Origin of the sequence: Xanthomonas sp. DAR 35659 (assembly GCF_041242975.1) — a bacterium.
GTDB lineage: Bacteria > Pseudomonadota > Gammaproteobacteria > Xanthomonadales > Xanthomonadaceae > Xanthomonas_A > Xanthomonas_A medicagonis.
Window position 1 is genome coordinate 5326450 of record NZ_CP162488.1, and the last position, 56190, is coordinate 5382639.

Here is a 56190-nt window from a genome sequence, read left to right on the forward strand (position 1 = left end):
GAGGTGGTCGAACTGAGCTACGACGTGCTCGGCACGGTCGTCGAGGTGCTGACCGGCAGTGCCGGCAACGCACGCAAGATCGAGCGGCTGCGTAAGCAGGCCAATACTTACGTCGATGGCACGCTCGGCAAGGGGCGCTGGGACCAGAGCGCGTTCGACGGCAACTTCGAACGCTACGTGCAGACCGAGGCGGAGGGTTTCACGGGCAGCATCTCCCGACACTTGCTCTGGCAGATAGTCACCGGCCGCGCGGAGGCGATCGACGCGCGCGCCCAGCACATGGATGCCGCGTTCGAGGCCCGGATGGACGCGCGCAGCAAGGGCATCGAAACCAAGGCGGAGGCGCTGTGCGCGCGGGTCGCGCGCCTGGACGCACTGCAGCAGGCGCTGGAGTTCCGCTACCGCGGCCAGCCCTTGCGCCTGCTCGCCACCACGCAGGACGCCGCGACCGGACCGGCCTCCCCCGCCACTGCCGGAATCGCCGCCGACGACACGCCGCGCGGCGACGCGGTCGCGGTTCCGTCCCTGCCAGGCAAATGAGGCGTTTCCCGCGCGGCGGCGCTGCCGGCGCGCGGGCAAGCAATGCGTACGGCAGAGGCGACAGCCGGACTCAGGCGCCGAACAAGTCGCCAGTGACGGGCCCGGTCTCCGCCGCATCCGGCGGATAGACCAATTGCCCCTGCGCATCGGTGCGCGCCGCCGGGTTGAGCGTGGCCGGCTCCTGACGCGCGACGTCGATCAGGTGGACCACGGGATGGCCGTGGTGCAACAGGTGGTCGCAGATGATCTGCCGGTGGCACTGGCGCCAATAGGCCTCGGCGCACATGACCGCGCAGCCGCCAGCGCCGCCGAAGGCGCGCAGTTGCGCCAGGGCCTCGCCGAACTCGGCGCCCAGCGCGTAGTCGGCATAGTTGTGGAAGCTGACGCTGCGCCAATGGCCGTTGCGCCGCGGGTCGATCCCCGGCTGCTTGCCACGGCGCCCGCCCAGGGCGCGGAAGTGCCGGTAGCCGATGCCGGCCGCGGCCAGCGCCGGCGCCAGGGCGCTGCCGTCGAACTGCGGGAAGCGCCGCGAATACGGAAACGCGCGCACGTCGGCCAACTGCGTGATCCGCGCGTCGTGCAGGATGTCCAGGAAGACGTCGAGCGGGCGCGTGGAATGGCCGACGCTGAAGAACGTCGGCGCACTCACGCCGGTTCGTCGGGGATCAGCAGGTTTTCCAGGCGCAGGATGCAGTCCTTGAGCTGCAGCTTGCGCTTCTTCAGCCGCTTGGCCTGCAGTTCGTCGTCGAGGTTGGCTGGGATGCGCTGCAGTTCTTCGTCGAGCGCACGGTGCTCGCGACGCAGGGCGTCGATGCGCAGGGAGATCTCGGCGGGCGTCATGTCTTCCACGAGTCCCGAGCATACACAGGCGATGGGGCCGCCGTCACCGTGCGCGGCTATGCCGCTGCTGGCGGACCAGCTGCGGCGAGTTCCAGGTGTCCTTCGATGGCGCCGGCAAGGTCGGCGCGCTCACCGCCGACCCGCAGACCCAGAACCTGGTGCTGGTGTCATAGGTCGGTCGCCCCGGCGCGTGCGTGCGCAGGCCGCCGCCAGCCGCGGTGCGACGCGCGCGCGGCACGAGCGCCGCGCCACGCGCTCACGCGCCGTAGGGATGGACCAGCGCGATGCGCCCCCGCGCATCGTGCTGCAGTTCGGTGAGCTTGATCGAGCGCAGGTGGGTGACGCCGCCGGACAGCACCGCGTCGTGATAGAACAGGTACCACGTCCCCTGGAATTCGCAGATCGAGTGGTGCGTGGTCCAGCCCACCACCGGGCTCAGCAGCGGGCCCTGGTAGGTGAACGGGCCATAGGGCGAATCGCCGATCGCGTAGCACAGCAAATGGGTGTCGCCGGTCGAGTACGACAGGTAGTAGCGGCCGCCGTAGACGTGCAGCCACGGTGCCTCGAAGTAGCGCCGCGCGTGGTCGCCGGCCAGCAGCGGGCGGCCGTCGGCATCGACGATGGCGATCTCGCGCGGAGCCTCGGCCAGTTCCAGCATGTCCGCGCGCAGGCGTGCCACGCGCGGGCCCAACGCCGGCTCGTGGTCGGCCGGTTCGGCGTTGTCGGCGGCGTAGACGTTGTCGCGGTAGCGCTCCAGTTGCCCGCCCCAGAGCCCGCCGAAGTACAGGTAGTGCTCGCCGTCGGCATCGGCGAAGACCGCCGGATCGATCGAGTAGCTGCCGGCGATCGGCTGCGGCTGCGCCTTGAACGGCCCCTGCGGGCGCTCGCCCACCGCCACGCCGATCTGGAACAGGCCGTCGGCGCGCTTGGCCGGGAAGTACAGGTAGTAGCGGCCGTCGCGGCAGGCCGCATCCGGCGCCCATAGCTGGCGCTCGGCCCACGGCACGTCGTCCACGTGCAGCGCCAGCCCGCAGTCCACCGCCGGCCCCTGCGGCGTGTCCATGCGGAACACGTGGTAGTCGCGCATGCCGAAGTGGTCGCCGTTGTCGTTGAAGGCGACCCCGGCATCGATGTCGTGGGACGGGTAGATGTACAGCGCGCCCTCGAACACGTGCGCCGACGGGTCGGCGGTGTACATGTGGGTCACCAGGGGCTGCGAGATGGCCTTGCGGGCCAGCGTCTGCAGGTCTGCGGCGTCGGTGTCGGCGGCCATTGCGTACCTAGGGGGTGGGAGAAGAAGCGTCAGGTGCCCGACGCGGCGGCCTGCAGGCGGCGCGCGTCCAGCTCGCGCTCGATGCGCGATTCCAGCGATTTGTCGATCTCGTACAGCCACAGCAGCGCCACCCCGAGCAGGAACGGGATCGCGCAGTAGACGCTGACCGCCAGGCGGATGCCGGTGGCCACCGTGGCGCTCTGCTGCGGCAGCGTGGCGTCGTAGCCGTAGAAGGCGAGCAGGCCGGCGACCAGCGCGCCGCCGATGCTCAGGCCGACCTTCAGCCCGCACAGCATCGCCGAGAAGATGATCGCGGTGGCGCGGCGGTGGTTCTTCCACTCCGAGTAGTCGGCGACGTCGGCGATCATCGCCCACAGCAGCGGGATGGTGATGCCGTAGAAGAAGCCGTGCAGCACGTAGGAGGCGAACACCAGGCCGATCGCCTGCGGCGGGTAGAAGAAGAACGCCAGCAGGAACAGCGTGGACACCAGCAGCGCGGCGCCGAACACGTTGCGCTTGCCGTAGCGGTCGGCCAGGCGCTTGGAGAAACCGATGCCGACGATCATCGCCAGGATGCCGCCGGCGCTGAACACGCTGAAGGCCGAGGTCGGCGCGTCCTGCGGCCAGTGCAGCGCGGCCAGGCCGGCGCTGCCGAGCAGCGCGTTGATGCCGGCGATGAAGCCGTTGAAACCGGCCTGGTCGAGGAACCGGGTCAGCGCCGCGGCATCCAGGTAGTACTTGAAGTAGTACACGTACATGCCGCCCTTCATCGCCAGGTTGACGAACACCAGGACGGTCAGCAGCAGCATCACCAGCCACGGCTTGTTGCGCACCAGATCGGCCAGGTCCTGGCGCACGCTGGACGGTCCGGCCGCGATCGGCAGCACCCGTTCGCGGGTGGTGAGGAAGGTGATCAGGAAGCACAGCGTGCCGATGCCGGCGAACAGCGCCATGGTGCGCTCGAAGCCCTGCGCCTTGTCGCCGTTGCCCAGGATCAGCACCAGCGGCAGCAGCAGCACCTGGATCACGAACTGCGCGGTGGTCACCGCGAGGAACCGGTACGCCGACAGGCTGTTGCGCTGCTCCATGCTGCCGGTGAGCACGCCGCTGAGCGCCGAGTACGGCAGGTTGTTGGCGACGTAGATCAGCATCAGCAGGGTGTAGGTGGCGAAGGCGTAGACGCTCTTTCCGTGCGTCCCCAGGTCCGGCGTGCTGAACGCCAGCAGCGACAGCGCGCCGAACGGCAGCGCGGTCCACAGGATCCACGGCCGGAACTTGCCCCAGCGCGTGCGCGTGCGGTCGGCCAGCACGCCCACCAGCGGGGTGAACACGAACGCACCGAGCAGGCCGACGGTGAAGATCAGCGTGGCCGCGGTGCCGGCGGGGATGCGGTAGACGTCGGTGTAGAAGAACGCCAGGAAGGTGACCAGGGTCTGGAAGATCAGGTTGGCGGCCAGGTCGCCCAGGCTGTAGCCGATCTTTTCGCTGAGCGGGAGGCGGTGTGGCGTGCTGGTCATGGGCCTGGGAGTCGCGAGGAGGGACCTGCGTCCCTCTCCACCGGAGAGGGGCCGGAGGACGAGGGTACGGCGAAGGCGGAAGCCGATGGTGGTTGGTCGCGAACGCCGCGAATGCGCCAGCGCGCGGCGAACGCGGCCCGGTCCAGGCGGGCCACGTCCACCGCGGGCCGGATCAGAACGACCCGCGGATGCCGAGCATGATGGTGCGGCCGGGCTTGTACAGGTCGTAGGTCGCGTTCGGATACTGGAAGGTGGTGCGCAGCGGTTCGTCGGTGAGGTTGGTGACGTTGAGGGTGATCTGCGGCGCCGAAGGCAGCTTCGCCAGCGTGTAGCTGGCCGACAGGTCCAGCTGCCCGCGCGCGTCGGCCATCAGCCGCGCGTCGGGAATGCCGTTCTGGTTGGCGCCGGAGATGATCATGTCGTCGTTCCAGGCGTAGGACAGGCGCACCGAGGCGTTGTTCTTCTCCCAGTACACGGTGCCGTTCCACAGGTTCGGCGCCACGCCCACCGCCACTGCCTGCACGCCATCGCCCTCCGACTCCTGCTTGACGTGGGTGTAGTTGAGGCTGAAGCCCAGGCCGTCGAGCAGGCGGTCCAGCGGCTGCACCCAGATCGCCTCCAGGCCGCGGATGTTGAGCGTGCCGTCGGCGTTGACCTGGCTCTGCACGTCCACGGTGGCCGCGTTCGGGCCGCCGCGCTGGTCGATCGCCGCCTGCTGGGTCGGGCCCAGGTCGCTGTACTGCACGCCCAGGTCCAGGAACGGGATGCGGCGCACACCATTGACGGTGAAGCCGTCGATGCGCTTGTCGAACAGGGTCAGGCCGACGAAGCCTTCGCCGCCGGTGTACCACTCGCCGCCGATGTCCACGTTGGTGGAGCGGTACGGCGCCAGGTTGGCGTTGCCCTGGGTCGCGGTCTGCGCGGACGGATCGCTGAAGTTGGTGTTGGGCAGCATCGCGCTGGGATCGGGCCGGGTCAGCGTGCGCGAGCCGGACAGGCGCAGCACCACGTTGTCGGCCACGTCCCAGGCCACGTTGAACGAGGGCAGCAGTTCGTTGTAGTCCGAGTTCAGCACCTGGTAGCGGCGCACCCCGCCGACGGTGACCGGACCGCTGATGGTCTGGTCGGTGGTGACGTAGCGCACGCCGGCGTTGAAGCGCAGCGTGCGGTTCCACACGTCGGTCTCGGCATTGGTCTCGACGTAGAAGCCCCAGTTCTTCTCCTCGATGCCGCCGGTGGAGGCGCCGGTGTTGGCGGCGTTGGTCTCCGGCGCGGCATCGCGCAGGCCGTAGTACTGGCTGTCGCGCAGGAAGCGGTTGAAGTCCACGGTGATGAAGCCGCCGGGGCCGGGTTTGAGGTAGGACGCCAGCGCCGACTGCGGAATCAGCGAGCCCGGGCCGCCGGTGCAGGTGCTGCCGGCGCCGCGGCACACCAGGGTTTCCCACGCGGTGCTGTTGTCGAAGCCGCGGATCTGGCGCTCGGCCTGGTCGTAGGCGACGCCGACCTTGATGTTGCGCCGGTCCTCGCCGAACTGCAGGTCCGCGCGCGCGCCACGGGTCTCGGTCTGGCGCTTCTCGTTGCTGATGTTGAGCCGGCCGCCGGTCCAGCCCCAGCCCAGGTCGGGATCGTTCAAGTCCAGCGGGCTGCTGATCGAGGGAATGTCGCCGCCGCTGTTGCGGTAGTCCACGGTGGTGAACGGCGAGGTCACCAGCACGGTCGGCGATTCGCGGTACATCCAGCTGCGTGTGGCGTTGGCCTGCACGTCGAGCTTGATGGTCTGGTCGGCGCCGAACAGCAGTTGCGCGCCGGGATTGACGCTCCAGAACTTGACCTGTTCGCGGTACGGGCGCGCTTCCAGGAAGTACTGGGCGTTGGTGAAGGTAGCCTCGGTGACGACATTGTTGGCGTCCAGCTGCATGCCCAACGGGATCATGTTGCCGTTGCGCCCGATCAGATTCATGCTGGTCCGCTCGGTGGTGCGCTTGGCCTTGGAGAACAGCGTGTCCAGGTAGAAGTGCGCGGTGTCGCTGGGCCGCCATTCCAGCGACATCACCGACGCGTCGCGGTCGCGGTCGCCCTGCATCTGCACGCGGCGGCCCAGGCGCGGGATCAGCGCGTCGCTGATCTGCGCGATGCTCAGGCCCGGGTTGTTGGCCTGCAGCCAGGCCGCGTCGATGCGCTGCCCCGGCGTGAGCCCGGCGCCGGCGGTGACCGGCACGGTATCGGGGATGCGCCAGTTTCCGCCGCCGTTGGCGTTGCACGCGGCCGGCTGGTTGGTCTCGGGCGTGCCGGCGGGCGGAGTCAGGCCGCACTGCGCGTAGGTCAGGCCCGGATTGGTCCAGCCGATGGTCTCGAACCCTTCCACTCCCATCTTGCCGCGTACCGAGGCCACGCCGAACAGCGCGCCGAAGGTGCCGTCCTGGTTGGTCCAGCTGCCCATCAGCGCGCCGCGCGGGGTGGTCTTCTCGCTGGTGCTGTTCCAGTCTCCCTGCACCTGATAGGTCAGATGCGTGCCGGGCCGGTCGAACGGCCGCGCGCTGCGCATGTCTACGACGCCGGAGACGCCGCCTTCCAGCATGCTCGCGGTCGGCGTCTTGCTCACCGTCAACTGGGTGAAGAACTCGGTGGGGAACAGGTTGAGGTCGACCTCGCGGTTCTGGTTCTGCGCGTTGATGCCGATCGAGGCGGTAGCGATGCTGGCGCCGTTGAGCGTGGTCTTGGTGAAGCTGGTGCCCAGGCCGCGGATGGCGATGTTCAGGCCTTCGCCGTTGACGTCGCGCGCGAGCTGCACGCCGGGAATGCGGTTGAGCGACTCGGCGATGTTCATGTCAGGGAACTTGCCGATGTCCTCGGCGAACACGGTGTCGCTGAAGGTCACCGAATCGCGCTTGGCGTCGGTGGAGAACTGGATGCTGCGGCGGTAGCCGGAGACGGTCACCGTATCCAGCTGCTTCACCGCATCGTCGCCCGACGCCGGCGCGGCCTGCGTGGCGGGCGCCGGCGACGCCGCGGGCGGTGCCGGCGGCGCGGTCTGCGCCCAGGCCGTACCGACGGCCATGCCGAGCAAGGCCGTGGTCAATGCACGGGACAACGTGGTGCGCGGGTAATTGTTCTTCACCGTGATCCTCCCCAAACACCGGACGACCTGCGGCTCCGTGATGGGGACGCGGAACGACCAGCCGGCGCGATGCCGAGCGACGGAAAACTGCAGCGACGTGGCCACCACGCGGTGGCGGCACGGATGGTAGCGCTACCAAGTTCGGTGTCACGCTGCATGGCAGCATCCGTCCGATCGACGGCGCGCGTGCCTGCTCGCCTTGCGCGCCGTTCCTGCCGATTCACGTCACACGGTCGCGCTTCATGCTGCTGTGCACGATGGATCGCGTCTGGCGGCGTGTTACTGATAGCGCTACCAGTGCGGCCACGGCCGCGTCCTGCGGGAATCCAAACGCATGCCCCGACCCGGCCACCACGCAGTCCGCGGACTGCGGCGCACCGTCCGCCACGCCGCTGCGGTCGGCGCGGCGCGGCGCCGGCGTGCGCACCCCGCTGCATCCGGGCCGCGGGCATGATGCCGGTCCCCGGCGCCGACACGCCCGACGTCGCCGGCACCCGCCTCGGGCGGATGCGCTGGCGCATCTGCGCGCTGTTGCTGGCCGCCACCACCATCAACTACATCGACCGCCAGGTGCTCGGCGTGCTGGCGCCGTTCCTGCAGGTGCAGATCGGCTGGAACGAAGTCGAGTACGGCTACATCGTCACCGCGTTCCAGGCCGCTTATGCGCTGGGCCTGCTGTGCAGCGGCGCGGCGATCGATCGCTTCGGCACGCGCGCCGGCTACGCGCTGGCGATCGGCATCTGGAGCGTGGCGGCGATGAGCCACGCGCTGGCCGCCAGCGTGGTGGGCTTCGCGATCGCGCGCTTCTTCCTCGGCCTGGGCGAATCGGGCAATTTCCCGGCGGCGATCAAGACCGTGGCCGAATGGTTCCCGCGGCGCGAGCGCGCGCTGGCGGTCGGCATCTTCAATTCCGGCTCCAACATCGGCGCCGTGGTCGCGCCGCTGCTGGTGCCGCTGATCGCCAGCACCTGGGGCTGGCAATGGGCCTTCCTGTTCACCGGCACGCTCAGCGCCGCCTGGCTGGCGGTCTGGTGGCTGACCTACCGCGCGCCGGAGCGGCACCCGCGCCTGAGCGCGGCGGAACTGGCGCATATCCGCAGCGATCCGCCGGAACCGGCGCAACGTCTGCGCTGGGCGCAGGTGCTGCGTCATCGCCAGGCCTGGGCATTCGTGCTGGCGAAGTTCGTCACCGATCCGATCTGGTGGTTCTTTCTGTTCTGGCTGCCCAAGTTCCTGCATGCCGAGTACGGACTGAGCCTGCTGCAACTGGGCGCGCCGCTGATCGTGATCTTCGTCCTCGCCGACATCGGCAGCATCGCCGGCGGCTGGATCGCCGGGCGTTTCATCGCCCGCGGCTGGAGCGTCAACCGCGCGCGCAAGACCGCGATGCTGCTGTGCGCGCTGGCGGTGGTGCCGATCGTGTTCGCCGCGCGCGCCGACAACCTGTGGCTGGCGGTGGCCCTGATCGGCCTGGCCACCGCCGCGCATCAGGGCTGGTCGGCGAACCTGTTCACCCTGCCCTCGGACATGTTCCCGCGCCACGCGGTCGCCACCGTGGTCGGCATCGGCGGTTTCGCCGGCGCGGTGGGCGGCATGCTGATCGCCACCTTCATCGGCTTCCTGCTCGAGGCCACCGGCAGCTATGTGCCGGTATTCCTGATGGCCGGCTCGGCGTATCTGCTGGCGCTGGGCATCGTGCAGTGGCTGGCGCCGCGGCTGCAGCCGGCGCGCCTGGACGCGGCGGCATGACGTCGCCGCGGCCGGTGCGCGCGCTTCTCGGCGAAGCGCGACGGCCCCCACCCGCGACCGCGGCGATCCGCGCCGCACCGCGTCGCGACCACGATGCACCCGACTGCGCGATGATGCGCCGGACCTGGCAGCGCGCGCCGCGCCTCGCTCCGCCCCCCGTTTCCCATCCCACCCTGGCCGCATGACCGTGTCCTCTCCCGCCCTGTCCCTGCATCCCGATCGCCTGCTGCCGCCGGACCCGGGCACGCGTGCGATCGCGCGCCGCCTGTACGCGCAGGTCGCCACGCTGCCCATCGTCAGCCCGCATGGCCACACCGACCCGGCGTGGTTCGCCACCGATGCGCCGTTCGCCAACGCCACCGAACTGCTGCTGGTGCCCGACCACTACGTGTTCCGCATGCTCTACAGCCAGGGCGTGGACCTGGACGCACTGGGCATCCCGCGCGCCGACGGCAGCCGCGCCGCGGTCGATCCGCGCGCGGCCTGGCGCCTGTTCGCCGAGCGCTTCCATCTGCTGCGCGGCACGCCCTCGGCGCTGTGGCTGAACCACGTCTTCCATGAGGTGTTCGGACTGCGCGTGCGCCTGGACGCGGCCAGCGCCGACCTCTACTACGACCGCATCGGGCAGGCGCTGGCCACGCCGGCGTTTCGGCCGCGCGCCCTGTTCGAGCGCTTCGGCATCGAGGTGATCGCCACCACCGAATCGCCGCTGGACCCACTGCAGCACCACGCCGCGATCCGCGACAGCGGCTGGGGCGGGCGGGTGCTCACCGCCTATCGTCCCGACGCGGTGATCGACCCGCAGCATGAGCAGTTCCCCGAGGCGTTGCACCGCTTCGGCGAGCTCACTGGCGAGGACGTCTACGCCTGGGACGGCTACCTGCGCGCGCACCGCCAGCGCCGCGCGTTCTTCGCGCGGATGGGCGCCACCTCCACCGACCACGGCCATCCCAGTGCGGCCACCGTCGACCTGCCCGCCGCCGAAGCCGCCCGACTGTTCGCGCGCGTGCGCGGCGGCGGCGCCAGCGCGGCGGACGCGGAACTGTTCCGCGCGCAGATGCTGACCGAGATGGCGGCGATGAGCGTGGACGACGGGCTGGTGATGCAGCTGCATCCGGGCTGCTTCCGCAACCACAACCGCCGCCTGTTCGCGCGCTATGGCCGCGACAAGGGCGCCGACCTGCCGCTGCGCACCGACTACGTGCACGCGCTCAAGCCGCTGCTGGACCGCTTCGGCAACACGCCGGGGTTCACCCTGATCCTGTTCACCCTGGACGAGAGTACCTATGCACGCGAACTGGCACCGCTCGCCGGGCACTACCCGGCCCTGCTGCTCGGCCCGGCGTGGTGGTTCCACGATGCGCCCGAAGGCATGTGGCGGTTCCGCGAGCAGACCCTGAGCAGCGCCGGGTTCTACAACACGGTCGGCTTCAACGACGACACCCGCGCCTTCCTGTCGATCCCGGCGCGGCACGACGTCGCCCGCCGCGTGGATTGCGCGTTCCTGGCCAAGCTGGTGGCCGAGCATCGCCTCGACGAGGACGAAGCGGCGCAGATCGCCCAGGACCTGGCCTATCGCTTGCCGAAGCAGGCGTACCGGCTGTGAGCGCCGGCGACGCCGCGGATGCCTTGCTTCCCTCCTTCCAACGCGGCCCGGGTGCGTCGATGCGCGCCGCAGCGACGGGCATCCGTTCGGCATCATCCCGGCGCCATTCCTTCCGACTTCATTTTCCTCGGAGCACCATCGCCATGCGCAAGACGCTCTCCGCCGCGGCGCTGCTGGTTTGCCTGTTCGGCACCGTCTCGGCCATCGCGACCGAGCCTGCCACGGCTGCGCACGCCCCGACGTCGGCCGCCACCGCCGGCCTCGGCCTGAAGGATGCCTACGCCGGCGCGTTCCTGATCGGCACCGCGGTCAATGCCGACATCGTCTCCGGCAAGGACGCCGCCTCCGCCGCGCTGGTGCCGCGGCAGTTCAACGCGATCACCGCCGAGAACGCGATGAAGGCCGAAGTGGTCAATCCGCGCCCGGGCGTCTTCGATTTCGCCGCCGCCGATGCCTTCGTCGACTACGGCCGCCGCCACGGCATGTTCGTGGTCGGCCACACCCTGGTCTGGCACAACCAGACTCCGGACTGGTTCTTCGTCGATGCGCAGGGCAAGCCCAACGGCCGCGACGCGCAGATCGAGCGCATGCGCGCGCACATCCAGGCGGTGGCCGGACGCTACGTCGGCAAGGTGCAGGCCTGGGACGTGGTCAACGAGGTGATCGACGAGGACGGCAGCTACCGCAACACCAAGTGGGTGGAGCGCGTCGGCGACGGCGACGAACTGGTGCGGCAGGCGTTCCGCTTCGCCGCGCAGTACGCGCCGGATGCGCAGCTGTACTACAACGACTTCAACGCCTGGCGCCCGGAAAAGCGCGACGGCATCGTGCGCATGGTGAAGATGTTGCAGCGTGCAGGCATCCGCATCGACGGCATCGGCATGCAGGGTCACTGGGGCCTGGACTACCCGAGCCTGCACGACATCGAGGCGGCGATCGACGCCTACGCCGCGCTCGGGGTCAAGGTGATGATCACCGAGCTGGACGTGGACGTGCTGCCGTTGACCAAGGAAGGCCAGGTGGTCGGCACCGGGATGGCGCACAAGCAGTTCCAGCTGCCCGAGTTCAAGCGCTACCTCGATCCGTATCGCGATGGGTTGCCGGCGGACGTGCAGGCGCAGCTGCGCGATCGCTACGCCGAGTTGTTCCGGCTGTTCTGGCGCAAGCGCGACAAGTTGGCGCGGGTCAGCGTCTGGGGCGTGGACGACGGCATGTCGTGGAAGAACGACTACCCGATCCCGGGGCGCCGCAACTATCCGCTGCTGTTCGACCGCGAGCGCAAGCCCAAGCCCGCGTTCGACGCGGTGCTGGCGGTGCCGGCACAGGCGCAGCGGTAAACCGGTGGCGAGCGCACGCGCCGCGACGGCCGCCAGCCCCCTGCCGCGCCACCGGCGCGCGCGCTGCGCCGGCTCAGCGCGTCAGCGGTGGCGGCGGCGTGACCTGGGAGGGCGACGGCGTCGCCTGCTCCTGGGCCTGCGCTATCGACCGCTCCTGCGTCTGCTGCAGTGTGTGCTGCTGCAGCTGCTGGTAGGTTTCCTGCGCCGGCCGCGCGATCGCCTCGCTGGTCGGCATCTGCGCGCGATTGGCGTACGGATCCGGCGACGCGGTGGCGCCGTCGCGGTAGACGAACGCCAGTTCGCCGCCCTCGTACGCGGCGGTGGGTCGGTTGAACCCCACCGACAACTGGTCGCGCTCACTGAAGCCGCTCTGCCTGGCCAGCAGGGTCAGGCTGGCGGTCATGCGCTCGCTGTTGTCGTCCCAGGGCTTGCCCAGCGCCTGCTCGGCCTGCGCGACGCCGCTGCGGACCTTGTCGTGCAGGGCGCGATCCGCGCCGCTTGGCTCGGCTGCGGTCGCGGCATTGGGCGAGAACGGCGGCGCGTTCGGATCGCGAATGCTTTGCTGCCCCTGTGCCTGTGGTTCCGGCGTCATCTCCGGCATTGGCCTGCTCCGTTGTGATGCGAATCGATGAAGACTGGTTGCGCCATCGCGCGGATACCGCGGAGGAACACGACATCCTCGATGCCGGTCGCCTCCGCGCGCCCGTTGCGGACCATGGCGGCCGGCATGGCGGCGGCGATTGTACCCACTGCCTCGCAGCATCGCAGCCTGTTCGGGGCGGCGCTGGCCACGGGCGGCGCCGCACGAGCATACCCACCTGCACCCGCGTGCCGGAGTGAAGGAAGCGCGCTGGCGCAATGGCATCATCCCCCCACACCACACAGGAATCCTCCGATGCGATTTGCGACCCGCGTCCTGCTCGCCGGCGCCGTGCTGGCGCTGCTGACCTGCTGTGCGACGAGCCAGGCGCCCGCGCCGCGCTTCCCCGCGATCGGTAAGGTCACCGCGTTCGACCCCGCCTTCGGCGAGACGGTGTCCAAGGACGCGCGCATCGAGCGCATCGCCGCCGGCTTCACCTGGGCCGAAGGCCCGACCTGGGTCCGCGACGGCGGCTATCTGCTGTTCAACGATGTGCCCGAAAACACCATGTACCGCTGGTCCGAGCGCGACGGCCTGTCGGTGTTCCTCAAACCCTCCGGCTACGCCGGCCCGCCGCTGGACGCCCTGCGCGAGGCCGGCGCCAACGGCATGCATGCCGAACCGTCCGGCAGCGTGCTGCTCGCCGACTCCGGGACGCGCGCCATCGCCCGGCTGGATCCGGCCACGCGGCGCAAGACCCTGCTGGCCAGCGCCTACGACGGCCGCCGCCTCAACAGCCCCAACGATCTGGTACAGCGCAGCGACGGCGTGGTGTTCTTCACCGACCCGCCGTACGGCCTGAAGGACGGCGACAAGTCCCCGGTCAAGGAACTGCGCTTCAACGGCGTGTACCGGCTGGACCGCGATGGCAGCGTGCACCTGCTCGACGACAGCCTGAGCCTGCCCAACGGCATCGCCCTGTCGCCGGACGAGCGCACGCTGTACGTGGCCAACTCCGATCCGGCACGGCCGATCTGGAATGCCTACACGTTGGACGCAGGCGGCGCGGTCACCGGCAAGCGCGTGTTCGCCGACGCCTCGGACATCGTCGGCGACGCCAACCCCGGCCTGCCGGACGGCATGGCCGTGGCCAGCGACGGCCGCCTGTTCGCCACCGGCCCCGGCGGTGTGCTGGTGTTCGCGCCGGACGGGCGCCGCCTGGGCCGCATCGAGACCGGCGGCCCGGTCGCCAACTGCGCCTTCGGCGACGACGGCCACACCTTGTACATGACCTCGCACAAGATTTTGGCGCGGGTGCGGGTGAAGGCGACGGGGTTGGGTTTTGCGCCGTAACGGCGCAGACCGCTGAGCGAAAGCGGTTGACCGCGCCTACCGATTACGCTTCGATCACGGCTCGATCCAGGCATCAGGGACTATGCGAGGAATGCGCTTATCTGCCGTGATCCTCTTCGTGGTTCTCTGTGCTGGCTGCCAATCCTGGCATGATCGTCGGATGACGTCGCGGCTTGATCAGCATCGTGCCGCCGCCCTCGCCAGCATCGACCGACCTGCATGCCAAGCCAAGGGCGGCCACATTCGCTCCGTTGGCATGTTCGGCAGCCCGGTCTGCGCCATTCCGTTTGCGGACGCAGGCAACGCCTGCTCGGACAGGTCCGATTGCTCCGGCAAGTGCCTGGTCTACGACAGCGACCTTCCCGTGGGCGCGTCGAGCGGCGGTCAATGCCAGCGGGACGACCACCTCGATGGTTGCTGGTCGGAGATCGTGAAGGGCAAGGTCATGGGCGGAGGGTGCTTTGACTGAGTCTGCGCCGGCGGAGCCTGGGTTTTTGGATATGGACGGCGCGCAAGCGGCTGGCGGGTGGCACGCCAGCCGGTTCCTGGATGACGGGCATCCGCAGTGTAGGTTCTTCAGCAGGGAATCCCGTCGCCGCGATGTCCACTGCTTCGTTCGTCGCGGCTGAAGCCGCTCCTACAGTGGAACATGGACGTCTGCTCGTTGTAGGAAGCGAGAGGCGGCTTGACTGCGAAGCACACGATGAATGCAGCGAACTTCTCAGCCGTCCTTTTGCCCGATCCGATCCAACGCAGCCAGCACCTCCGGCGACAGCGAAAGCTCGGCCGCCGCCAGATTTTCCCGCAGATGCGCAACCGACGAAGTGCCCGGGATCAGCAGGATGTTCGGCGCACGCGCCAGCAGCCAGGCCAGCGCCACCTGCATCGGCGTGGCGCCAAGTTCCTGCGCTATGGACGACAGCGCATCGGATTGCAGCGGACTGAAACCGCCGAGCGGGAAGAACGGCACATAGGCGATGCCGTCGCGGCCCAGCGCATCGATCAGCGCATCGTCGGCGCGGTGCGCCAGGTTGTAATGGTTCTGCACGCAGACCACCGGAGCGATGCGCCGTGCGTCCCGCACCTGCGTCGCCGTGGCGTTGCTGATGCCGAGATGCCGGATCAGCCCGCGCTGCTGCAGCTCGGCCAGCGCGCTGAACTGCGCTTCGATCGAGCCTTCGCTGGGCTTTTGCACATCCCCCATCAGCCGCAGGTTGACCACGTCCAGCACGTCCACGCCGAGGTTGCGCAGGTTGTCATGCACCGCCTGGGTCAGCTGCGCCGGGCTTTGCGCGGCCTGCCAGGACGCGTCGGCGCCACGCACGGCCCCGACCTTGGTGACGATCGTCAGGTGCGGCGGATACGGATGCAGCGCCTCGCGAATCAGCTGATTGGTGATGTGCGGCCCGTAGAAGTCGCTGGTGTCGATATGGTCCACCCCCGACGCCACCGCTTCGCGCAGCACCGCCAGCGCCGCGGCGCGGTCCTTGGGCGGGCCGAACACACCCGGACCGGCCAGCTGCATCGCGCCGTAGCCGATGCGCGTGACCGTGCGGTCGCCGAGGGAAAAGGTGCCAACGGTCGAAAGCGTGCTCATGACTGCCTCCACAGGAACGGCCGAAGCCTGGATGAGGCTGCACTGTAGGCGGCGTGCCGATGCGCGATAATCCGGCCCAATCGGCACGGGCTGTGCGGGATCTCGAACAATGACCACGGACCTGCAGGATCTCTTCGCCTTCCTGGCGGTGCTGCGCGGCGGCGGCTTCCGCGAAGGCGCGCGGCTCAGCGGCAGCTCCGCCTCCCGCCTGAGCGAGGCCGTGCGGCGCCTGGAGGCCCGCCTCGGCGTGCGCCTGTTCAACCGCACCACCCGCAGCGTACTGCCGACCGAGGCCGGCACGCGCCTGGCCGAGCGGCTGATCCCCGCGCTCGGCGAGGTGGAGGCGGCGCTGGACGTGGTCAACGGCTTCCGCGACCGGCCCAGCGGCACCCTGCGCCTCAACGTGCCGGGCGCCGCCGCGCGGCTGGTGCTGCCGGCGATCGTCACCCCGTTCCTGAAGGCCTATCCCGAGATCAGGCTGGACGTGATCGTGGAAGACAGCTTCGTCGACATGTTGGCGGCCGGCTGCGACGCCGGCATCCGCTACGACGAGCGCCTGGAGCAGGACATGATCGCCGTCCCGATCGGCCCGCGCGTGCAACGCTTCGCCACCGCCGCCGCGCCCGAGTATCTCGCCACGCACGGCCACCCGCAGCACCCGCGCGACCTGCTCGCGCACGCCTGCCTGCGCGGCCAGTTCGCCAGCGGCGCCATCCCGGCCTGGGAGTTCGAGCGCGACGGCGAGGTCGTGCTGGTCGAACCGAGCGGCCCGCTGCTGGTGCGCCTGGGCGGCGCGGCGGACCTGGCCGTGGACGCCGCCATCGGTGGGCTGGGGGTGATCCAACTGTTCGAGGAATGGCTACGCCCGCATCTGGATAGCGGCGCGCTCGAACCGGTGCTGGAGCCGTGGTGGCAGACCTTCAGCGGCCCGTTCCTCTATTACCCCGGCCGCCGCCACCTGCCCGCGCCGCTGCGGGCGTTCGTGGATTTCATCCGCGCGGCCTGACCGCCTGATTCAGCCCCCGCCGCTCTTTGGGAGCGGCTTCAGCCGCGACAAAGACGGTCGGCCATACCGATCTCTCGTCCCGAGCCATCAGGGGCGCGCCCATCTTCGGAACCACTGGACAGGAGGGAGCCATCCCGCGCGATGTGCGCGCCGCAGGCAGGGCATCGCCATCCGCCCAGCATCGCCTCACGCGCGCCACTTGGCATGCGGAACCGCGGCAACTGCGTGCTGCACTTCGGACACGCCTTGCGGGGCAGCAGCAAAGCGATGGCCAGGACGGCCACGCCGGCAGCGGCAGCAACGACACCGCCAGCCACGACCACTACCAGACGCATCCATGAAATCCGGCGCGCCTCATGCTGGGTGTCGGGCGACGTAGGCTTTCGCTCGACGTGATTGTTAATCCAACAGGATGGCGAAGGCGATCAGGGACGACGCACCTATCAGCGGCAACGCCAGAACGACCAACTCCACCAGGCGGCGGCGCGGCCGAGGAGCCGGCAGGCGAACGAAGGAGGTCATGCCAAGACCCAGTGCGGCCACGGAAAGAACGCACATGGCCAACACGCCGAGCGCCCACACAGCCAGCAGCGGCATGCCGCACACGCCACCGGTTTGCGTCTCGGCCCACTGCTGAAAGCGCCAGGAGGAATATGCGATGTAGGCGCCCGGAGCGAGCAGAGACAGCACCGATAGCGCGATGGAGCAGGAGCGAAGCTTCATTCGGACGTCCGTGGGCAGGTGGCGCATACCGCGCTGGCGCCGGGCGGCCGTCCGATCCTACCGCTAGGCGTCCGCACGGGCCACCAACTGTTGCAAATAAGCGCAGAACATATCGGCCATCGCATCGGCGTAGGTGCGGATCTGCGTCGGGGTGCGCGGCCGCTCCGAAAAATCCTTGCCCACCGCGGTCAAGGTAGCGGCGATCAGGTCGCCGGCCCGCGTCCGCGTCGTGGTTGTCGCCGCGGGTAGCAGTTCGCATATGAAACGCCGGAACGCGCGCCTTCCTGCCGCGCGCGCCTGATCGGCCTCGGGCGCGTCGCGGTACAGCGGCGCGGCGGCGGCCAATGCCGTGCGCATCTGCGCTTCCTCGCATTCGGAGCGGACGAAGGCGTGCACCAGGTGCCGCAGCCGCTGCAATGGTGGCTGGCGCACGTCGTCGAGGATGTCGCGCAACAATTCGCTGGTCCGCCGCCACTCGTCGCTCTGTAACCGAAATAGGATCGCCGCCTTGTTCGGAAAGTATTGATAAACGGAACCGACGCTGACCCCGGCCCGCTCGGCCACCCGCGCCGTGGTGAAGCGCTGCATCCCCTCCTTCGCCAGAACCTGAGCCGCCGCCTCCACGATGTCCGCGACGAGCGCGTTCGAGCGCGCCTGCTTGGGCTGCTTGCGCTGGGAAATACTGGTTTTTCGCGGCGTGATCATCGCGGCCTGGCCAATGCGAATAGCGAACCTGACGGATTGGTCGCATTCTAATTCTGTCCTCTGATGGACGCACAACGGAATATCGAAATGACCACGCTGACCACGGCGCCACTCGCGCCGCTACTCGACCGCCTGTTCGATGAAGCCGACGCGACGACGCCTGCGGCGATGGCCGCACTGGCCGGCGTCAGCGACGACGAACGCGAGCGCCTGATGCGCAGCAGCACCGACTACCTGACGTTCTATGGCCTGTTGAAGGACCTCCCGCTGCCGGTCTCGCGCAACACCGGCACCCTGCTGTACATGCTCGCGCGCAGCAGGCAGGCGCGCAGCATCGTCGAGTTCGGCACCTCGTTCGGCATCTCCACCCTGCACCTGGCCGCCGCGCTGCGCGACAACGGCGGCGGGCGCCTGATCGGCAGCGAATTCGAACCGTCCAAGATCGTGCGTGCCCGCGACAACCTGCGTGCCGGCGGCCTCGACGACCTGGTCGAGATCCGCGAAGGCGACGCCCTGCAGACGCTGCGCAGCGACCTGCCGGACCGCATCGACCTGGTACTGCTCGACGGCGCCAAGGCACTGTATCCACAGGTGCTTGGCCTGCTCGAGTCGCGCCTGACACCCGGCGCACTGATCGTCGCCGACAATGCCGACCATAGCCCCGAGTACCTGGCGCGCGTGCGCGATCCCGCCGCCGGCTACCTGTCGATCCCGTTCGCGGCGGACGTCGAGCTATCGATGCGTATCGGTTGAGTGCGCCAGGTGCCGCCATGCCGATGCAGCGTGTCGGCGCGGCGCGGCCCTACGCCAGTGGCTGGGCCAGGTCTCTAGCCCGAGACCGCCACCCAGGTCCTGAACGCCAGATAGGCGACGAACGCCGCCGCTTCCACCACCACGGCCAAGCGCGACCGACGCGTCGTGCGCTGCGACTGCTCGATCCGGGCCGCCAGCAGCGGCGTGCTCTTCGCCCGCGTCCCGTCGATGAGCGTATTGGCCAGCGTCGAGCCCTCCTCCACCGAGGTGCGGCCTGCATCGATATCGGCCTCGATCGCATCCAGCCGCCGCATCAACGCGTCCTGCAGCCGATCGTACTCTGCCTTTGAATCGCCTGCGCCTGCCATCGGATCCGTCCTTGTTTATGTATGAGCCGCGAGGAGCGCGGCACCGGAGGAACCGCTGGTGCCGCGCTCGCTTCACCAAACGTAGTGCAGTACCGAGCGCACTCCAACTCGTTCGGCAGGGGAGCGTGTCATAGCCCCGGCAGGCCGCGTCCGCTGCGCGCCTGCGGGCACAAACCACGTGCGAAGGCCTTATCGCTTTCGACTCGACGGTGTCGCCGCTTTCGGCACACGGCTGATCAGCAGCACACCGCGCCCCACTTTCACCCGCAACGCATCGCCCACGGCAAAGCCGCACCGCTCCAGCCAGCGCCAGGACAGACGCAGCTTGGGCACCACACAGCCGACGACATCCTCGGTGCGGCGCGCGTCGTAGTGCTGGTACCCAATCGTGCAGTACTCGGGCACACGAAAGCGCAGGCGCGACGCAATGGGTACGGCAAATGCGGAGGCATCGGCGGTCGCCGGGTGCTCGGCGGCCTGCATGTCGGCTGATCGAGCGCGGCGCTTGGGTGTACGCGACGCAGACGCAGCCTTGGGGGGAGTGAAGGTAGTTTTGTTGAAACGGTGCATGTCGGACTCCTTGTGTGCAGAGGAATCCACCGACTCGCTGTCAACCGAGGTGGCGGACGGTGCGCGGTTGACAGACCGGCCACAAGGAACCGGCAGACCTTTCGGCCTCCGCACACCGCCCGCCAAAGGACGAGCACGCAACCCATCCCGAAAGCCGGACAAAAGAAAAGCGCCGACATCGAGCAATGGGCGCTGGTGCGCCTTGTGGTTTCAGGCTGTCAATCCTGGCTGCGGAATGTGCCGCAGCATTTCGATCATGCGACTTGGCATTGAATTCTGTCAATGGATTTCCGTCCAAAATTTCAAGAAACTTGCTGGCAAAAGGAAACTGACGAAAACGAGTCAAACGTCTACCGGCCCAATGGCTTGAATGCTTGCGGCCGTCGATTTGTGCTGATAACGTCTAATTCATAGGCTTCCAGGGGAAAGACACCATGATTTGGCACAAGGATTACACACCTAATGAAGGAGAATCTTTTGGTGTGATGGGTTCGCCACGGCAGATTGGCCGAATAAGGTCGGGAATACACACCTCGGTTACAACCCAAACTGTCGCCGAATAGTAGTTAGAGGTCACTTTGGCAAACTTCTCGCGAACCACAAAAGAAACGAAAGATCTCGCAGAGAAGCTCTTCTTCACCATCCAAGAAGAGCTATTCCGAAGAGAGACTCTGAACTCAGACGCCTATGACAAGGCGATCTTGACGTATTCTTCTGGCGCGCTTGCGCTCTCAATAGGATTTCTAAAGGACTTTGCCGTAACTTCTGATTCGCAGAACTTGTGGATTCTATTCATATCCTGGGCGCTCTTTGTTGTTGCCATTTTCAGCACAATCATTGCCTTTCTTTTCGGCAAAGCCGCAAATCAAAGGCAGCTAGAAAAATCCGAGCTTTATTACATCCATGGCCACGAGCCAGCGATTGACTTTGATAACAAGTGGATAAAGAAATCAACGATTTTCAACTGGTCCGCTGGCCTTTCTTTTGCACTGGCGGCACTTCTAACAGCACTATTTGTGTCCCTCTCTATCAAGGAGCAACCTGTGAAGAAAAGTGAACCAACACAAGATGTGATCCAGAAGATTATTTCTGGAGAGACCGTGATCATGGAATCGTTCGACCCGGCACGTATGACTAGGCTGCCTCAACCAGTTGATGCAGCACCCGCTGCCCCGGTCGCTCAGTCGCAAACTCCTGCCGAAACTTCACAACAGTCATCTAGTGGCACAACTGCTGAGTGACCTCTAACAGTTCGTTCAAGCCGAAGCCGCTTCGCGGCTCGGCTTAACTCAGACGTTAGACCTGCAGGTCAAGTCCATGGCTATGTTGAGCGACAACTTCAATGCACTTCTGAAAGAAGCGCAATTCACCCTTGAAATGCTTGGCTCTGGCGCGACGCAGATCAGGAAGGCCAGCCACACAGCCAAAGGCACCTATTTCCAGGCATTAACGAGCCTCTCTACCGGCATTGAGCGCATCGGCAAGCTCTGCCTGATCCTTGACCACCACTTAGCCACCGGCGGTCAATTCCCCAGCCATGAGCAAATGAAGAATGACATCGGGCATGACATAAAAAAATTTACCGGAAATCACAAGAAATAATTCAGGATCGTGGAATCACCCTTGATCATCTGCAGAGTCTGAGCAACCCGGTACATCAAGCAATTCTGCGTTCACTCAGCAATTTCGCCCAGGGCGACCGTTACTCAAACATTAATATCATCACAGGGTCAAAGCAGAATCGAGACCCGATAGCTGATTGGTTCAACGGGGTTGATAGGCGAATCTACGATTCATCAATTAGTGCGGCAAATAAGGCCAAAATAGCGCAGCAGGCACGTTTGATGAATGCCCTGATCGGAGACATCTCATATGTACTTCAAAGCTCAGAGACCGGCGACGAGATAACGGATCTTGAGACGGCAAGTCGCATAAGCTTGGCATCGGCGGCAATTTCACCATTGCGCCAACTCAATGTACTGCAGGTAATTCGCTACTGGACAGACTTGCTTCGTGAGCTTCAGTGCCTTGCGCAAGCGGCGGGCAGCCGCGATGTTCCCCACTTCAGCGAAATATTCGCGCGATTCGGTAACGAGGATAAGTATCTGCGCACTCGCAAGACTTGGGAGCAGAATTAGTGCAAGGCTGCAGGTCTGACAATTCATTCAAGCCGAAGCCGCTTCGGCGCTCGGCCTAACTCAGGTGTTAGGCAACAGGGGGACAGATCTATGAGACTTGCGGCAGCGATTCTGGCATCGGCGTTCCTTCTGGTCGGCTGCAACAGCGGCGGCCCGTCACTTGTTCCTGCGCCGGCGCCGGAGTTCGATCTCCGCGACTTCGTCGTTGCCGAGGAGCGCACTGACGCCACTGAGTACTCGAAGGCATACAACACCTTCAAGGGCACAGGCACGCTTGTAGCCCGAAATGTGGCTCCGGAACGCGACCTCTTTGTTCTCCTGGAGGCCCGCGACCAAACGGCCGGCGCAGACGCGGAACCCGCGCTTGTCCCGGTTATGTTCCGCGGCGGTGTTGGTAAGGTCGAGGTCTCAAAGAGCAAATACGGGGAGATGAGCACGCGCCCGAGCTACGACTGGCGTGTCCGTGGCTGGGTAGAGCTCAACAAAGCAAAGATCAGCGTGGCGGGCGGGCCAGCCAAGTGATACGCGGGCTGTTGCCTAACAGTTCGTCCAAGCCGACGCCGCTTCGCGGCGCGGCTTAATTCAGGAGTTAGACATGTGGAGCAAAGTCGCCGGATTCTTCACTTCTCGCCAAGAGCCACTTAGTGATGGCTGGGTGCGCGCCCATTGCACACCGATGGGATTACCTGATCTACAAGCGCGCTTTGCGAGCCACGGAGAGGCACTTGTTTTTCACTGCACTGACCCAGAGTCAGCTAATCTAATCATTAAGCGTGGCGCAATCTTTGGTGAGGACGTGGTGGCTTCAGCTCACTTCCATCCCGATCCTCTCAAGACGCCCAAGCAGGCTAAGGCTACAGGCTGTCTCTTGGGATTCGTATGGCTTGGCAAACAAAGAACCGTTAACCTCGCCATGGACCCCTCGACGCATTTGGATCAGTCTCCATTTTTTCTTGTACACGTTCCAAACTCCGCAGGAAGCGCCAAAATTTGGGAGTCAAGGATCTATCCAGGCACCACGGCAGGTTTGCAGCTAGTCCACTTCGCCGACAAACGGGGCGGCTTCCTACTTTCCGAGCCTCAATCAATTTCAGTGATACGGCCACATGTCTAACAATTCAAGCCGATGCCTTCGGCGCGGCTTAGCTCAGGCGATGGAGCACGATCGAAACGTCATCCCGGCGCCACCCCCGGCGTCCCTCGGCGCAGACGACACAGCGCTGCTGACGCGTCGCGCAATCAATGCATGTCTTCCAGACACTTGCAGTAGTTCTTGCTTGTATCGCCGCCTTGACCGTTCCAGATTGCGCCGCACAGCGTACAGCTGCGGAAAGAGCGGTTGAGTTCAGCCCCTTTGCAGGCTTGCGAGCAAAAGAGCGTATCTCCTTGAGACGCCATGTCGACCCCCATCCTGCGTCGATGATTGGCGAGCCACGGCCGGCGATGCTTCGCCAAAAGGAGCAGCACCCCATACCCGACGGTCACCCCCGTCGGCGCCACCTCGCTGTGCGGATTCCAGTTCGAGATCAAGGTGATCGCAACGCCGCCCGCGCTACGGTAGCGGGCGAACCCGAAAACTGGGTGCCGAACAGCAGCGATGCACGCACCGCGTACGGACGCGATCAGGGCGATGCCGCTCGCCCTGGCTCACCCCTCAGCCGGCCACTCGCGAAAATTCACGCACACCGTGGTCTTGTCCAGCATCGCGAATTCGCGCGAGCCCCAGGGCCTGAGCGCGACGGTGTTGCAGTTCGGATGCAGCAGGTGCGGCACGCGTGTGGACATTTCCTTGTAGATCGCATCGACGTCGTCGGTCTCGATGCTCAGCTCCGGACGGTCCTTCGCCGCCCACTCGGGGTTCTCGACCAGATAGGCCTTGGCGCCGTCGCGCGCGACCACGGCCATCGTGGTGTCCTGGTACAGGACCGCGAAACCCAGGCCGTCGACGAAGAAGTCGAGCCCGTCCTGGAGGCGTTCGTAGAAGATCTTCGGGATCAGGTTCTTGAACATGGCAGCGCCTCGGTCGAGGCAGGAGTGTCGCACACCCCATCTGTTGACGCTGGCACGCGGGCCACGCCGATGCGGCTGGGCGATGCGGTCGAAGGCGCCGCATCGAAGCCGAGCTAGATGCAGGCTGTATTTCCGGTTGCTATGCTGCGCCGGCCATATGCGGTTTTTCATGCGCCGCTAAGCAACATCGCATCTTTACTCTCGACGAATGACATGACGCAATCCACGGTCTGGGTGTTCTGCGGTCCGAAGGCCGCGTTTCCTTCCGGCGTGTTCTGGAGCAAGGATCAGGCGCAGGCCTGGATCGTCGCCAACCGGCTCAGCGGGACGCTCACCGAGTATCCAGTCGGTGTCAGCACCTACGAGTGGGCGGTCGGCGAAGGCCTGTTCCGGCCCAGCAAGCCGGAGCATCGGCAACCCGCTTTCATCCAGACCTTTTCCTGTGCCGCCCAGGCGCATCAGCATTACGAAGATGGCCAGTAGTGCAGCTGGAAGCATCGGGACGTGCGTGCCTGCGCGTCCGTGCGCCATCGCGCCGGAGCGCGAAGATCGACCGACAGGACATCCCTATGGGATATGAGTATCAGTTGACGTTCTCCTGTGCCGACACGCAACAGATCCGCCGCGCCCTCGGCCAGGTGCCCGGCGCCGCGCCAGACGATCCAAACGCGGCCAGGATCGCGTACCGCCTCGCTGGCGATCCCGGCCAGATGCCGGAAGCGATCATGTACTGCGAAGAAAACGGGCTGTATTACTGCGCGAATACGACCGAAGGCCTGCGCTATCTCGGCATCGTGATCAGCCGGTTGACGGGCACGTTCGGCACCGTCGCGGTCTCGGAACTCTAAACGGGTGCTCGCGATGTCGCGCGACCGCTTCCACGCGGCCGGCTTCCGCGGAAATACCGATATCTACACCATCGAGAGCGCGCGCGCGACGCCCGCCGCGCCGCCATCGCCCAGCGCGACGTAGGCGCTGCGCAGCGCTTGGACGAAGCGCGCATCGCCCGACAGCGGCGCGAACACCACCTCCAGCGCGATGAACGCCGCCACGTCATGAACTGCCTCGCCGGTCGCGCGTCGCCCGATCCCGTGCAGCGCCTCGGCCATGGGATCGACCAGCGTCACGCCATCGCGCGCCTGTCGCCGCACGAACTGCATCCACGCCGCGATCGGCAGGCACAGCCGATCGATGCGGCGGCCAGCGGCCAGGGCGTCGGCGATGGTGCCGAGCAGGCGCACCGGCAGCTTCTGCGAGCCGTCCCAGGCGATCTGTGCCAGGCGGTGGGCGATGGCGGGATTGCGGAAGCGGGCAAGGATGGCGCCGGTGTAGTGCTGCGGGTCGAAGCCGGGCATCGGCTGCACGGTGGGGGCGATGTCCTCGCGCATCAGCGCTTCGACGAACGCGGCCAGTTGCGGGTGACGCATCGCGTCGACGACGGTGTCCAGGCCGAGCAGCGACCCCAGGTAGGCCAGCGTGGAGTGTGGGCCATTGAGCAGGCGCAGCTTGGCGCGATCGAAGCCGGCGATGTCGTCGCTGAGGGTGACGCCGGCGCGCTCGAAGGCGGGGCGGCCGTTGCAGAAGCGGTCTTCGATCACCCACTGGCTGTAGCGCTCGCGCTGGATCGGCCAGGCGTCGTGGCAACCGAGTTGCGCTGCGACGCGCTCGCGCAGGGCGTCGTCGCTGGCCGGGGTGATGCTGTCGACCATCGAGCAGGGGAACGCGGCTTCGTTTTCGATCCAAGCCGCCAGCGCCGGGTCGAGGGCGTGCGCGAACTGCAGCACGGCGCGGCGCAGCTTGCCGCCGTTGTCCGGCAGGTTGTCGCAACTGAGCATCGTGTACGGCGCCAGCCCCAGGCGCAGGCGCGCGCGCAGGCCGGCGACCAGGTAGCCGATGGCGCTGCGCGGGGCGTGCGGGGTGGCGAGGTCGTGGACGATGTCCGGATGGGCGAAGTCGAGATGGTCGCCCGCCAGGCAGTAGCCCTTCTCGGTGACGGTGAGGGTGACCAGGCGCACTGCCGGGTCGGCCAGGCGGGCGAGCACGGCAGGCTGTTCGTCCTGCGCGCACAGCACTTCGCGGATGGCGCCGATGGTCCGTAGCTGCGGGGGTTCGTCGAGCAGGGCCAGGGTGTAGAGGCTGTCCTGCGGCCGCAGGGCATCGCGCACCTGCGGGCTGTGCAGGGAGACGGCACTGATCGCCCACTCTGGTTCGTCGGCAAGCAGGGCGTCGAGGTAGACCGCCTGGTGGGCGCGGTGGAAGGCGCCGGTGCCGAGGTGGACGATGCCGATGCGCAGGCGGTCCAGGGCGTAGCTCGGGCGCGCGATGGTGGGGGGCAGGTTGGGGAGTGCGGCGGCGGTGAGGCGTGAGTCGGTCACGGGCGATCCAGGAAGGCGATTTCGGTGTGCGGCATGGTCGGTAAGGCGGTCGCGGCTGAAGCCGCTCCTACAGGGAATCGGGGGGCCGGGTGCATGATGGCAGCGTAAGTGGGGGTCGATTTCGTCCGTCCATGCGCGCGCTTCGGTGGCGCGCGCTTGGACAGCGCGCGCCACCGATCTCGATCACCGCTGCGGCACCGCGGCCGACGGCTGCACGCTGAAGCGCTGGCGCACGCGCACGTCGCTGCTCGATGCGCCGACCTGCAGTTCGTAGTCGCCTGGGTCCACCACGTAGGCCTTGCGCGCTTCGTCGTAGATGCGCAGGTCGGTTTGCGGGGCAATGGCGAAACTCACTTCCCGGGTTTCGCCGGGTTGCAGGGCGATGCGCTGGAAGCCGCGCAGTTCCTTGGTGGCGCGTTCGCGTTGCGGCGCCACGGGTTGCAGGTACAGCTGCACCACTTCGTCGCCTGCGCGCTGGCCGGTGTTCTTCACCTTCAGCGTGGCATGCAGGCTGCCGTCGGCTGCGAGCTTGCTGCGGTCCAGGCGCAGGTCGGAATAGGCGAACCGGGTGTACGACAGGCCGTGCCCGAACGGGTACAGCGGGGTGCCGCCGAAGTAGCGATAGGTGCGGCCGCGCATGGCGTAGTCGTCGAACGCGGGAAGCTTCTCGCTTTCCTTGTAGAACGTCACCGGCAGGCGGCCGGCGGGGTTGGCGTCGCCGAACAGCACGTCGGCCACGGCGCTGCCGCCGCGTTGGCCGGGATACCAGGCCAGCAGGATCGCCGGCACGTGCTGCTGCGCCCAGTCGATGGCCAGCGCCGAGCCGGTGGTCAGCACCGCCACCACCGGCTTGCCGGTGCCGTGCAGGGCTTCGAGCAGGTCGCGCTGCGGCTTGGGCAGGCGCAGGTCGGTGCGGTCGCCGCCGGCGAAGCCGGGATAGTTGACCTTCATCTCCTCGCCTTCCACGTCGCCGGTCAGGCCGCCGACGAACACCACCACGTCGGCGCTGCGCGCCGCATCCAGCGCCTCCTGCAGCGGCGGCTTGGCGCCGGGCTGGCGCCAGGCCAGGCGGATGCCCGCGTCGCGCTCGCCTTCGTAGTACTCCAGCCGCAGGTCGTAACTGCGGCCGGCCTCCAGCCGCACATCGACGCCGTCGGCATGCAGGCGGTCGCTGGCGCTCCAGCGGTCGATCAGGCGCTTGCCATCCAGATACAGGCGCACGCCGTCGTCGGCCGCGGTTTCCAGATGGTAGGTGCCGGTGGCCGGCGGCACCAGCTTGCCGCTCCAGCGGATGCTGAAATTGTCGGCCGGGATGGCCTGGTCCGGACCGGCTTCGCCGCGGGCGAGCAGGTTGTCGGTGGGCGAGCCGCGGTCCCACTTGAAGCCGATCTGCGCATCGGTGCGCACCAGCGCCGGCGGGCCGGACAGGTCGCGATTGCGGAAGTACTCGCCGCGCAGGCCGCGCTCGGGCGAGTCGGCCGACGGGCGCAGGTATTGCGGCTCGATCAACGGCGTGGCCGCGGGATCGTCGCGGCCTTCGACCAGGTCGGCGCCGCGTGCGTAGAGCACTTCGGCGTCGGGCGCCGCCTCGCGGATGCCCTGCAACACGGTGACCGGCGCGGCCGGCGTGCCGTAGTAGTTGCCAAGCAGCGCCATGGTGTCGTCGGCGGTGGGGCCGATCACCGCGATGCGCTTGAGCTTGGCGCGCGACAGCGGCAGCACGCCGTCGTTCTTCAGCAGCACCAGCGATTCGCGCGCGGTGCGCCGCGCCAGCGCGTCGTGCGCCGGCGATTGGTTGGCCGAGAGCGGAATCCGCGCCCAACGCAGCTGCTGCGGCGGGTCGAACATGCCCAGGCGCATGCGCGCGACCATCAGCTTCTGCAGCGCCTTGTCGACTTTGGCCTCGCTGATCAATCCCTTGCGCACCGCCGTCGGTAGCGTGGAGTATTCCTCGCCGCATTCCAGTTCGGTGCCGTGCTTCACCGCCAACGCGGCGGCCTCCTCGCGCGTGGCGACGATCTTGTGGTTCTTCCAAATGTCCACGATCGCCCAGCAGTCGGAGACCACGTAGCCGTCGAAGCCCCAGGTGTCGCGCAGCACGTCGCGCAGCAGGAACTTGCTGGCGCTGGCCGATTCGCCGTACACGCGGTTGTAGGCGCCCATCACCGCGTCCACCTTCCCTTCCTTGACCAGCGCCTCGAACGCCGGCAGGTAGGTCTCGTACAGGTCGCGCTGCGACGGGTGCGCGTCGAAGTGATGGCGGTCGGCCTCCGGGCCGCTGTGCACGGCGAAGTGCTTGGCGGTGGCGTCGAGCTTGCGGTAGGTCTCGCCCTGCGCGTTCTTCGGCGCGTCGTCGCCCTCGCCCTGCAGGCCCTGCACGAAGGTCACGCCCATGCGCGCGGTGAGGAACGGATCCTCGCCGTAGGTCTCCTGGCCACGGCCCCAGCGCGGGTCGCGGAAGATGTTGATGTTCGGCGACCAGAAGGTCAGGCCCTGGTAGCGCGCGTGCTGGTCGCGGCGCAGGGCCTCGTGGTGCTTGGCGCGCGCCTCGTCGCTGATCGCGGTGGAGACGTCCTGCATCAGCGGCACGTCGAAGGTGGCCGCCATGCCGATCGCCTGCGGGAATACGGTGGCGCCGCCGGCGCGGGCCACGCCGTGCAGCGCCTCGTTCCACCAGTCGTAGGCCGGCACGCCCAGGCGCGGGATCGCCGGCGCGGCGTTCTGCATCTGCGCGGCTTTTTCCTCCAGGGTCATGCGCGACACCAGGTCGGCCGCGCGCTGTTCGAAACTGCGCTGGGTGTCCAGGTACGGCGGCGGCGCCTCGGCGGCGACCGCCGCGCACGGCGCCATGGCCAGCAGCAACGCCAGCGTCGCGACGCGGTGGCGCCGTCCCGTGTACGGCGCGGTCTCGATGTGCATTGCCTACTCCTTGCTGGATGGATCCGGTTCGCGGCGGGCATACGGCCCGAGGGTGGTGCCGGTGAAGCCGCCAGCCAAGGCGGTGCTGAGCATGGCCGCATCGTCGTCGCGGCGCAGCCAGCGCCAGTCCTGGCCATCGGCGGCGAAGGCGAAGGCATAGCGGCCGCCGTCGCCGGCGATCTTCAGGCGCAGCGTGCCCGTCGCAGCGACCGGGCTGCGCGCGACCGTGGTGGTGCGCTCGCCGTCGCGCTTGTCGAGGAACACTTCGGCGCGCGCGCCGCGGCGGCGCACGCCGAGCACGTACCAGGCATCGGCGTTCTGGAAGGCGGCCAGGCCGGCGACCAGGCCCGGCTGCGCGGGGATCTGCACGGCGGTGCTGGCGTCGAAGCGCAGGTGCTGTTGCCGGTACGCCAGGAACGCCGGATTGCCGCTGCCGTCGAGGCCCTGCGTATCGGGGTGCAGCGTCATCCACCCCGGGCGCGCGCGCAGGTCCAGCCACTCGCGCCTGGGCGTGCGCAGCAGCAGCCAGCGACGATCGCGGTGGGCCGCGTCGAAGTCGTCGCGCCAGGTGAAGTTGCCGCTCAGCGGCGCGGTTTCGGCGTCGGCGCGCAGTCCGGCCGGACCCGGCGCGACGTAGGGGATCGGCTGGCCCGCCGGCAGGATCGAAGGCCAGCCATCGTGCCAGGTCACCGGCAACAGGAAGGTTTCGCGGCCGGTGTTGTAGCGCTCCTGCGCGTACGGGCGGCTGGCCAGGAACAGCGCCCACCATTGCCCATCCGGGCCTTCGACCAGATCGGCATGGCCGGCGTTGCTGATCGGGTCGGCGCGCTTGGCGGGCAGGTCGCGCTGGGTCAGGATCGGATTGTGCGGCGCCGGCAGGTACGGCCCCCACGGCGTGCGACTGCGCAATGCCACCTGCGAATGCTGCGGGCCGGTGCCGCCTTCCGCGCAGGACAGCACGTACCAGCCGTCGCGCTTGTACAGGTGCGGGCCTTCGATCCAGATCGGCTTGCTGGCCAGGTCCACGCCGCCGTTGACCAGCACCTTGCGCGGGCCGACCGGCTGCAGCCGCGCCAGATCGAAGCGCTGCATCCAGATCGCGCGATGGCCCTCGTACAGCGGCGCGCCATCCGGCGGACCGTTGTTGAGCAGGTAGGTGGTGCCGTCGTCGTCGAAGAACAGCGACGGGTCGATGCCGTCGATGTCCGGCAGCCAGTGCAGCGGCGACCATGGCCCGGCCGGATCGTCCGCCGTCGCGATGAAGTTGCCGCCGCTGTCCACCGCGGTGCCGACCACGTAGAAGCGGCCCTGATGGTGCGCGATGCTGGCGGCGAACATGCCGCGCGACACCTTCAGGCCGTCGTAGTTCAGCTGCTCGGCACGCTCGACCACGTTGCCGACCTGCCGCCAGTGCACCAGGTCGCGGCTCTCGAACACCGGCAGCGCCGGGAAGTAGGCGAAGGTGGAATTGACCAGGTAGTAGCGATCGCCGGCGCGGGTGACGCTCGGGTCGGGATAGAAGCCGGCCAGCACCGGATTGCGGTAGTGGCCCGCCGGCAGCGGCGTGGCGAACACCGCATCGTCGCCGCGATACACGAACCAATCGAAGGCGACCGTGTCCACCGCGGGCGCCGGCACCGGCGCGCGCTGCGCCGACGCGGCTTGCAGCGTCGCCACGCCCAGCAGCGCCCACAGCCATGCGCGTCCCCAGCGCATGCGCCTCACCAATCCCACATCCCGCCGTCTTCCAGGCGCGCGATCGGCAGTTGCTTGGGCGCGTATGGATAGCGCTTGGCCAGCGCTTCGTCGATGTCCACGCCATGCCCGGGCGCCTCGCCGCAATGCAGGCGGCCGGCGTGGAACGCGTAGTCGTGCGGAAACACTTCGTTGGCTTCGTCGGAATGGAACATGTATTCCTGGATGCCGAAGTTCGGCACCCAGGTGTCGAAGTGCAGCGCCGCGCCCATGCACACCGGCGACAGGTCGGTGGCGCCATGGAAGCCGGTGCGCACCTGGTGCAGCGCGGCGAAGTCGGCCAGCCGGCGTACGTGTGTGATGCCGCCGGCGTGGACGATGGTGGTGCGGATGTAGTCGATCAGCTGCTGCTCGATCAGGTGCTTGCAGTCCCAGATCGAATTGAACACCTCGCCCACCGCCAGCGGCGTTACCGAGTGCTGGCGGATGATCTCGAACGCGCGCTGGTTCTCCGCCGGGGTGGCGTCCTCGAGCCAGAACAGCCGGTACGGCTCCAGGTCGCGCGCCAGCCGCGCCGCTTCGATCGGGGTCAGGCGGTGATGCGCGTCGTGCAGCAGTTCGATTTCGTCGCCGTGGTCGGCACGCAACCGTTCGAACAGCTTGGGCACCACGCCGAGATAGCGCGGCGTGGACCACACGGTCTCGGTCGGCAGCTCGCTCTCGGCCGGTTCGTAGGGCTTGCCGCCGCTGGAGATGCCATAGGTCTTCTTGATCCCGGGCACGCCGCACTGCGCACGGATGGCGATGAAGCCGAGTTCGCGGAAGCGCGCGACTTCCTCGCTGGTCTCGGCGATGTCGCGGCCGTTGGCGTGGCCGTAGACCAGCGCGCCCTCGCGCGAGCGCCCGCCCAGCAACTGGTACAGCGGCATGCCGGCCATCTTACCGAGGATGTCCCACAGCGCCACGTCCACCGCGGCGATCGCGGTCATCGTCACCGGCCCGCGCCGCCAGTACGCGCCGCGGTAGAAGAACTGCCAGATGTCCTCGATGCGGCCGGCGTCGCGGCCGATCAGGTTCGGCACCACGTGGTCCTGCAGGTAGGACGCCACCGCCAGTTCGCGGCCGTTGAGGGTGGCATCGCCCAGGCCGTACACCCCGGAGCGGGTGACGATCTTGAGGGTGACGAAGTTGCGCCCCGGGCAGGTGACGATGACCCGCGCCTCGACGATCTCGCGATCGCGGGCCGAGCCTTGGGCGGAAGTGGCATTGTCGGAAGTCTGGGTCATCGCGGATCGCTCACGGGGAAGACGCCGCGGCCGCTGCGGCCGTGGACGGGAGGGACAGTTCGAACGGACCGGCCGGCAATCCGGCGCGGTCGAACAGGGTGCACACCGGGCTGTCGGCCCAGCAGTAGCGCACGCGGGTCGGCGCGACGCCCGCCGGGATCGGCAGGCGCACGCTGCGCTGCTGCAGGTCCGCCTGCGCGTAGCGGCAACTGCCGGGGGCGGCACCGCACAGTTCGAAACCGATCGGCGCGGTGGCGCTGTAGGTCTGCAATGCGCCATCGACGTCGTCGAAGTCGACCACCAGCGCCGCGCCATCGCGGCGCAGCGCGCGCGGCACCGGCCCGGAAGGCGGCAACGCCTCGCCGTAGACCACATGGCGCGCGGCGCGCGCCAGGCGGCGGCCGAGCTCCTGCTTGTTGGCCGGATGGATGTCGTAGCGGTCGCCGATGTCGATCGCCACCGCCAGCGCGGCGTGCGGGTCGGCGGCGACGAAGCGCCGTTGCGCCTCGCGCAGCTGCGCCCAACCGCTGTCGCCGGGCGCGGTGGGCGGCGCGCCGAAGTTGGCCAGTTGCACCAGCAGCAGCGGCAGCCGCGCGCCGAAGCGCTGCCGCCAGTCGCGCTGCCAGGCATCGAGCAGCGCCGGATAGCCCGCCGCATCGCCTGTGTTGGATTCGCCCTGGTACCACAGCACCCCGCGCAGGCCGACCCGGCCCAGCGGCGCGATCATGCCGTTGTACAGCGTGGTCAGGCCCGCCGCGGACGACCACGGCGCGCGCGGCGGCGTGCCCAGTTCCCGCGGCGCGATACGGTACTGCCAGCCACTCAGCGCCACTCGCGTGCCGTCGCCCAACTGCAGGTGCTGCACGTACGGCCCGCCGAGCAGACCGCCACGGCGATAGCTGTTGTACACGTTGACCACCACGGTGTTCTTGCCCGCATGCAGCGCGCCGCGCGGCAGCACGTAGCTGCGCGGTTGGTCGGCCCCGTAGCTGCTGCCCACCGCCTGGCCGTTGACCCAGGTCTGGTCGAGTTCGTCCACCGGCCCCAGCGCCAACGTCGCCGACTGCTGCGCCTGCGCGGCGCTCAGTGTGACCGTGCCGCGGTACCACACCATGCCATTGAAATTGACCAACTGCGGCACGCCCCAGTCGTCCCACGCGTCCAGCGCCGGCACCGCCTGCCAGCCGTCGCTGGCGTCGTCCGGCTGCCAAGGCGCGCCAGCACCGTGCGCGCGCCACCACGTCTCCCACAACCGGCCCCAGCGCGGCGCGGCCTGCTGCGGATCGGTGGCGTAACGCGCCAGCACGTCCAGCGCCGGCGCGTTGCCGGGTACCTTGCGCAGGGCCGCGTCGCCGATCCACGCCTGCATCTGCGAGCCGCCCCAGGACGCGTCGATCAAGCCCATCGGCACGTCCACGCGCTTGCGCAGCTCGCGGGCGAAGTAATAGCAGGCCGCGGAAAAGTCGCCGACCGTGTCGGGCGTGGTCGGCCGCCACGCGGCGGGGCCGCCGAACTGCGCCTGCGGGGCCGGGCTGGACTGCGCCGGGACCTTGAACATGCGGATCGCCGGTTGCCGCGCATCGGCGATCTCGCTGCGCGTGTCCAGCGTGCGCCGCACCGGCAGCTCCATGTTCGACTGGCCCGAACACAGCCACACGTCGCCGAGCAGCACGTCCTCGGCACGCTGCGTGCGGCCGTGCGCGGTGCTGGCCTCTAGGGTGTACGGCCCGCCGGCCGGCAATGCCGGCAGCTGCGCCTGCCAGCGTCCCTGGCGGTCGGCGCGCGCCTGCACGCGCTGCTGCGCCAGCTGCACGGTCACCGTCTCGCCGGCCGCGGCTTGTCCCCACACGCGGATCGGCGCATCGCGTTGCAGCACTGCGTGGTCCTGGAACAGCGCGTGCAGCAGCGGCGGTTGCGCCTGGTCGGCGTGGGCGAACGCGGGCGCGCACAGCGCCGCCAGCAGCAGGCTGCGCGTGACGTGGACGACAACACGATGCGACGTCATTTCGGATTCCCCGGTGCGTACGGAAACGCCAGCGACTGGTAATAGGCCAGCGGATGCGGCGGCGCCGCGATGCCCGGCGGCAGCGCGCGGCCGGACACGTGTTGCCAGTAGGCGATGCTGGCATCGCGCCACCACTGCGCCTCGCGCTGCTGGATCGCCAGGAAGTCGGCGACCTGGCGGTAGCGCGGCGCATCCACGTACGGCGCCAGCCCGGCCCAGGTCGCGCGCATCCGCGCCACCTCGGCCACGCCGCGGTCGTAGCGGCCGAGCAGTTCGTCCCACAGCGGCCGGCCCGAGGCCATGCGGTGCTCCCACGGCACATGGTGGAACCACAGCAGGTAGTCCTCCGGCACCGTGCGCACATCGCCGAAGCGGCGCGCCAGCGGCGGCGCGTACTGCGCCACCGCGTTGCTGCCGGTCGCGCTGCGGTCGAAGCCGATGCCGGTGCGGTCGGCGCGGTGGTAGTAGACCGGATCCCAATCCGGGCGCTCGCTGCCCTCATCCCATGGCGCCGGGCCGTAGTGGTGGCCGCGGCCCATCAGGTGATGCAGGCCGAGCGGGGTCATGTAGTCGACCGCCGCCTGGTGCGAGGCCATCATCATGCCGACCACTGGCGCGACCAGGGCCGGATCGTTGCCGAAGGTCATCCGCACCCAGTCCTCGGCGATGGCCTGCGCATCGCCCTGCGGATCCCAGGCCAGCCGCCCGAACGCGTACCAGTTGGCCTGGTCGAAGATCGAGCCGCACCAGTTGCGGTCCGCGCCGATGTTGGCGACCCCGGCGATGCCGCTGAGCGCATGGCCATCCACGGCGCCCTCCACCACCCGCGCCACCGTCGCCTGCTTGCCGCGGTACGTGTTCGATTGCAGGGTCTCCTGGTACAGCGTGCCCAGGTAGACCAGATGCGTGGCGAAGCCGAGGTACTCCTTGGTGATCTGGAATTCCAGCATCAGCGGGGTCTTCGGCATCGCCCCGAACAAGGGATGGAACGGCTCGCGCGGCTGGAAGTCGATGGCGCCGTTCTTGACCTGCACCACCACGTTGTCGCGGAATGTCCCGTCCAGCGGCACGAACTCGCTGTACGCCTGCTTGGCGCGGTCGTCCGGCTGCGTGTGCGAATAGACGAAGGCGCGCCACATCACCACGCCGCCGTGCGGCGCCAGCGCCTCGGCAAGCATGTTGGCGCCGTCGGCGTGGCTGCGGCCGTAGTCCTGCGGGCCCGGCTGGCCTTCGGAATTGGCCTTGACCAGGAAGCCGCCGAAATCGGGAATGCGCGCGTAGATCGCATCGGCCTTGTCGCGCCACCAGCGGCGCACCGCCGGGTCCAGCGGATCGGCGGTCGGCAGCCCGCCGAGTTCGATCGGCGCGCTGAAGCGCGCGCTCAGGTACACGCGGATGCCGTACGGCCGCAGCGCGTCGGCCAGCGCCGCGGCCTTGTCCAGATAGTCCGGGGTCAGGCTCCAGGCCTTGGCGTTGACGTTGTTCAACACCGCGCCGTTGAGGCCGATGGAGGCATTGGCGCGCGCGTAGTCGGTGTAGCGCGGGTCCACGTAGCCGGGCAGCTTCTGCCAGTCCCACAGCGAGGCGCCGGCATAGCCGCGTTCGACCACGCCATCCAGGTTGTCCCAGTGGTCGAGCACGCGCAGCTTCACCCGCGGCACCTCGCGCAGCGCCAACCCGGCAGGCGCCTGCCCGGTCTGCAGCAAGCGCAGCAAGTGGAATGCCGCGTACAGCACGCCGCGCTCGCCGCCGCCGACCAACACGGTGGCCGGACGGCCGTCGATGCGCACGCTGCGGATCAGGTAGCCCTCCTCGCCCAGGCCGCGCGTGTCCAGGCGCAGCCGCGCGATCGCCGGCGTGGCCGGGGTGCCGAGCACGATCGCGCCGGCGCGGTCCGCCGTGGGCGCGAGCGGCGGCGCGGCGCCGAGCAGGCCGCCCAGGCCACGGCGCAGCTCCTCGCGCGCGGCGCGCTGCATCGGCGTGTCGGCGGCGGCCACCAGTTGCGTCGCCGCGTCGCGCCACGGCGCCGCCTGCGCCGGCGCCATTGGTTGGTAGCGCAACCATAGGTCGTAGCCGTCCTCGGCCTGCGCCGCCACGGCCGGCAGCAGCAGGGCCAGCCACAGGCAGGCGCTCCCCAGCCAGCCGCCACGCAGCGGACGCCGGCGTCGTGGCGCGCGCGACACGGCATGGGCGCTCATGCGCGCGGCCTCGGCGCTGCGGCCGGCGCGCGGCGATGGTCGCCGCCCACCCGGCTTCCCGGTACCATGCAGGCGTCACTCGTGTCGGGATCCGCACCGTGCCGCGGCACCGTCGCGCACGCGGCTTGCGCAGAACCTCCCCGGTCGACACCCACGCCCGCACGCCAGCGAAGAGGTCCATCTTGGAGAAGGTCAGGAAATCGGTGCGCCGCAAGAGCCTTGCCGTGACCATCGACGAGGTGGCCGCGCTGGCCAAGGTCTCGCCGATGACCGTGTCGCGGGTGATCAACGGCCAGGGCAACGTGCGCGACACCACCCGCGAGCAGGTCATGCGCGCGGTCGAGACGCTCGGCTACACGCCGAACCTGGCGGCCAGCGCGCTGGCCGCCGCGCAGAACACGCGGGTCGCGCTGATCTACAGCAATCCCAGCGGCGCCTATCTCGGCGAATTGCTGGTCGGCGTGCTGCGCGCCGCCTCGCGCACCTCGATCCAGGTGGTGGTGGATTACTGGGACGACCTCGGCGCCGAGGCCGAACGCAAGGCCGCGCGCAAGCTGGCCAAGAGCGTGGCCGGGGTGATCCTGCCGCCGCCGCTGTGCGAATCGGAGGCCGCGATCCACGAACTGGTGCGCGCCAAGGTGCCGGTGGTGGCGATCGCCTCGGACCGTTTCAGCGAACAGGTGGCCTGCGTGCGCGTGGACGAGTTCAATGCCAGCAAGGACATCACCGCCTACCTGATCGCGCAGGGCCACACCCGCATCGGCTACATCGCCGGGCGCTCCAACCTGTCGGCCAGCGCGCGCCGCTTCGAAGGCTTCCAGGCGGCCCTGGCCGAGGCCGGGCTGCGCCTGGACCGGCACCTGCTGCAGCCGGGCGACTACACCTATCGTTCCGGCCTGGAGGCCGCCGAAAAGCTGCTGTCGCGGCGGCAACCGCCCAGCGCCATCATCGCCAGCAACGACGACATGGCCGCCGCGGCGATCTCGGTCGCGCACCGGCGCGGCCTGGACGTGCCGCGTGACCTGTCGGTGGTCGGCTTCGACGACACTTCCGCCGCCACCGCGGTGTGGCCGGAACTGACCACCGTGCGCCAGCCGATCGCGGCGATGGCCGACGCGGCGATCGACATCCTGCTGCGCAGCATCCGCAACAAGGAACGTACGGCTCGGGCGAAGATCGATCATGTGCTCGCTCATCAACTGGTCAAGCGCGATTCGGTCGCCGCGCCGGCCACCGCGCGCCGCCAGCGGCGCTGACGCGGCGGCGGCCGGCGGACGCGGCCTCAGCGGATCAGGTACTGGTTGATCAGGTTCTCGTAGGCTTCCTGGCGGCCGCTGCGTTGCTGGGGTTCGCCGTTGCCCGCCGCGTACTTGGCCAGGTCGGCCAGCGTGCTGGTGCCGTTGGCGAAGGCCGCGCCGGCGCCGCTGTCGAAGCTGGCGTAGCGCTCGGCGCGCCACTGCTCCAGCGGCGAGGCCGTCAGCAGCGCATGGGCCACTTCCAGGCCGCGCGCGAACGCGTCCATGCCGCCGATGTGCGCCAGGAACAGGTCCTGCGGATCGGACGACTCGCGCCGCACCTTGGCGTCGAAGTTCAGCCCGCCCGGCGCCAGCCCGCCCTGCCGCAGCACCACCAGCATCGCGCCCACCGTGTCGTACAGGTCGGTCGGGAACTGGTCGGTGTCCCAGCCGTTCTGCGGGTTGCCGCGGTTGGCGTCGATGCTGCCCAGCAGCCCGGCATCGCTGGCCACCTGCAGGTCGTGCTCGAAGCTGTGCCCGGACAGCGTGGCGTGGTTGGCCTCGATGTTGAGCTTGAAGTCCTGGTCCAGGCCATGCTGGCGCAGGAAGCCGATCACCGTGGCGCTGTCGAAGTCGTACTGGTGCTTCATCGGCTCCATCGGCTTGGGCTCGATCAGGAAGTTGCCCTTGAAGCCGATGCTGCGGCCGTAGTCGCGGGCGATGGTCAGAAAGCGCGCCATGTGGTCCTGCTCGCGCTTCATCTGCGTGTTGTGCAGGCTCGCATAACCTTCCCGACCGCCCCAGAACACGTAGTTCTCACCGCCCAGCGCCACCGTCGCGTCCAGCGCGGCCTTGACCTGCACCGCGGCGCGCGCGACCACGTCGAAGTCCGGGTTGGTCGAGGCGCCGTTCATGTAGCGCGGATGCGAGAACAGGTTGGCCGTGCCCCACAGCAGCTTGATGCCGGTGTCGGCCTGGCGCTGCTTGGCGATGCCGACCATGTGCTGCAGGTTCTTCTCGTACTGGCCGACGTCGTCGGCGTCCGGCGCCAGGTCGATATCGTGGAAGCAGTAGTACGGCACGCCGAGCTTGGTGAAGAACTCGAACGCCGCGTCGGCCTTGGCCTCGGCGCGGCCCAGCGCGTCGCTGCCGGCATCCCACGGATAGGCGCGCGTGCCCGGGCCGAACGGATCGGCGCCGTTGCCGCAGAAGCTGTGCCAGTACGCCACCGCGAAGCGCAGGTGCTCGGCCATGGTCTTGTCGCCGATGCGCTTGTTCGCGTCGTAGACCTTGAACGCCAGCGGGTTGTCCGAGGCCTTGCCTTCGAACGGAATGCGGCCGATGCCCGGGAAGTATTCCTTGGCGCCGATGTAGACGGAGTTGCTCATGGGAGATGGAGTCCTGTGGAGTGGGAGGAACGCGGCGTGCGGCGCCGCCAGCCGGCCGGCATGGCGATGGCGGCCGGCGTGGCGGCCGCTGCGAACGCGAGTGGGACGAAAGCGGGCGGAGAAGGCGCGGCGCCGCTATCGATGGCGTCTCCGTGGCGCATGGCGTTGGCTTGCGCGATGCGCTGCGGCGCATCGCACGCGCCGCTACCGGATGGCGCCGGGCCGACGATGCCGCCACGGAACCGTGATGCGTGCAACGCTATGGTAGCGCTACCAGCAGCGGCGCTAAAAAAAGCTTCACTGCGGAAGGAAGCCATCGGGGCCATCGGATGCGGTTTGCCGGGCGGGGACGGACCGACTTTACCCAGCAAACCGGCGAAACGCTTGCTGCGTTGCGCCATCCGGCGCGCGCCGCGTCGCGTGCGGTCGCCGCGCTGCCGGTCATGGCCGCGCAGCGCGCGCCTTGCCGTCGCGCCGACCCGATGGCGGCGGCGCGGCGCCACGGCACGCCGATTACAATGCGCGCCGATGCCCTCCGCGCCCCTGCCCCTGCCGCACCCCCTGGCCGATCCGGCGCCGCGCAACGCGTCCGCGTTGGGCAAGCGGCTGTGCCGGCAGGTCGGCCAGGCGATCGCCGACTTCGGCATGATCGCCGCCGGCGACAAGGTGATGGTGTGCCTGTCCGGCGGCAAGGACAGCTACACCTTGCTGGATATCCTGTTGCAGCTGCAGCGCAAGGCGCCGGTGCCGTTCGAGCTGGTCGCGGTCAACCTGGATCAGAAGCAACCCGGCTTTCCCGCGCAGGTGCTGCCCGACTACCTGCGCAAGCTCGGCGTGGCCTGGCATGTGATCGAGCAGGACACCTACTCGGTGGTCACCCGCGTGGTGCCCGAGGGCAAGACCCTGTGTTCGCTGTGCTCGCGGCTGCGGCGCGGCGCGCTGTACCGCTATGCGGCCGAGCACGGCATTACCAAGATCGCGCTGGGCCATCATCGCGACGACATCGTCGCCACCTTCTTCATGAACCTGTTCTTCCACGCCAGGCTGGCGGCGATGGCGCCGAAGCTGCGCAGCGACGACGGCCGCCACGTGGTGATCCGGCCACTGGCCTACGTGCGCGAGGCCGACATCGCCGACTACGCGCAGGCGCGCGGCTTCCCGCTGATCCCGTGCACGCTGTGCGGCAGCCAGGAGACCCTGCAGCGGCGCCAGGTCGGACAGATGCTGCAGCAGTGGGACCGCGACCATCCCGGCCGCGTCGAGCAGATCGCGCGCGCCATCGGCAACGTGCACCCCGCGCAGCTGGCCGACCCGGCGCTGTTCGATTTCCGCGCGCTCGATGGCGCAGACGCCGCGCCGCCCATGGCCTGGCCGGGCGACGACGAGCGCGCCTGAGCCGGACGCCGGCGGCCGGCCCGCGCCGCTGAACCGCACGTTGCGGTATCCAGGCGGGCGCGATGCGACAATGCCCGCCGCCCCTCCGGCGCCTCGCGCCGGGCCGTTCCCGTTTCCTTCTGCTGGATGCTCGATGTTCTTTCGCAACCTGACCCTGTTCCGCTTCCCCACCACCCTCGACTTCGCCGAAATCGACAAGCTCCTGCCGGAGGTCCAACTCAAGCCGGTCGGCCCGCTGGAAATGAGCTCGCGCGGCTTCATCTCCCCGTTCGGCCGCGACGAGCATGAAGTGCTGTCGCACCGCATCGCCGACTTCCTGTGGCTGACCGTCGGCGGCGAGGACAAGATCCTGCCCGGCTCGGTGGTCAACGACCTGCTCGAGCGCAAGGTCGCCGAGATCGAGGAGAAGGAAGGCCGCCGGCCCGGCGGCAAGGCGCGCAAGCGGCTCAAGGACGACCTGATCCACGAGCTGTTGCCGCGCGCCTTCGTCAAGACCTCGCGCACCGACGCGATGCTCGACCTGCAGCATGGCTACGTCGCGGTGGACACCTCCAGCCGCAAGACCGGCGAGAACGTGATGTCCGAGATCCGCGGCGTGCTGGGCAGCTTCCCGGCGCTGCCGCTGAACGCGGAAGTGGCGCCGCGCTCGATCCTGACCGGCTGGATCGCCGGCGAACCCCTGCCCGAAGGCCTGAGCCTGGGCGAGGAATGCGAGATGAAGGATCCGATCGAAGGCGGCGCGGTGGTCAAGTGCCAGCACCAGGAACTGCGCTGCGACGAGATCGACAAGCACCTGGAAGCCGGCAAGCAGGTCACCAAGCTGGCGCTGATCCTGGACGACCACGTGTCCTTCGTGCTCGGCGACGACCTGGTGATCCGCAAGCTGAAGTTCCTCGACGGCGCCCTGGACCAGTTGGAGAACGCCGACCAGGACGGCGTGCGCGCCGAACTGGACGCGCGCTTCGCGCTGATGAGCGCCGAGGTGCGGCGCCTGTTCCTGCTGCTGGAAGAGGCGTTGAAGTTGAGCAAGGCGGATAGTTGAGCCTTTGCCGCGGTCTGTCGCGGCTGAAGCCGCTCCTACGGAACGCAGCGGCGCGCCGGATGGGTGCACTGTAGGAGGGGCTTTAGCCCCGACAGAAGGCCGGAAGGGCCGTCTTTCTGGCTTCGCTCGTCGCGGCTGAAGCCGCTCCTACAGGGGCGCGGCGCGTGCGGTCCGATCCACATCGCGTCGTCCGGCGGCGACTGCGACCGGAACCGGCTGAAGCGTGCAGCGCACACTGTGCGCACTGTCACCGTGCACGCGCGCATCGGCGGTATGCTGTGCGCATGCCCGATTTCCTCCGTCGCCTGATCGCGCCGCCCGCCGCGGCGGTCGAACGCGACCTCGTCCGCCTGCGGTTGGACGAGCGCGAGATCGAGGTGTTGCGCGTGCGCGACCCGCGCGCACGGCGGATCAAGCTCAGCGTGGACGAGCGCGGCGCGCGCCTGACCCTGCCGCTGCGCGCCAGCCTGGTGGCCGGCGAACGGTTCCTGCTCGAACACCGGCACTGGCTCGGCGAGCAGTTGGCGCGCTACCAGGAAGACGACAGCGCCCCGGATCTGCAGCGCGGCGTGCCCGGCTGGCTGCCGCTGCGCGGCGAGCGCCTGCCGCTGCGCTGGAGCGAAGGCCGCTATGCGCAACTGCAGGTCGATGCCGACGGTGCGCAGCTGCAACTGCCGGCGCGCGCCGGCGATGCGGCGATCGCGCGCGCCGTGCGCGAGTTCTACGAAGCGCAGGCACGCGCCGATGTCGGCCGCTGGCTGCCCAGGTACCTGCCGTCGCTGCCGCGCGCGCCGGCACGGATCCGCCTCAAGGTCATGTCCTCGCAGTGGGGCTCGTTGGCGCCCGACGGCGCGATGGCGCTGGACCTGGCGCTGGTGCTGGGCCGGCCGTCGGCGTTCGAGTACGTGCTGGTCCACGAACTGTGCCATCTCATCCAGGCCAACCACTCGCCCGCGTTCTGGCACGAAGTGGAGACGCGGTTCCCCGCCTGGCGCGCCGAGCGCGATTACTTCCACGCGCACGGACGGCGCCTGAAGGCGCAGATGCGGCACTTGCTGCGCTAGGCGCGCGAATCCGCCCTGGGCAGGGCTGGCGGCGTACATCAGTCGATGGAAGGCTCGCCCTGGGCGCCTGCTGGCGCGGCGATGCGGTGGACGACGACGGCGCTGGGTTTCGCCTCAGCGCTGCGGAAGAAGAACTCCATGCGCAGCGCCCGGCAGGCCCCCTCTCCCCGCCCGCCTCACACCTGGCGCGACCTCCGGCGCCAGCGAACCGATACCATCCGAGCCGCCTTACGCCGGCATGTCAGGACGCCGGGATCGGGCCGCGAACGCAAGACGTATCGCGTCTATGCCTGTTGTCGGCAGGCGTGGCGGCAACTTTAGCGAAATTCTGTCTACACACAAGCGTCACATGGCATGTGCAGGGGCCGCGTTCAGCCAGCACCGGCGCCGACCGGTCTAACGGACGTGCGCGACCCCGGACAGCCCGGCCGAGCGAGTCTGGGCGGTCGGCGCCGGCACGCGTCGGCGACGCCTGGTCTGGCGGTGCGCGTGGGTGCGCTGCCGCAGCCCGGGCGCCGCGCCGATCGCGCGTGCGACGAGCTGCACGCGCGGTTGGGCGGCATGCCGGAAGTTCGCGGAGACCGGGCCGGGCACAGCGACCCGCCGCTCGCCGAGGAGCGCGACGCCTCCGCGATGGCGGCGTCGCGGCCATGGGCGGCCGCCGCAGCGTCCGACGCGAAAGCGCGCCCCAGCGCGGCTGGCCTTCAGAAGAAGTCGCGCAACAGCGCCGCCAACGCGGCCGGCTGCTCCATGTGCAGGTGGTGGGTGCCCGGCAACGTGTGCACGCGGCCGTTGCGCAGCCGCGCCGCGCGTTCGCTGCGCAGGGGCTCGGGGAAATACGGCTGCGCCGGATCGGCGTAGATCACCCGCGTCGGGCACTCGATGCCGGCCAGCAGCGCCTGGATCTGCGCCTCGCTCGGCCGCATCGCGGTGGGCAGGGTCAGGCGCCGATCGCTGCGCCAGACGTAGCCGCCCTCCACCGCCTCGACCCCGCGCTCGACCAGCAGCCGCGCCGCCGCCTCGCTGAGCTGGTTGGACAGCATCCGCGCGCGCACCGGCGCGGCCAGGTCCGGAAACACGCGCAGCGGCGTGGTCCCGCCACGGCGGGTCGCCGCGACACTGTCGCGCAGGCGCTCCAGCGTGCCCTCCACGGACTCGGACAGGCCGCCCAGCATCTCGATCGCGACCAGCTTCTCCACCCGCTGCGGCGCCGCCGCGGCCAGGATGCTGGCGATCGCCGCGCCCATCGAATGGCCGATCACCGCGAAGCGCTCCCAGCCCAGCGCGTCGGCCGCGTCCAGCAGCGGGTGCAGCGCCCCGGTCAGCAGGTACTCGGCCCCGGCCGGCAGGGGATCGCTGTGGCCGTGGCCGGGCAGGTCCAGCAACACCAGGTCCAGCCGCGGCAACTGCGCGCTCAGCGGCACGAAGCTGGCGGCGTTGTCCAGCCAGCCGTGCACGGCCAGCACCTTCGGGCCCTGCGGATCGCCGCCACGCAGCCCGGCCAGCCTGCCCACCCGCGACGGGCAGGCGAACGCGCGCAGCGTCATGCGGCGCGTGCGGCCAGCTGCGCCAGCGCGCGCGCGTGCGCCGGGGCGTCGTTGAGGCAGGGGATGTAGCGCACCTGCATGCCGCGCGCGGCGCAGGTCTCGACGAAGCCCATCGCCACCTCCTCCAGCGTCTCCAGGCAGTCGGTGGCGAAGCCCGGGCAGATCACGTCGACGCGCTTGATGCCCTGCTCGGCCAATTGCCACAGGCTCGGCTCGGCATACGGCTGCAGCCAGCGTTCGGCGCCGAAGCGCGACTGGTAGCCCAACTGCCAGTCGCCGGCGTCCAGCCCCAGCGCCGCGGCGATCGCATGCGCGCTGGCCTCGCAGCGCTGCGGGTAGGGATCGCCGTTGTTGGCCACGCGCTGCGGCAGGCCATGGAAGGAGAAGAACAGGCGCTCGCCGCGGCCATGCTGCGCCCAGTGCGCGCGCACGCTGTCGGCCACCGCGGCGACCCAGGCCGGGTCGGTCGGATAGTCCTCGATCAGGCGCACCGGCAGCTGCGGGTTGCGCGCCTGCCAGGCCTGCACCACGTCCTCGATCGAGGCGGTGGTGGTGGTCGAATACTGCGGATACAGCGGCAGCACCACGATCTTGCGCACGCCGCCGTCGCGCAGCGCGTCCAGCGCCGGCGCCAGCGCCGGCGTGCCGTAGCGCATCGCCCAGGCCACGCGGTGTTCAGGCAGTTCGCGCTGCATGCCCTCGGCCAGGCGCCGCGTGTACACCGCCAGCGGCGAGCCGTCCGGCAGCCACACCAGCGCGTACTTCTCCGCCGAACGCGGCGAGCGCCGCGGCAGGATCACCCAGTTCAACAGCGGCCACCAGAACAGCCTGGGGATGGCGACCACGCGCTTGTCGCCGAGGAACTCGGCCAGGTAGCGGGCGACCGCAGGCGCGGTCGGCGCCTCGGGCGTGCCTAGATTCACCACCAGGACGGCGGTCTCGGGTGCGTCGGACATGCGCGCATTGTGGCAGAGGCGCACGCCGGGCGCGTCGCCATCCTGTCTATCGCAACGATCGACCGTCGCCCGCGACGACCGCGCGCACTCATTGCCGATTCATTGCGCTGTGACTAACTTCAAGGACTTGCAGTATCTTGCTGCGGACCTATCTCGGAAGCCCGCCATGCCCCGCCTGCCGCGCCTCGCCCTGTTGTTGAGCACCACGCTGTTCGTCGGCCACGCCGTGGCCGGCCCGGAAGAGGACGAGCGCGCCCGCAACGCGCTGCGCGTGCTGACCGACATCCAGAAGATCCCCGAACAGTCCATCCCCGACAAGCTGCTCGACGAGGGCCGCGCCATCGTGGTGATCCCCGACACGCTCAAGGCCGGCCTGGTGATCGGCGGGCGTCGCGGCCACGGCCTGATGTCGGTCAAGCGCCCCGACGGCACCTGGTCCAACCCGGTGTTCGTCAAGCTGACCGGCGGCAGCATCGGCTTCCAGGTCGGCGTGCAGTCCTCCGACGTGGTGCTGGTGTTCCGCAACGACCGCAGCCTGGACAACATCGTCAACGGCAAGTTCACCCTCGGCGCCGATGCCGGCGTCGCCGCCGGCCCGGTCGGGCGCAACGCCGCCGCCGCCACCGACGGCCAGCTCAAGGCCGAGATCTGGTCGTGGTCGCGCGCCCGCGGCCTGTTCGCCGGCGTCGCCCTGGACGGCGCCGCGCTGCAGATCGACGATGCCGCCGACCTCAACGTGTACGGCAGCAACACCACCCCGCGCATGATCTTCGAGGGCCGTACGACCAGCCTGCCGTCCAACGACGTGGTCGCGTTCCGCGACAAGCTGGAGGAAGCCACCTACGCGGCACGGCAGAACCGTGGCACCGACGGCGCCGCCGCCCCGCACACCGCCAGCGTGGCGCCGCCACCGGCGCAAGCCACGCCGGCGCCGGTCGCCGAGCCGGCGGTCGACGCCGCCGGCGGGGCCAGCACCGCGCCGTTGCAGCCCGCGCCGCAGACGCCGCAGCAGGGCTTCCAGCCGGTGTCCGAAGGCGAGATCCGCACCGAGTCGCTGGACGGCACTCGCTGACGCCAGGCCAACGCGGCGCATCGCGCTGAACGCGCGCGGTCACGCGCCGCGGCGCGGTGCGTTATCCTCCGTGTTCCTTACGACTTCTCTGCGAGCGGATCATGGGCAGTTTTAGCATCTGGCACTGGCTGGTCGTGCTGGTGATCGTGCTGCTGGTGTTCGGCACCAAGCGGCTGACCAGCGGCGCCAAGGATCTGGGCAGTGCGGTCAAGGAATTCAAGAAGGGCATGCGCGACGACGACAAGCCCGCCGGCCAGTTGAGCGATGGCTCGCGCAACGGCGAGCCGTCCCGCGAGACCCAGTCCGAACGCGACCGCGACGCCCGCTGACCCAGGAAGCCGTCGGCGTGTTCGATATCGGATTCAGCGAACTGCTGCTGATCGCCGTGGTGGCGCTGGTGGTGCTCGGCCCGGAACGGCTGCCCAAGGCGGCGCGCTTCGCCGGCCTGTGGGTGCGCCGCGCGCGCGCGCAATGGGATTCGGTGAAGCAGGAGCTGGAGCGCGAACTGGAAGCCGAGGAACTCAAGCGCAGCCTGCAGGACGTGCAGGCCTCGCTGCGCCAGGCCGAAACGCAGTTGCGCGACAGCGGCCAGCAGCTGCAGCGCGAAACCGAGGCGCTGCGCCGCGAGATCGACCCGACCGCGCCGCAACCGCCGGACCAGACCACACCCGCCGAGCCGGCGCCGGTCGCGCAGACGCCGGATCCGCTGTCCACGACCGGCGCGCCCCACGGCGACGCGCCGATCGCCCCGGCACAGGCGCTGCCGCCGACCACGTCGCATCCGCACCTGCCTGACCCGCAGCCGCCCGCATCCCACGCCGCCGCGCCTGCGGCGACACCGCCGGCGCCTGGCGCCACGCCCTCCGGTGGCGATGCCGAGGCGCCGCGATGAACCCGGAAGCCGAAAGCAGCCTGATCGAACACCTGGTCGAATTGCGCGCGCGCCTGGTCCGCGCGCTGACCGGCCTGGGCGTGGTGGTGCTGGCGCTGTTGCCGTTCTCCAAGCAGATCTACACCTGGCTGGCGGAGCCGATGCTGGCGCAGCTGCCGATCGGCCAGAGCGTGATCGCCACGCATCCGGCCGGGGCGGTGTTCGCCCCGCTGAAGCTGACCTTCTTCGTCGGCGTGTTCATCGCCGCGCCGTGGCTGCTGTACCAGGCCTGGGCCTTCGTCGCGCCGGGCCTGTACCAGCGCGAGAAGCGCCTGGCGCTGCCGCTGCTGGCCTCGGCGGTGCTGCTGTTCTACGTGGGCTGCGCCTTCGCCTATTTCCTGGTGTTGCCGGCGGTGTTCCACTTCCTGACCACGTTCAAGCCGGACATCATCCAGCTCACCCCCGACGCCGGCGCCTACCTGGATTTCGTGCTGGCGATCTTCTTCGCCTTCGGCGCCAGCTTCGAACTGCCGGTGGCGCTGGTGATCCTGGCCCTGCTCGGCTGGGTCACCCCGCAGCAACTGCGCGAAGGCCGCGGCTACGCGGTGGTCGGCATCTTCGTGCTGGCGGCGGTGCTGACCCCGCCGGACGTGGTCTCGCAGCTGATGCTGGCGATCCCGATGTGTCTGCTTTACGAGCTGGGCATCATCGCGGCAGCGGCGGTGACCAAGAAGCCGGGAGTGGAGATTCGGGATTAGGGATTCGTAAGAACGGTTCCTTGCGCCGCACCCATCCCGAGCCGGGCCACGTTCCGGCGCTCGCCTGCACAAAAAAACGGCCCCGAAGGGCCGTTTTTGCTGTGGCTGTGGCTGTGGCCGTTGCTCTTACGATTCCCGATTCCCCAATCCCGACTCCCAGCCCTCAAGCCACAAAGACGTTGGACGGCGGCGCCGGCACCGCCGACGCGGCATCGTCGGCATGCACGAACATCTGCTTCCAGGCCACGTACACGATGCCGGCGATCGCCGTCGGCAGGACCGCCATCAGCAGGACCTGCATGATCAGCGCGGACATCACGGTGCCGACCATGGGCTGCAGCACCAGCAACACCAGGGTCAGCGCGAAATAGAACGCGAACATGGCGAGGAAGGCGAGGACGAAGAACACCAGCATCGCCGGCAGGTTGTGCAGGCAGGCGCGCAGGCCGTGGCCGATCGCGGCGACGCCGTTGCGGCCGTCGAACATCACCTGCGGGGCGAACAGGAACAGGGTCAGCGACACCGCCACGACGCCGACCGCCACCAGCAGCAGCCAGGCCAGGATGCGCAGCGCCGGCAGGGTCGCGACCAGTTCCTCCACCTGCGTCGGATCCGGCCGCGTTGCGGACTGGCTGAGTGCGTTGAGTTGGTTCATGACGTCGTTCAGCTGCGCCATCCCGTCCGTCCCGATCACCGCGACCGCCAGAAGCGCGAGCGTCACCCCGACCACCGCCTGCGGCAGCAGCGCCACCAGCAGGTTCGGCGCGCGGCTGCCGTGCAGGCCCTGCAGCAGGTGCGCCGGCTCCGCGCTGCGGCCCTGGTCGACCTCGCGCGCCGCCCACACCAGGCCGCCGAACAGCAACGGCCCGGCCAGGGCCATCAGCAGTTGCGCCAGCATGCCCAGGGTGGGATGGAGCGCGCCCAGGAACATGGCGATCAGGGTCGCCAGGCCCCACAGCAGACCCAGCCGCCCCAGCGCCCACGGCGCCCGCCGCAGCAGCGATATCCCGCCCAACAGCCATTCCGCGCCGGCCGAAGCCGGCAGCTTGCGAATCTCGATCATTGCCAATCCGAAGTGGGGGACGCCGTCGACGCGGCGACTGCACAGATTATCGCGGTTTTGCCGGTCCGCCAGCGGGTTGCTGGCCGCGCGCGTGCTGAACGAAGCGCCGCAGCAGCTTGCGCGCCAGCGGCGCGGCGCTGACCTCGCGGGCGATGGTACGGGCGCAGCGGCCGGCGCTGCGTAGACAGTCGGCGCGGGCGTGCACGTAGCCGCGCATGTGGTGGGTGGCGAATTCGGGGTGGAACTGCACGCCCCAGGCCGCCTTGCCCCAGCGGAACGCGTGGCACTGGTCCTGCGCCGAGCGCGCCAGCACGGTGGCGCCGTCCGGCGCGCGCAGCACCGTCTGCAAGTGGGTGGCATGCGCCGGAAAGCGCTCGGGCAGGCCGGCGAACAGTGGATCGTCGAACGCCGGCGGATGCAGGTCGATATGCACCGTGCCCGATTCGCGCCCGGCCGGGTTGTAGGCCACTTCCCCGCCCAGCGCGTGCGCCAGCAACTGGTGGCCGTAGCAGATGCCCAGCAGCGGCGTGCCCGCGTGCGCCGCCTCGCGCAGCCAGTCGGCGGAGCGTTCGCTCCAGTCGGCGCGGTCGGTGACGAAGGCGGCCGAGCCGGTGACGATGATCCCGGCGAAGCCCGCGCGCGTCGGCAGCGCGGCGCCGCCGGCGACGTTGGCGACCACCGTGTCGCGCTCGGCCAGGCCGGCGGCGACGCGGATCCAGTGCGGAAAGCGTCCGTAACGCCGCATCGTCGCCACCGGCTCGCCGGTTTCGAGGATCAGGAAGGGCGCGGGCGTCATCGGCGGGCGGCGGCTCGAAAGGGGGTCGCCCCGATTGTAGGCAGACCTTCGCGGCTTTTTCCAAGATCCTCGCGCACGCGGGCGGCGGCGGCGCGCGCCGGTTCAGCTGTTTGACAGTCGCACAGCGTGACCAGCGCGGCGCGGCGGCCGCGGCGTGGCATTCCCTGCGGCAGGGTCAGTGCAACGACAGCGCATGCGGCAGCGACAGGCGAAGGTCGATGTCCAGCAGGCGGCCGTCCGCGCTGTGCAGCAGCAGGTGGCCCGGTTGCTCGCGGACGTGCAGCAGCAGGTCCGCGGGCGCCTCCAGCGTGGCGATGCACGCGGCATCGGCGAAGCGGACCACGAAGTAGCGGCGGCGGTCGTGCAGGTGCACGCCGATCAGCATGCCCTGCTCCAGCGCGACGAACTGCTCGCCCAGCAGCGTTTCCGCCCGCAGCTGCGGCAGCACGCAGGCGCGCTGGCCGGCCCCGTCGCGGTAGACGAACGCGACCGTGCCGTCCTCGCGCACGTCCAGCTGCGGCTGCTGGATCGCGCCGCAGCGATGCGGCAGCAGCGGCACGCCCTCCAGCAGGGCGAGATCGTCGCGCCCGCGCAGGCGCCGCTGCGGCAACGCATAGGTCCAGTCCTGCACGGTGTCGCCGGTGCGCACCAGGAACACCTCGCAGTCGGCGAAGAAGCCGGCGGCGGCGATCGGTCCCGGCAGGTCGCCGACATGCCACAGCACCTCGCCCAGGCCCTTGCCGACGTCGATCACCAGGATGCGGTCGTTCGCCACCACGGTCCAGCCGGTGCCGTTGAGCCCGGGCGCGGCGTACTGCACGGCCAGCGCACCGAGTTCGACGCTGCCGCGCGTCGCCAGGTCCAGCCGCGCGACCCGCGCGACCTGCTCGCGCGGCGCCACCGCCAGGGCCACCTGCCCGCTGGCCGCGAGCACCAGGCGGTAGGCCGGCACCGGGTAGCGCTGGGTCACCCGGCCGTGCGCGTCGAATACGGCCGCGCCGGCCTCGCCGAGGGCGACCAGATAGCGCCGGTCGGGCAGCACCGCCGCGTCGTGGATGCGTTGCAGGCCGGCGGCGGGCAGCGGGAGGTCCAGTGCCGTCTCCAGCCGCCAGAACGGCGACGGCGTGCCGGCCTGGGCGACGCGCCAGGGCGGCATGTCGCTCTTCAGGCAGGCGTCGCCGGCCAACTGCAGCAGCCGGTCCAGGTCGCTGCGCCCCAGGGGGTTGCGACCGGCGCTGCAATCGGCGGCGAGCGCCGGCAGCACGCACGCAGCCAGGCGCCGCAGCGCCGCGCTGTTGCCCTTGATCGCCAGCAGGGCATCGGCCAGGGCGGCGCGCGCGGCCGGGTCGGTGCCCGGATCGGCCAGGGCCTCGATCCTGGCCGCGTAGTGCTGCAGCGTGTCCGGCAGCAGGTTGGCGCGCTGCACCAGCGCGCGCGCCGACAGCGCGGCACCCGCCTGCTCGGCCGCGAGCAGCCAGTGCAGCGCCTGCTCGCGCGCCTCGCGCAGCGGCCACACCGCCTCGACCGCTTCCAGCCAATGGCCGCCGTCGACCAGCGCCTGGCCCCATTCCAGCCGCAGTTGCGCCGCGAGCGCGGGGTGGGCGTCCTGCAGCTGCCGCACCGCGTCGGCGAAGGCGCCATCGCGCCGCGCCACCTGGACCGCGCGCCGATGGTCGCCGGCCAGCATCAGCAGACGGATGATCAGCGCCGGCGGCATGTCCCAGCCCAGCGCCAGATCGGCGGCCTGCGCGTGGCGTTCGTGGCGGACCAGATAGTTCAGCGCCTCCTGCCGCGCATTGAGCAATTCGGCCAGCACGAACACGGCCTCGTCGGTCCTGCCCTGGCGGTCCAGGGCGGCGAAGGCCTCGCGGTACATGCGCCGCAGGTACGCGGTCAGGTCCTCGTCCAGGCCGAGCTCGGCGCTGCGCCCGAGGCGGCCGGACAGTTGCAGGCTGTCGCGCCGGCCCGGTGCGGCGAACGCCTGGCCCATGGACGGCCCGGTCCCGTCGATCGGCAGGGCGTTGCGCAGCGCCTCGTCCAGCTCCCCACGTTCAAACATCGCCATCATGCGGCGCAGGTAGGCGCCGTGCCGGTAGCCGATCAACCGGCCCAAGCGACTGATCGCGGCCAGCCGCGCGAGCGTGTCGCGCCAGGCGCTGGGCTGCGCGCCTGGCTGGCGCGCGGGAATGTCATCGGGCGAGGCCGCCGCCGCCGATCGTCGCGGCAGCACGCGCGACAACAGCGCCAGGGCCGCGCCCAGCACGCCCTCACGCACCACGGCCATGCCGCCGCGCGGCGCTCCCCGTGGATGCGCGCCTTGCGCAGGCACGTCACCGGGCGAGGCGGCCGCCGCCGATGGCCGCGGCAGCACACGCGACAACAGCGCCAGGGCGGCGCCCAGCACGCCCTCGCGCACCGCGGCCATGCCGCCGCGCGGCGCGCGCGCCGGACGCGTGCCGGACACCGCGCGCAGGAAGGCCTCGCTCTCCGCGCTGCGCGGCGGGATGCGCTCGCCGAGCACGCCGCGCACGTCCTTGCCTTGCAGTTGCGCCACCTCCAGTGCCGGCGGCGGGAGGCGGCACGCGTAGGTATCGTGCAGCGCGTAGGCGTCCAGCGCGATCGCCTCGGACAGGTCCAGCCGCGTGCCCTGGTCGAAGCGCAGCCCCACCACCGCGGCGCCGGCGACCAGGCCGATATCGAGGGCCGGCAGCCCAGCCAGTTCCGCCGCTGTCAGCGGCGCCGAATACAGCGCCCCCTGCAGCCGCCGCAACGGCACCGCGCCCACGCGTTCGCACGCCAGCACCTGCGCGCGGGCGAAGCACAGCACGTCGCCTGCTTCGAACCGGTAGGCCCGGCAGCCGGGATGCCAGGCGGCGAGCATGCGCGCCATCCGCAGCGGCGCGGGCAGGACGCCGGCGGGCCACCACAGGCCGTCCAGCGCCTGCAGGCCGCGCCACAGCGGATCGCGCACCGCACCGGCCGCGCGCGTCGCGGTCGTCTCATCCATCGCGCTCGCCTCCACGCTGCCCGCGCATGCGCAGCAGGACGCGGCGCCCGCCGTCGCCCAGGATCAGCACCTGCCCTTCCAGGTCGACCAGGGCCACCGAGGCGCCATCGAAGGACACCGAAGCGACGCTGATGTCGCAGGGCGACTGGAACAGGATCTCCTGACCATGCTCGCCGAGCGCGACCAGCGCGCGGCGATCCTGGCGCAGCATCAACAGCTGGCTGCGCTCGCTGCGCTGTGGATCCGGCACCAGCCCCAGCAGCTTCCAGCCCGGCGGCGGCGCCAGTTCCAGTTCGGAATAGCCGTCCTGCGGCCCGCCCTGGTACAGGCGACAGGTACGCGCGCCATCGCGCTGGCCGTCGCGGTATTCCAGGCAGACGCCGCCCTGCCACTGCCCCTCCCGCACCACCCCGCGGAACGCCAGTTGCGTCGGCCGCGATGGCGCGGTCAGCTGGGTCAGCAGTTGGGTGGTGCCCTCGCGGTGCAGGCAGCTGATCCGCAGATGGCCCGACGCGTAGCGGGCATACACCAACCGCTGCGCATCGATCTGCTGCATCGCCAAGACCGCGTCGTCCACCAGGGCGTGGGCGGGCGTATCGCGTCCGGGTCGGGTGCTGGCATTGGTCCACGACAGCAGCCGCCCGGCGCCATCCAGAATGACCACGCGCTGCGTCCGCGCCTGTTTCGCGCCGCCATTGAGCCAGGCGCAGTGCAGCCAGCGCGCGGTCCCCGGCACCGCGGCGAAGACATCGGCCGGCGGCCGTTCCACGGTGAGGAAGCCCGGCATCTTCCAGAAGTACAGGCCAACCGGCATCGCCACCACGCCGGCGAACTCCTTGTGGAGGATGACGCCGCACAGCAATTCCGTCCCGGAGGTCCAGGCGCTGTAGCGCGGCGCGGCCTTCTTGTAGCGGCCCTCGCGCGGAACCTGCAGCAGGACCGCCCGCTGCTCGCCGGCCAGCGGCAGCGCCACGTAGTGGCCCGCGCTGCTGAACAACGGGGGTTGCCGCAGCGACACCCTGCCCTGCAGCGTCTCGCCGGAGACCGCCACCGCGGGCGGCGGCGGGGCGGCGATGAAATCCCCACGCAGCAGGCGCACGGCGCAGGGCGCGGGCGGCACGGCGAGCGCCAGCTCGCGGTGCGCGTGGCCGGTGCCGATCGCCACGCGCAAACGCCCGTCGAAGTCCTGCCGCACCGCCACGCTGTGGTCGCCCATGCCGGCGCCCTGCTGGCTGGCGGCGATCCACCAGCGCTCGCTGGCGGCCTGGCCGCTGTCGCTCAGATATGCGCGCCAGGCGCTGCGCTCGGCATCGGTCGCCGGCTGGTGGGTGCGCGCCTGCAGCAGGGCGCGCAAGGCATCGGGCGCGTCCGCGGACTGCACCTCGCCCGGCCGCTGCAGCACGCCCCAGGCGAAACGCGCACCGGCGGCCTGCGCGCGGCGCGCCAGCAGGATCCACATCGCCACGTGCAGCAGGCGCGGCGCACCGCGCTGGGCGGGGCCGGCGTCGAACAGCGCCAGGACCAGGGCGTCGCTCTGGCGTTGCACCAGCTTCGGCGCCAGGAACAGGTGTTCGTGGTGCGCGGCGCGGCGCAGGAACTCGTCCGGCAGCAGGTCGGCCACGGCCCATTCGCTCAACAGCAGGCGCGCGTAGGGTCCGCGCCGGCGCAGGTCGTCGATGCCGTCGGGGTCGGCGGCGCCGTGCTGCATCCGCGCCGCGCCGCGGCCGAGCAGCGGTTCCAGGCGCACCAGCCAGTCGCCGAGCATCGCCGCGATGTCCGGGTCGAACCAGGCCAACCAGGCGTGCCATGGCTGCAGCGCCGGCGGCAACGGCAGCGTCGCGCTCATGCGGCCCAGCGCCGGCGAATCTGCTCCACCAGCGGCGCGCCGAGCGGCAGCAGGCGGTGCAGCGGCACCAGCGCCGCCGGTGCGGGCAGCAGCAGCCAGGGCGGTTCGGGATGGCGGCGCGCGACGGCCTGCGCCAGCAGATCCAGCGGGAGGTCCGGGCGCTGCGCGGTCGGCAGCCACAGCGCCGGCGCCTCCGGGCGCGGGGCGATGTACAGCACGCCGTCGATCCATGGCAATGCCGATGCCGGTCCGGTCACGACCAGCAGCGCGTCGCTGGCCGTCGCCATCAGCGCGTCCGCCGCCGCGCCGCGCGCGGCACGCTCCAGCAGGTCGCGCGCGCAGGGGCCCACGCCCACGACGCCCTGCGGCGACGGCGGCGCGGGATCGTCGCGCCACGACCAGATCATGCGGCGGCGCCGATCCGCTCGATCAGGCGCGCACGCGCGGCCGCAAGCTCATGCGGCATGGAGGCTGCGGTGAAGTTGGCGTCGATCTCGCGCAACACCGCGTCGGCCGCGGCCCGCGCGTCGGCACCCGCATCGGCATCGTCGGCCAGGCAGCGCTGGGCGGCCTCGAGCAGCCGCGCCACGCGCGACAGCGGCTGCAACGCCGCCTGCTCCACCGCGGCGAGCAAGGTCGGGTTGGCGGCCAGCGCCAGGGTGTCGCGCAGCGCGTCCTGCGCGGTGGCCTGCGCCTCGCGCGTCGGCATCACGTAGAACAGCGGCCACAGGTCCGCCTCGGTGGCGACGCTGCGCCCGGCCAGCACGGTGGCCGCCGCCACCAGGCGTTGCGTCTTGACGATGCGGCGGTCGGACAAGGCCAGCCCCGCCGCGCGCAAAGTGCGAACCGCCTGCGCCAGGGCGCTGCGCGCCTCGTCCATCCGCACCTGCCGCACCTGTCCGGCGAGCAGGTCCAGGTCGGCCAGGTCGGCCACATGCAGCACCTCGGTACGCTCGGCCTGCCAGCCGCCGGCCAGCAAGGCTTCCAACTGATGATCCGGCACCGCGTCGACGAACAGGTGCAGCAGGAAGCGGTCGGCGAAGGCCGCCAGCGACGCGTCCTCGGGCAGCGCGTTGGCCGCGCCCACGCACAGGCGCAGCGGGCAGGCCAGGTCGGTGTGGCCGCGCCGGAAGCGGCGTTCGTTCAACACGCCGAGCAAGGTGTTGAGGATGGCGGTCGAGCCCAGGAACACCTCGTCGAGGAAGGCGATCTCCGCCTCCGGCAACATGCCGGCCACGTCGGTTTCGACCAGGCCCTCGCGCAGCTTGCGCAGGTCCACCGGCCCGAACAGCTCGGACGGTTCGGTGAAGCGACCCAGCAGGTATTCGAAGTAGCGGCCGCCGAGGGCGGCGGCCACGCGCCTGACCACGGCGCTCTTGGCCGTCCCGGGCGGACCGACGATCAACAGGTGTTCTTCGGCGATCGCCGCCAGCACCATCAACTCGGCGAGCTGGTGGCGCTCGACCAGGCCGGTCGTGGCGGAATGGACGGCCGCGCGGACGCGCGCGGCGGCGGATGCGATGGACGAGGGCATGCGGGCTGTCGAAGAGGCGCGCCGTGCGCGGGACATCCGCACGGAGCGCGAAAAAGGATCCGCCGCACTTTAGATCAATTCCAATGCAGCGCAAACCGCGCGGGCGCGCATGGCATGTCGGCAGGCGCGGGGCATCCGGACTCCGGACGCGAGCCGCTTCGGTGAGCCTTGCGCTGCTGGGCAAAGCGGCGTCGCCGATCCGCGCCGATGTGGTGCACCGGCGTCGCCGACGCCGGCCTGCGCGCCACCGCGCGCGGCAGCGCTCACTCCCGCGGCGGCAGCACCGACAGCACTTCCTCGATGGTGGTCAGCCCGGCGGCGACCTTTTCCAGGCCGGCGCGGCGCAACGTGCGCA

The 56190-nt window shown here is 69.6% G+C and carries 50 protein-coding genes and 1 pseudogene (2 of these 51 cut by a window edge); 23 read left to right on the forward strand and 28 right to left on the reverse strand.

The window, feature by feature from the left end:
* Positions 1–540, forward strand: the 3' portion of a protein-coding gene (locus AB3X07_RS22560) for a DUF2884 family protein (protein ID WP_369941476.1). 453 nt of this gene lie to the left of the window's left edge; 540 of the gene's 993 nt are visible here — the last part of the coding sequence; its start codon lies beyond the left edge, outside the window; it ends in the stop codon at positions 538–540.
* A gap of 70 nt (positions 541–610) precedes the next feature.
* Here the strand turns inward: AB3X07_RS22560 and AB3X07_RS22565 are convergent, their stop codons facing one another.
* The 5 genes from AB3X07_RS22565 to AB3X07_RS22585 form a co-directional block, all read right to left on the reverse strand.
* Positions 611–1189, reverse strand: coding sequence for a DUF488 family protein (locus tag AB3X07_RS22565; protein ID WP_369941478.1), 579 nt, complete (start codon positions 1187–1189; stop codon positions 611–613).
* On the reverse strand, positions 1186–1380 hold the full coding sequence (locus tag AB3X07_RS22570) for a YdcH family protein (protein WP_369941480.1): 195 nt from the start codon (positions 1378–1380) through the stop codon (positions 1186–1188). Before AB3X07_RS22570 ends, AB3X07_RS22565 begins: the two co-directional genes overlap by 4 nt.
* Before the next feature lie 256 nt (positions 1381–1636).
* The gene (locus tag AB3X07_RS22575; RefSeq protein ID WP_369941482.1) at positions 1637–2653 is read right to left on the reverse strand and encodes a glycoside hydrolase family 43 protein; all 1017 of its coding nucleotides are present in this window, start codon (positions 2651–2653) and stop codon (positions 1637–1639) included.
* A 29-nt stretch (positions 2654–2682) separates the two neighbouring features.
* Positions 2683–4170, reverse strand: a complete 1488-nt coding sequence (locus tag AB3X07_RS22580) for an MFS transporter (protein ID WP_369941484.1) — start codon at positions 4168–4170, stop codon at positions 2683–2685.
* Between the two features lie 172 nt (positions 4171–4342).
* Positions 4343–7288: a TonB-dependent receptor gene (locus AB3X07_RS22585; protein WP_369941486.1), complete on the reverse strand. Its 2946-nt coding sequence runs from the start codon at positions 7286–7288 to the stop codon at positions 4343–4345.
* Positions 7289–7738: 450 nt separating this feature from the next.
* On the opposite strand from AB3X07_RS22585, the gene AB3X07_RS22590 reads away from it, so the two are divergent.
* The 3 genes from AB3X07_RS22590 (at position 7739) to AB3X07_RS22600 (ending at position 11980) form a co-directional block, all read left to right on the forward strand.
* Positions 7739–9037: an MFS transporter gene (locus tag AB3X07_RS22590; protein ID WP_369941488.1), complete on the forward strand. Its 1299-nt coding sequence runs from the start codon at positions 7739–7741 to the stop codon at positions 9035–9037.
* Positions 9038–9224: 187 nt separating this feature from the next.
* The gene (gene uxaC, locus AB3X07_RS22595; protein ID WP_369941490.1) at positions 9225–10643 is read left to right on the forward strand and encodes a glucuronate isomerase; all 1419 of its coding nucleotides are present in this window, start codon (positions 9225–9227) and stop codon (positions 10641–10643) included.
* 143 nt (positions 10644–10786) lie between these two features.
* Entirely contained in the window at positions 10787–11980 is a 1194-nt protein-coding gene (locus tag AB3X07_RS22600; RefSeq protein WP_369941491.1) for an endo-1,4-beta-xylanase, read from the forward strand.
* 73 nt (positions 11981–12053) lie between these two features.
* Here AB3X07_RS22600 and AB3X07_RS22605 read toward each other — a convergent pair whose 3' ends face one another.
* Positions 12054–12581, reverse strand: a complete 528-nt coding sequence (locus AB3X07_RS22605) for an XVIPCD domain-containing protein (RefSeq protein WP_369941493.1) — start codon at positions 12579–12581, stop codon at positions 12054–12056.
* A gap of 294 nt (positions 12582–12875) precedes the next feature.
* On the opposite strand from AB3X07_RS22605, the gene AB3X07_RS22610 reads away from it, so the two are divergent.
* Together AB3X07_RS22610 and AB3X07_RS22615 are read left to right on the forward strand one after the other, a co-directional pair.
* Positions 12876–13913, forward strand: a complete 1038-nt coding sequence (locus AB3X07_RS22610) for an SMP-30/gluconolactonase/LRE family protein (RefSeq protein WP_369941495.1) — start codon at positions 12876–12878, stop codon at positions 13911–13913.
* A 106-nt stretch (positions 13914–14019) separates the two neighbouring features.
* Positions 14020–14382, forward strand: a complete 363-nt coding sequence (locus AB3X07_RS22615) for a hypothetical protein (RefSeq protein ID WP_369941497.1) — start codon at positions 14020–14022, stop codon at positions 14380–14382.
* A 252-nt stretch (positions 14383–14634) separates the two neighbouring features.
* Here the strand turns inward: AB3X07_RS22615 and AB3X07_RS22620 are convergent, their stop codons facing one another.
* Positions 14635–15510 carry an aldo/keto reductase family oxidoreductase gene (locus tag AB3X07_RS22620; RefSeq protein WP_369941499.1) on the reverse strand — a complete coding sequence of 292 codons (876 nt, stop codon included), beginning with the start codon at positions 15508–15510 and terminating at the stop codon, positions 14635–14637.
* Positions 15511–15619: 109 nt separating this feature from the next.
* On the opposite strand from AB3X07_RS22620, the gene AB3X07_RS22625 reads away from it, so the two are divergent.
* Entirely contained in the window at positions 15620–16516 is an 897-nt protein-coding gene (locus AB3X07_RS22625; protein ID WP_369941501.1) for a LysR family transcriptional regulator, read from the forward strand.
* Positions 16517–16915: 399 nt separating this feature from the next.
* Here the strand turns inward: AB3X07_RS22625 and AB3X07_RS22630 are convergent, their stop codons facing one another.
* Together AB3X07_RS22630 and AB3X07_RS22635 are read right to left on the reverse strand one after the other, a co-directional pair.
* The gene (locus AB3X07_RS22630) at positions 16916–17239 is read right to left on the reverse strand and encodes a hypothetical protein (protein WP_369941503.1); all 324 of its coding nucleotides are present in this window, start codon (positions 17237–17239) and stop codon (positions 16916–16918) included.
* A gap of 63 nt (positions 17240–17302) precedes the next feature.
* Positions 17303–17944 carry a TetR family transcriptional regulator gene (locus AB3X07_RS22635; protein ID WP_369941506.1) on the reverse strand — a complete coding sequence of 214 codons (642 nt, stop codon included), beginning with the start codon at positions 17942–17944 and terminating at the stop codon, positions 17303–17305.
* Positions 17945–18031: 87 nt separating this feature from the next.
* On the opposite strand from AB3X07_RS22635, the gene AB3X07_RS22640 reads away from it, so the two are divergent.
* Positions 18032–18697 (forward strand): O-methyltransferase, encoded by a 666-nt coding sequence (locus AB3X07_RS22640; RefSeq protein WP_369941508.1) that lies wholly within the window; start codon positions 18032–18034, stop codon positions 18695–18697.
* Positions 18698–18771: 74 nt separating this feature from the next.
* Here the strand turns inward: AB3X07_RS22640 and AB3X07_RS22645 are convergent, their stop codons facing one another.
* Positions 18772–19065, reverse strand: coding sequence for a hypothetical protein (locus AB3X07_RS22645; RefSeq protein ID WP_369941509.1), 294 nt, complete (start codon positions 19063–19065; stop codon positions 18772–18774).
* A 189-nt stretch (positions 19066–19254) separates the two neighbouring features.
* Positions 19255–19635: a SymE family type I addiction module toxin gene (locus AB3X07_RS22650; protein ID WP_369941511.1), complete on the reverse strand. Its 381-nt coding sequence runs from the start codon at positions 19633–19635 to the stop codon at positions 19255–19257.
* 578 nt (positions 19636–20213) lie between these two features.
* Here AB3X07_RS22650 and AB3X07_RS22655 point away from each other — a divergent pair.
* The 5 genes and pseudogenes from AB3X07_RS22655 to AB3X07_RS22675 form a co-directional block, all read left to right on the forward strand.
* Positions 20214–20876 (forward strand): hypothetical protein, encoded by a 663-nt coding sequence (locus AB3X07_RS22655; RefSeq protein ID WP_369941513.1) that lies wholly within the window; start codon positions 20214–20216, stop codon positions 20874–20876.
* Positions 20877–20952: 76 nt separating this feature from the next.
* Positions 20953–21237, forward strand: coding sequence for a hypothetical protein (locus AB3X07_RS22660; protein WP_369941515.1), 285 nt, complete (start codon positions 20953–20955; stop codon positions 21235–21237).
* A 242-nt stretch (positions 21238–21479) separates the two neighbouring features.
* The gene (locus AB3X07_RS22665; protein WP_369941517.1) at positions 21480–21773 is read left to right on the forward strand and encodes a hypothetical protein; all 294 of its coding nucleotides are present in this window, start codon (positions 21480–21482) and stop codon (positions 21771–21773) included.
* A 90-nt stretch (positions 21774–21863) separates the two neighbouring features.
* The gene (locus AB3X07_RS22670) at positions 21864–22295 is read left to right on the forward strand and encodes a hypothetical protein (protein ID WP_369941519.1); all 432 of its coding nucleotides are present in this window, start codon (positions 21864–21866) and stop codon (positions 22293–22295) included.
* Positions 22296–23241: 946 nt separating this feature from the next.
* Positions 23242–23334: pseudogene (locus tag AB3X07_RS22675) on the forward strand (RidA family protein); the annotation flags it as partial.
* Between the two features lie 86 nt (positions 23335–23420).
* Here the strand turns inward: AB3X07_RS22675 and AB3X07_RS22680 are convergent.
* Positions 23421–23783 (reverse strand): hypothetical protein, encoded by a 363-nt coding sequence (locus tag AB3X07_RS22680; protein ID WP_369941521.1) that lies wholly within the window; start codon positions 23781–23783, stop codon positions 23421–23423.
* Between the two features lie 213 nt (positions 23784–23996).
* On the opposite strand from AB3X07_RS22680, the gene AB3X07_RS22685 reads away from it, so the two are divergent.
* The gene (locus AB3X07_RS22685; protein ID WP_369941523.1) at positions 23997–24266 is read left to right on the forward strand and encodes a DUF7710 domain-containing protein; all 270 of its coding nucleotides are present in this window, start codon (positions 23997–23999) and stop codon (positions 24264–24266) included.
* 86 nt (positions 24267–24352) lie between these two features.
* The gene (locus AB3X07_RS22690) at positions 24353–24631 is read left to right on the forward strand and encodes a hypothetical protein (RefSeq protein WP_369941525.1); all 279 of its coding nucleotides are present in this window, start codon (positions 24353–24355) and stop codon (positions 24629–24631) included.
* A gap of 63 nt (positions 24632–24694) precedes the next feature.
* Here the strand turns inward: AB3X07_RS22690 and AB3X07_RS22695 are convergent, their stop codons facing one another.
* The 6 genes from AB3X07_RS22695 to AB3X07_RS22720 all read right to left on the reverse strand — a co-directional run bounded on the left by AB3X07_RS22695 (position 24695) and on the right by AB3X07_RS22720 (position 36261).
* Positions 24695–26158, reverse strand: a complete 1464-nt coding sequence (locus AB3X07_RS22695; RefSeq protein WP_369941527.1) for a mannitol dehydrogenase family protein — start codon at positions 26156–26158, stop codon at positions 24695–24697.
* Positions 26159–26341: 183 nt separating this feature from the next.
* Entirely contained in the window at positions 26342–29008 is a 2667-nt protein-coding gene (locus AB3X07_RS22700) for a glycoside hydrolase family 3 protein (RefSeq protein ID WP_369944848.1), read from the reverse strand.
* A gap of 72 nt (positions 29009–29080) precedes the next feature.
* Positions 29081–30793, reverse strand: a complete 1713-nt coding sequence (locus AB3X07_RS22705; protein ID WP_369941529.1) for a glycoside hydrolase family 43 protein — start codon at positions 30791–30793, stop codon at positions 29081–29083.
* A 5-nt stretch (positions 30794–30798) separates the two neighbouring features.
* Positions 30799–32058 carry a D-mannonate dehydratase ManD gene (gene manD / locus AB3X07_RS22710; RefSeq protein WP_369941531.1) on the reverse strand — a complete coding sequence of 420 codons (1260 nt, stop codon included), beginning with the start codon at positions 32056–32058 and terminating at the stop codon, positions 30799–30801.
* 10 nt (positions 32059–32068) lie between these two features.
* Positions 32069–34063 carry a sialate O-acetylesterase gene (locus AB3X07_RS22715; protein ID WP_369941533.1) on the reverse strand — a complete coding sequence of 665 codons (1995 nt, stop codon included), beginning with the start codon at positions 34061–34063 and terminating at the stop codon, positions 32069–32071.
* Entirely contained in the window at positions 34060–36261 is a 2202-nt protein-coding gene (locus AB3X07_RS22720) for an alpha-glucuronidase family glycosyl hydrolase (RefSeq protein ID WP_369941534.1), read from the reverse strand. Before AB3X07_RS22720 ends, AB3X07_RS22715 begins: the two co-directional genes overlap by 4 nt.
* Before the next feature lie 182 nt (positions 36262–36443).
* Here AB3X07_RS22720 and AB3X07_RS22725 point away from each other — a divergent pair, with 182 nt between their 5' ends.
* Complete coding sequence (locus AB3X07_RS22725) at positions 36444–37517, forward strand: LacI family DNA-binding transcriptional regulator (RefSeq protein WP_369941536.1); 1074 nt, start codon at positions 36444–36446, stop codon at positions 37515–37517.
* 26 nt (positions 37518–37543) lie between these two features.
* On the opposite strand, the gene xylA is transcribed toward AB3X07_RS22725, so the two are convergent.
* On the reverse strand, positions 37544–38884 hold the full coding sequence (xylA, locus tag AB3X07_RS22730) for a xylose isomerase (protein WP_369938913.1): 1341 nt from the start codon (positions 38882–38884) through the stop codon (positions 37544–37546).
* A 528-nt stretch (positions 38885–39412) separates the two neighbouring features.
* Between xylA and ttcA the strand changes: the two genes are divergently transcribed.
* The 3 genes from ttcA (at position 39413) to AB3X07_RS22745 (ending at position 42385) form a co-directional block, all read left to right on the forward strand.
* A complete protein-coding gene (gene ttcA, locus AB3X07_RS22735) occupies positions 39413–40279 on the forward strand; it encodes a tRNA 2-thiocytidine(32) synthetase TtcA (RefSeq protein WP_369941538.1) in 867 nt (288 codons plus the stop codon).
* A gap of 133 nt (positions 40280–40412) precedes the next feature.
* A complete protein-coding gene (locus AB3X07_RS22740; protein WP_369941540.1) occupies positions 40413–41321 on the forward strand; it encodes a recombination-associated protein RdgC in 909 nt (302 codons plus the stop codon).
* 284 nt (positions 41322–41605) lie between these two features.
* On the forward strand, positions 41606–42385 hold the full coding sequence (locus AB3X07_RS22745; RefSeq protein WP_369941542.1) for a SprT family zinc-dependent metalloprotease: 780 nt from the start codon (positions 41606–41608) through the stop codon (positions 42383–42385).
* A gap of 704 nt (positions 42386–43089) precedes the next feature.
* On the opposite strand, the gene AB3X07_RS22750 is transcribed toward AB3X07_RS22745, so the two are convergent.
* The gene (locus AB3X07_RS22750; protein WP_369941544.1) at positions 43090–43932 is read right to left on the reverse strand and encodes an alpha/beta fold hydrolase; all 843 of its coding nucleotides are present in this window, start codon (positions 43930–43932) and stop codon (positions 43090–43092) included.
* Positions 43929–44888, reverse strand: a complete 960-nt coding sequence (gene hemH, locus AB3X07_RS22755) for a ferrochelatase (protein ID WP_369941546.1) — start codon at positions 44886–44888, stop codon at positions 43929–43931. The genes AB3X07_RS22750 and hemH overlap by 4 nt, the downstream gene beginning before the upstream one ends.
* A 166-nt stretch (positions 44889–45054) precedes the next feature.
* Between hemH and AB3X07_RS22760 the strand changes: the two genes are divergently transcribed.
* The 4 genes from AB3X07_RS22760 to tatC all read left to right on the forward strand — a co-directional run bounded on the left by AB3X07_RS22760 (position 45055) and on the right by tatC (position 47589).
* Positions 45055–45960, forward strand: coding sequence for a lipid-binding SYLF domain-containing protein (locus tag AB3X07_RS22760; RefSeq protein WP_369941548.1), 906 nt, complete (start codon positions 45055–45057; stop codon positions 45958–45960).
* A 101-nt stretch (positions 45961–46061) separates the two neighbouring features.
* Positions 46062–46289 carry a Sec-independent protein translocase subunit TatA gene (tatA, locus tag AB3X07_RS22765; protein ID WP_369941550.1) on the forward strand — a complete coding sequence of 76 codons (228 nt, stop codon included), beginning with the start codon at positions 46062–46064 and terminating at the stop codon, positions 46287–46289.
* A 17-nt stretch (positions 46290–46306) separates the two neighbouring features.
* Positions 46307–46852 carry a Sec-independent protein translocase protein TatB gene (gene tatB, locus AB3X07_RS22770; RefSeq protein ID WP_369941552.1) on the forward strand — a complete coding sequence of 182 codons (546 nt, stop codon included), beginning with the start codon at positions 46307–46309 and terminating at the stop codon, positions 46850–46852.
* On the forward strand, positions 46849–47589 hold the full coding sequence (tatC, locus tag AB3X07_RS22775; protein WP_369941554.1) for a twin-arginine translocase subunit TatC: 741 nt from the start codon (positions 46849–46851) through the stop codon (positions 47587–47589). The genes tatB and tatC overlap by 4 nt, the downstream gene beginning before the upstream one ends.
* Positions 47590–47752: 163 nt before the next feature.
* Here the strand turns inward: tatC and AB3X07_RS22780 are convergent, their stop codons facing one another.
* The 7 genes from AB3X07_RS22780 to AB3X07_RS22810 form a co-directional block, all read right to left on the reverse strand.
* Positions 47753–48652 carry a BPSS1780 family membrane protein gene (locus AB3X07_RS22780; protein ID WP_369941555.1) on the reverse strand — a complete coding sequence of 300 codons (900 nt, stop codon included), beginning with the start codon at positions 48650–48652 and terminating at the stop codon, positions 47753–47755.
* 46 nt (positions 48653–48698) lie between these two features.
* Complete coding sequence (locus AB3X07_RS22785; RefSeq protein ID WP_369941557.1) at positions 48699–49448, reverse strand: glutamine amidotransferase; 750 nt, start codon at positions 49446–49448, stop codon at positions 48699–48701.
* Positions 49449–49623: 175 nt separating this feature from the next.
* A complete protein-coding gene (locus tag AB3X07_RS22790) occupies positions 49624–52455 on the reverse strand; it encodes a bpX6 domain-containing protein (RefSeq protein ID WP_369941559.1) in 2832 nt (943 codons plus the stop codon).
* On the reverse strand, positions 52448–54301 hold the full coding sequence (locus AB3X07_RS22795) for a hypothetical protein (RefSeq protein WP_369941561.1): 1854 nt from the start codon (positions 54299–54301) through the stop codon (positions 52448–52450). Before AB3X07_RS22795 ends, AB3X07_RS22790 begins: the two co-directional genes overlap by 8 nt.
* Positions 54298–54708, reverse strand: a complete 411-nt coding sequence (locus AB3X07_RS22800) for a hypothetical protein (RefSeq protein ID WP_369941562.1) — start codon at positions 54706–54708, stop codon at positions 54298–54300. The genes AB3X07_RS22795 and AB3X07_RS22800 overlap by 4 nt, the downstream gene beginning before the upstream one ends.
* Complete coding sequence (locus AB3X07_RS22805; RefSeq protein ID WP_369941564.1) at positions 54705–55835, reverse strand: AAA family ATPase; 1131 nt, start codon at positions 55833–55835, stop codon at positions 54705–54707. The genes AB3X07_RS22800 and AB3X07_RS22805 overlap by 4 nt, the downstream gene beginning before the upstream one ends.
* Before the next feature lie 263 nt (positions 55836–56098).
* Positions 56099–56190 carry the final stretch of a GspE/PulE family protein gene (locus AB3X07_RS22810; RefSeq protein WP_369941566.1) on the reverse strand. 1729 nt of this gene lie beyond the right edge of the window, so the window shows 92 of its 1821 coding nt (coding positions 1730–1821); its start codon lies off the right edge, out of view — the gene reads right to left on this strand; its stop codon occupies positions 56099–56101.

What these genes read in the sequence shown, in the direction of transcription:
- AB3X07_RS22640 (WP_369941508.1), top strand. Translation starts at nt 18,032, where the DNA reads ATGACCACGCTGACCACGGCGCCACTCGCGCCGCTACTCGACCGCCTG.
- AB3X07_RS22605 (WP_369941493.1), bottom strand. Translation starts at nt 12,581, where the DNA reads ATGCCGGAGATGACGCCGGAACCACAGGCACAGGGGCAGCAAAGCATT.
- hemH (WP_369941546.1), bottom strand. Translation starts at nt 44,888, where the DNA reads ATGTCCGACGCACCCGAGACCGCCGTCCTGGTGGTGAATCTAGGCACG.
- AB3X07_RS22685 (WP_369941523.1), top strand. Translation starts at nt 23,997, where the DNA reads ATGACGCAATCCACGGTCTGGGTGTTCTGCGGTCCGAAGGCCGCGTTT.
- AB3X07_RS22645 (WP_369941509.1), bottom strand. Translation starts at nt 19,065, where the DNA reads ATGGCAGGCGCAGGCGATTCAAAGGCAGAGTACGATCGGCTGCAGGAC.
- AB3X07_RS22630 (WP_369941503.1), bottom strand. Translation starts at nt 17,239, where the DNA reads ATGAAGCTTCGCTCCTGCTCCATCGCGCTATCGGTGCTGTCTCTGCTC.
- AB3X07_RS22700 (WP_369944848.1), bottom strand. Translation starts at nt 29,008, where the DNA reads ATGGCGCCGTGCGCGGCGGTCGCCGCCGAGGCGCCGCCGCCGTACCTG.
- AB3X07_RS22780 (WP_369941555.1), bottom strand. Translation starts at nt 48,652, where the DNA reads ATGATCGAGATTCGCAAGCTGCCGGCTTCGGCCGGCGCGGAATGGCTG.
- AB3X07_RS22650 (WP_369941511.1), bottom strand. Translation starts at nt 19,635, where the DNA reads ATGCACCGTTTCAACAAAACTACCTTCACTCCCCCCAAGGCTGCGTCT.
- AB3X07_RS22805 (WP_369941564.1), bottom strand. Translation starts at nt 55,835, where the DNA reads ATGCCCTCGTCCATCGCATCCGCCGCCGCGCGCGTCCGCGCGGCCGTC.
- AB3X07_RS22575 (WP_369941482.1), bottom strand. Translation starts at nt 2,653, where the DNA reads ATGGCCGCCGACACCGACGCCGCAGACCTGCAGACGCTGGCCCGCAAG.
- AB3X07_RS22740 (WP_369941540.1), top strand. Translation starts at nt 40,413, where the DNA reads ATGTTCTTTCGCAACCTGACCCTGTTCCGCTTCCCCACCACCCTCGAC.
- AB3X07_RS22745 (WP_369941542.1), top strand. Translation starts at nt 41,606, where the DNA reads ATGCCCGATTTCCTCCGTCGCCTGATCGCGCCGCCCGCCGCGGCGGTC.
- AB3X07_RS22620 (WP_369941499.1), bottom strand. Translation starts at nt 15,510, where the DNA reads ATGAGCACGCTTTCGACCGTTGGCACCTTTTCCCTCGGCGACCGCACG.
- AB3X07_RS22795 (WP_369941561.1), bottom strand. Translation starts at nt 54,301, where the DNA reads ATGAGCGCGACGCTGCCGTTGCCGCCGGCGCTGCAGCCATGGCACGCC.
- AB3X07_RS22785 (WP_369941557.1), bottom strand. Translation starts at nt 49,448, where the DNA reads ATGACGCCCGCGCCCTTCCTGATCCTCGAAACCGGCGAGCCGGTGGCG.
- tatA (WP_369941550.1), top strand. Translation starts at nt 46,062, where the DNA reads ATGGGCAGTTTTAGCATCTGGCACTGGCTGGTCGTGCTGGTGATCGTG.
- AB3X07_RS22600 (WP_369941491.1), top strand. Translation starts at nt 10,787, where the DNA reads ATGCGCAAGACGCTCTCCGCCGCGGCGCTGCTGGTTTGCCTGTTCGGC.
- AB3X07_RS22590 (WP_369941488.1), top strand. Translation starts at nt 7,739, where the DNA reads ATGATGCCGGTCCCCGGCGCCGACACGCCCGACGTCGCCGGCACCCGC.
- AB3X07_RS22760 (WP_369941548.1), top strand. Translation starts at nt 45,055, where the DNA reads ATGCCCCGCCTGCCGCGCCTCGCCCTGTTGTTGAGCACCACGCTGTTC.
- AB3X07_RS22660 (WP_369941515.1), top strand. Translation starts at nt 20,953, where the DNA reads ATGGCTATGTTGAGCGACAACTTCAATGCACTTCTGAAAGAAGCGCAA.
- AB3X07_RS22680 (WP_369941521.1), bottom strand. Translation starts at nt 23,783, where the DNA reads ATGTTCAAGAACCTGATCCCGAAGATCTTCTACGAACGCCTCCAGGAC.
- AB3X07_RS22635 (WP_369941506.1), bottom strand. Translation starts at nt 17,944, where the DNA reads ATGATCACGCCGCGAAAAACCAGTATTTCCCAGCGCAAGCAGCCCAAG.
- manD (WP_369941531.1), bottom strand. Translation starts at nt 32,058, where the DNA reads ATGACCCAGACTTCCGACAATGCCACTTCCGCCCAAGGCTCGGCCCGC.
- tatC (WP_369941554.1), top strand. Translation starts at nt 46,849, where the DNA reads ATGAACCCGGAAGCCGAAAGCAGCCTGATCGAACACCTGGTCGAATTG.
- AB3X07_RS22580 (WP_369941484.1), bottom strand. Translation starts at nt 4,170, where the DNA reads ATGACCAGCACGCCACACCGCCTCCCGCTCAGCGAAAAGATCGGCTAC.
- AB3X07_RS22570 (WP_369941480.1), bottom strand. Translation starts at nt 1,380, where the DNA reads ATGACGCCCGCCGAGATCTCCCTGCGCATCGACGCCCTGCGTCGCGAG.
- AB3X07_RS22705 (WP_369941529.1), bottom strand. Translation starts at nt 30,793, where the DNA reads ATGCGCTGGGGACGCGCATGGCTGTGGGCGCTGCTGGGCGTGGCGACG.
- AB3X07_RS22670 (WP_369941519.1), top strand. Translation starts at nt 21,864, where the DNA reads ATGAGACTTGCGGCAGCGATTCTGGCATCGGCGTTCCTTCTGGTCGGC.
- AB3X07_RS22625 (WP_369941501.1), top strand. Translation starts at nt 15,620, where the DNA reads ATGACCACGGACCTGCAGGATCTCTTCGCCTTCCTGGCGGTGCTGCGC.
- AB3X07_RS22720 (WP_369941534.1), bottom strand. Translation starts at nt 36,261, where the DNA reads ATGAGCGCCCATGCCGTGTCGCGCGCGCCACGACGCCGGCGTCCGCTG.
- AB3X07_RS22610 (WP_369941495.1), top strand. Translation starts at nt 12,876, where the DNA reads ATGCGATTTGCGACCCGCGTCCTGCTCGCCGGCGCCGTGCTGGCGCTG.
- AB3X07_RS22715 (WP_369941533.1), bottom strand. Translation starts at nt 34,063, where the DNA reads ATGACGTCGCATCGTGTTGTCGTCCACGTCACGCGCAGCCTGCTGCTG.
- AB3X07_RS22690 (WP_369941525.1), top strand. Translation starts at nt 24,353, where the DNA reads ATGGGATATGAGTATCAGTTGACGTTCTCCTGTGCCGACACGCAACAG.
- AB3X07_RS22665 (WP_369941517.1), top strand. Translation starts at nt 21,480, where the DNA reads ATGAATGCCCTGATCGGAGACATCTCATATGTACTTCAAAGCTCAGAG.
- xylA (WP_369938913.1), bottom strand. Translation starts at nt 38,884, where the DNA reads ATGAGCAACTCCGTCTACATCGGCGCCAAGGAATACTTCCCGGGCATC.
- AB3X07_RS22750 (WP_369941544.1), bottom strand. Translation starts at nt 43,932, where the DNA reads ATGACGCTGCGCGCGTTCGCCTGCCCGTCGCGGGTGGGCAGGCTGGCC.
- AB3X07_RS22790 (WP_369941559.1), bottom strand. Translation starts at nt 52,455, where the DNA reads ATGGATGAGACGACCGCGACGCGCGCGGCCGGTGCGGTGCGCGATCCG.
- AB3X07_RS22800 (WP_369941562.1), bottom strand. Translation starts at nt 54,708, where the DNA reads ATGATCTGGTCGTGGCGCGACGATCCCGCGCCGCCGTCGCCGCAGGGC.
- ttcA (WP_369941538.1), top strand. Translation starts at nt 39,413, where the DNA reads ATGCCCTCCGCGCCCCTGCCCCTGCCGCACCCCCTGGCCGATCCGGCG.